51 protein-coding genes and 2 tRNA genes (1 of these 53 only partly in view) are annotated in these 57,671 nt (G+C 65.4%); 30 read left to right on the top strand and 23 right to left on the bottom strand.

The window, feature by feature from the left end; translation table 11 throughout:
- On the top strand, nt 1–969 hold the 3' portion of the coding sequence (locus tag AC07YR_RS10240) for an MFS transporter (protein ID WP_494733883.1). The gene continues 555 nt to the left of window position 1, outside the view; 969 of the gene's 1,524 nt are visible here — the last part of the coding sequence; the start codon falls outside the window, past its left edge; the stop codon is at nt 967–969.
- 18 nt (nt 970–987) lie between these two features.
- Here AC07YR_RS10240 and AC07YR_RS10235 read toward each other — a convergent pair whose 3' ends face one another.
- The gene (locus AC07YR_RS10235) at nt 988–1,722 is read right to left on the bottom strand and encodes an IclR family transcriptional regulator (RefSeq protein WP_055797213.1); all 735 of its coding nucleotides are present in this window, start codon (nt 1,720–1,722) and stop codon (nt 988–990) included.
- Between the two features lie 158 nt (nt 1,723–1,880).
- Between AC07YR_RS10235 and AC07YR_RS10230 the strand changes: the two genes are divergently transcribed.
- The 3 genes from AC07YR_RS10230 to AC07YR_RS10220 all read left to right on the top strand — a co-directional run bounded on the left by AC07YR_RS10230 (nt 1,881) and on the right by AC07YR_RS10220 (nt 5,471).
- A complete protein-coding gene (locus AC07YR_RS10230; RefSeq protein WP_436057971.1) occupies nt 1,881–2,417 on the top strand; it encodes a flavin reductase family protein in 537 nt (178 codons plus the stop codon).
- Between the two features lie 58 nt (nt 2,418–2,475).
- Entirely contained in the window at nt 2,476–3,930 is a 1,455-nt protein-coding gene (gene hpaB / locus AC07YR_RS10225) for a 4-hydroxyphenylacetate 3-monooxygenase, oxygenase component (protein WP_494733882.1), read from the top strand.
- A 206-nt stretch (nt 3,931–4,136) separates the two neighbouring features.
- On the top strand, nt 4,137–5,471 hold the full coding sequence (locus AC07YR_RS10220) for an MFS transporter (RefSeq protein WP_494733881.1): 1,335 nt from the start codon (nt 4,137–4,139) through the stop codon (nt 5,469–5,471).
- 106 nt (nt 5,472–5,577) lie between these two features.
- Here AC07YR_RS10220 and AC07YR_RS10215 read toward each other — a convergent pair whose 3' ends face one another.
- The 5 genes from AC07YR_RS10215 to AC07YR_RS10195 all read right to left on the bottom strand — a co-directional run bounded on the left by AC07YR_RS10215 (nt 5,578) and on the right by AC07YR_RS10195 (nt 10,386).
- A complete protein-coding gene (locus tag AC07YR_RS10215; protein ID WP_055796147.1) occupies nt 5,578–6,405 on the bottom strand; it encodes an alpha/beta fold hydrolase in 828 nt (275 codons plus the stop codon).
- 4 nt (nt 6,406–6,409) lie between these two features.
- A complete protein-coding gene (locus AC07YR_RS10210) occupies nt 6,410–6,739 on the bottom strand; it encodes a biotin/lipoyl-containing protein (protein WP_043482513.1) in 330 nt (109 codons plus the stop codon).
- Nucleotides 6,732–7,796 carry an alpha-ketoacid dehydrogenase subunit beta gene (locus tag AC07YR_RS10205; RefSeq protein WP_494733880.1) on the bottom strand — a complete coding sequence of 355 codons (1,065 nt, stop codon included), beginning with the start codon at nt 7,794–7,796 and terminating at the stop codon, nt 6,732–6,734. Before AC07YR_RS10205 ends, AC07YR_RS10210 begins: the two co-directional genes overlap by 8 nt.
- Nucleotides 7,789–8,850 carry a thiamine pyrophosphate-dependent enzyme gene (locus AC07YR_RS10200; RefSeq protein WP_494733879.1) on the bottom strand — a complete coding sequence of 354 codons (1,062 nt, stop codon included), beginning with the start codon at nt 8,848–8,850 and terminating at the stop codon, nt 7,789–7,791. Before AC07YR_RS10200 ends, AC07YR_RS10205 begins: the two co-directional genes overlap by 8 nt.
- A gap of 150 nt (nt 8,851–9,000) precedes the next feature.
- On the bottom strand, nt 9,001–10,386 hold the full coding sequence (locus AC07YR_RS10195) for an amino acid permease (RefSeq protein WP_436057968.1): 1,386 nt from the start codon (nt 10,384–10,386) through the stop codon (nt 9,001–9,003).
- A gap of 172 nt (nt 10,387–10,558) precedes the next feature.
- Here AC07YR_RS10195 and AC07YR_RS10190 point away from each other — a divergent pair, with 172 nt between their 5' ends.
- The 6 genes from AC07YR_RS10190 (at nt 10,559) to AC07YR_RS10165 (ending at nt 17,005) form a co-directional block, all read left to right on the top strand.
- Nucleotides 10,559–11,029, top strand: coding sequence for an Lrp/AsnC family transcriptional regulator (locus AC07YR_RS10190; RefSeq protein WP_494733878.1), 471 nt, complete (start codon nt 10,559–10,561; stop codon nt 11,027–11,029).
- Nucleotides 11,030–11,172: 143 nt separating this feature from the next.
- Entirely contained in the window at nt 11,173–11,883 is a 711-nt protein-coding gene (locus tag AC07YR_RS10185; protein WP_494733877.1) for an NUDIX hydrolase, read from the top strand.
- Nucleotides 11,880–13,190, top strand: coding sequence for a quinolinate synthase NadA (gene nadA / locus AC07YR_RS10180; protein ID WP_436057965.1), 1,311 nt, complete (start codon nt 11,880–11,882; stop codon nt 13,188–13,190). The genes AC07YR_RS10185 and nadA overlap by 4 nt, the downstream gene beginning before the upstream one ends.
- Nucleotides 13,187–14,911 carry an L-aspartate oxidase gene (locus AC07YR_RS10175; protein WP_494733876.1) on the top strand — a complete coding sequence of 575 codons (1,725 nt, stop codon included), beginning with the start codon at nt 13,187–13,189 and terminating at the stop codon, nt 14,909–14,911. Before nadA ends, AC07YR_RS10175 begins: the two co-directional genes overlap by 4 nt.
- The gene (nadC, locus tag AC07YR_RS10170; protein ID WP_055796128.1) at nt 14,908–15,852 is read left to right on the top strand and encodes a carboxylating nicotinate-nucleotide diphosphorylase; all 945 of its coding nucleotides are present in this window, start codon (nt 14,908–14,910) and stop codon (nt 15,850–15,852) included. The genes AC07YR_RS10175 and nadC overlap by 4 nt, the downstream gene beginning before the upstream one ends.
- Before the next feature lie 7 nt (nt 15,853–15,859).
- Complete coding sequence (locus tag AC07YR_RS10165) at nt 15,860–17,005, top strand: cysteine desulfurase family protein (protein WP_494733875.1); 1,146 nt, start codon at nt 15,860–15,862, stop codon at nt 17,003–17,005.
- A 59-nt stretch (nt 17,006–17,064) separates the two neighbouring features.
- On the opposite strand, the gene AC07YR_RS10160 is transcribed toward AC07YR_RS10165, so the two are convergent.
- The 4 genes from AC07YR_RS10160 to AC07YR_RS10145 all read right to left on the bottom strand — a co-directional run bounded on the left by AC07YR_RS10160 (nt 17,065) and on the right by AC07YR_RS10145 (nt 19,569).
- Complete coding sequence (locus AC07YR_RS10160) at nt 17,065–17,571, bottom strand: GtrA family protein (RefSeq protein ID WP_494733874.1); 507 nt, start codon at nt 17,569–17,571, stop codon at nt 17,065–17,067.
- A gap of 35 nt (nt 17,572–17,606) precedes the next feature.
- Nucleotides 17,607–18,449 (bottom strand): fumarylacetoacetate hydrolase family protein, encoded by an 843-nt coding sequence (locus tag AC07YR_RS10155; protein ID WP_494733873.1) that lies wholly within the window; start codon nt 18,447–18,449, stop codon nt 17,607–17,609.
- A gap of 75 nt (nt 18,450–18,524) precedes the next feature.
- On the bottom strand, nt 18,525–19,187 hold the full coding sequence (locus tag AC07YR_RS10150) for a DUF1684 domain-containing protein (protein WP_055796117.1): 663 nt from the start codon (nt 19,185–19,187) through the stop codon (nt 18,525–18,527).
- A gap of 85 nt (nt 19,188–19,272) precedes the next feature.
- Complete coding sequence (locus AC07YR_RS10145) at nt 19,273–19,569, bottom strand: hypothetical protein (protein WP_494733872.1); 297 nt, start codon at nt 19,567–19,569, stop codon at nt 19,273–19,275.
- Nucleotides 19,570–19,573: 4 nt separating this feature from the next.
- On the opposite strand from AC07YR_RS10145, the gene AC07YR_RS10140 reads away from it, so the two are divergent.
- Entirely contained in the window at nt 19,574–20,113 is a 540-nt protein-coding gene (locus tag AC07YR_RS10140) for a hypothetical protein (RefSeq protein WP_436057957.1), read from the top strand.
- Nucleotides 20,114–20,188: 75 nt separating this feature from the next.
- A complete protein-coding gene (locus tag AC07YR_RS10135; RefSeq protein WP_055796113.1) occupies nt 20,189–20,995 on the top strand; it encodes a transglutaminase-like domain-containing protein in 807 nt (268 codons plus the stop codon).
- Nucleotides 20,996–21,003: 8 nt separating this feature from the next.
- On the opposite strand, the gene AC07YR_RS10130 is transcribed toward AC07YR_RS10135, so the two are convergent.
- From AC07YR_RS10130 to bcp, 8 genes are all read right to left on the bottom strand, one after another.
- The gene (locus AC07YR_RS10130) at nt 21,004–21,465 is read right to left on the bottom strand and encodes a MarR family winged helix-turn-helix transcriptional regulator (protein ID WP_494733871.1); all 462 of its coding nucleotides are present in this window, start codon (nt 21,463–21,465) and stop codon (nt 21,004–21,006) included.
- Nucleotides 21,465–22,589: an LLM class flavin-dependent oxidoreductase gene (locus tag AC07YR_RS10125; RefSeq protein WP_436057955.1), complete on the bottom strand. Its 1,125-nt coding sequence runs from the start codon at nt 22,587–22,589 to the stop codon at nt 21,465–21,467. Before AC07YR_RS10125 ends, AC07YR_RS10130 begins: the two co-directional genes overlap by 1 nt.
- A 190-nt stretch (nt 22,590–22,779) precedes the next feature.
- The gene (locus AC07YR_RS10120) at nt 22,780–26,013 is read right to left on the bottom strand and encodes an efflux RND transporter permease subunit (protein ID WP_494733870.1); all 3,234 of its coding nucleotides are present in this window, start codon (nt 26,011–26,013) and stop codon (nt 22,780–22,782) included.
- 68 nt (nt 26,014–26,081) lie between these two features.
- Nucleotides 26,082–27,587 (bottom strand): malate:quinone oxidoreductase, encoded by a 1,506-nt coding sequence (locus AC07YR_RS10115; RefSeq protein ID WP_494733869.1) that lies wholly within the window; start codon nt 27,585–27,587, stop codon nt 26,082–26,084.
- A gap of 78 nt (nt 27,588–27,665) precedes the next feature.
- Entirely contained in the window at nt 27,666–29,342 is a 1,677-nt protein-coding gene (locus AC07YR_RS10110) for an ABC transporter substrate-binding protein (RefSeq protein ID WP_436057952.1), read from the bottom strand.
- Between the two features lie 228 nt (nt 29,343–29,570).
- Nucleotides 29,571–30,245 carry a fasciclin domain-containing protein gene (locus AC07YR_RS10105; RefSeq protein WP_055796097.1) on the bottom strand — a complete coding sequence of 225 codons (675 nt, stop codon included), beginning with the start codon at nt 30,243–30,245 and terminating at the stop codon, nt 29,571–29,573.
- Nucleotides 30,246–30,495: 250 nt separating this feature from the next.
- Nucleotides 30,496–30,577: transfer RNA gene (locus AC07YR_RS10100), tRNA-Leu, on the bottom strand.
- Between the two features lie 141 nt (nt 30,578–30,718).
- Nucleotides 30,719–31,189 (bottom strand): thioredoxin-dependent thiol peroxidase, encoded by a 471-nt coding sequence (bcp, locus tag AC07YR_RS10095; RefSeq protein WP_494733868.1) that lies wholly within the window; start codon nt 31,187–31,189, stop codon nt 30,719–30,721.
- Between the two features lie 96 nt (nt 31,190–31,285).
- On the opposite strand from bcp, the gene AC07YR_RS10090 reads away from it, so the two are divergent.
- The gene (locus AC07YR_RS10090; protein ID WP_051628953.1) at nt 31,286–31,768 is read left to right on the top strand and encodes a MarR family winged helix-turn-helix transcriptional regulator; all 483 of its coding nucleotides are present in this window, start codon (nt 31,286–31,288) and stop codon (nt 31,766–31,768) included.
- Between the two features lie 12 nt (nt 31,769–31,780).
- Here AC07YR_RS10090 and AC07YR_RS10085 read toward each other — a convergent pair whose 3' ends face one another.
- The 5 genes from AC07YR_RS10085 to AC07YR_RS10065 form a co-directional block, all read right to left on the bottom strand.
- Nucleotides 31,781–32,056, bottom strand: coding sequence for a hypothetical protein (locus tag AC07YR_RS10085; protein WP_494733867.1), 276 nt, complete (start codon nt 32,054–32,056; stop codon nt 31,781–31,783).
- Between the two features lie 172 nt (nt 32,057–32,228).
- A tRNA-Lys gene (locus AC07YR_RS10080) sits at nt 32,229–32,304 on the bottom strand.
- Between the two features lie 106 nt (nt 32,305–32,410).
- Nucleotides 32,411–33,544, bottom strand: coding sequence for a PQQ-dependent sugar dehydrogenase (locus tag AC07YR_RS10075; protein WP_494733907.1), 1,134 nt, complete (start codon nt 33,542–33,544; stop codon nt 32,411–32,413).
- A 28-nt stretch (nt 33,545–33,572) separates the two neighbouring features.
- Nucleotides 33,573–34,673, bottom strand: coding sequence for a sunset domain-containing protein (locus tag AC07YR_RS10070; protein WP_494733866.1), 1,101 nt, complete (start codon nt 34,671–34,673; stop codon nt 33,573–33,575).
- A gap of 75 nt (nt 34,674–34,748) precedes the next feature.
- On the bottom strand, nt 34,749–35,312 hold the full coding sequence (locus AC07YR_RS10065) for a hypothetical protein (RefSeq protein WP_494733865.1): 564 nt from the start codon (nt 35,310–35,312) through the stop codon (nt 34,749–34,751).
- A 124-nt stretch (nt 35,313–35,436) separates the two neighbouring features.
- Here AC07YR_RS10065 and AC07YR_RS10060 point away from each other — a divergent pair, with 124 nt between their 5' ends.
- From AC07YR_RS10060 to AC07YR_RS09980, 17 genes are all read left to right on the top strand, one after another.
- Nucleotides 35,437–36,360, top strand: a complete 924-nt coding sequence (locus AC07YR_RS10060; protein WP_494733864.1) for a LysR family transcriptional regulator — start codon at nt 35,437–35,439, stop codon at nt 36,358–36,360.
- A 142-nt stretch (nt 36,361–36,502) separates the two neighbouring features.
- Nucleotides 36,503–38,224 carry a dihydroxy-acid dehydratase gene (ilvD, locus tag AC07YR_RS10055; protein WP_494733863.1) on the top strand — a complete coding sequence of 574 codons (1,722 nt, stop codon included), beginning with the start codon at nt 36,503–36,505 and terminating at the stop codon, nt 38,222–38,224.
- Between the two features lie 371 nt (nt 38,225–38,595).
- The gene (locus AC07YR_RS10050; RefSeq protein WP_055796057.1) at nt 38,596–40,497 is read left to right on the top strand and encodes an acetolactate synthase large subunit; all 1,902 of its coding nucleotides are present in this window, start codon (nt 38,596–38,598) and stop codon (nt 40,495–40,497) included.
- Nucleotides 40,498–40,499: 2 nt separating this feature from the next.
- Nucleotides 40,500–41,012, top strand: coding sequence for an acetolactate synthase small subunit (ilvN, locus tag AC07YR_RS10045; protein ID WP_028271611.1), 513 nt, complete (start codon nt 40,500–40,502; stop codon nt 41,010–41,012).
- 79 nt (nt 41,013–41,091) lie between these two features.
- Entirely contained in the window at nt 41,092–42,117 is a 1,026-nt protein-coding gene (gene ilvC / locus AC07YR_RS10040; RefSeq protein ID WP_028271612.1) for a ketol-acid reductoisomerase, read from the top strand.
- Nucleotides 42,118–42,258: 141 nt separating this feature from the next.
- A complete protein-coding gene (gene serA, locus AC07YR_RS10035; protein WP_055796052.1) occupies nt 42,259–43,848 on the top strand; it encodes a phosphoglycerate dehydrogenase in 1,590 nt (529 codons plus the stop codon).
- A gap of 208 nt (nt 43,849–44,056) precedes the next feature.
- Complete coding sequence (locus AC07YR_RS10030) at nt 44,057–46,852, top strand: ABC transporter permease (RefSeq protein ID WP_494733862.1); 2,796 nt, start codon at nt 44,057–44,059, stop codon at nt 46,850–46,852.
- The gene (locus AC07YR_RS10025) at nt 46,849–47,604 is read left to right on the top strand and encodes an ABC transporter ATP-binding protein (protein WP_028271615.1); all 756 of its coding nucleotides are present in this window, start codon (nt 46,849–46,851) and stop codon (nt 47,602–47,604) included. The genes AC07YR_RS10030 and AC07YR_RS10025 overlap by 4 nt, the downstream gene beginning before the upstream one ends.
- 65 nt (nt 47,605–47,669) lie before the next feature.
- A complete protein-coding gene (gene metG / locus AC07YR_RS10020; protein ID WP_436057945.1) occupies nt 47,670–49,229 on the top strand; it encodes a methionine--tRNA ligase in 1,560 nt (519 codons plus the stop codon).
- A 414-nt stretch (nt 49,230–49,643) separates the two neighbouring features.
- Nucleotides 49,644–50,360 (top strand): hypothetical protein, encoded by a 717-nt coding sequence (locus AC07YR_RS10015; protein WP_494733861.1) that lies wholly within the window; start codon nt 49,644–49,646, stop codon nt 50,358–50,360.
- Between the two features lie 88 nt (nt 50,361–50,448).
- On the top strand, nt 50,449–51,258 hold the full coding sequence (locus AC07YR_RS10010) for a class F sortase (protein WP_436057943.1): 810 nt from the start codon (nt 50,449–50,451) through the stop codon (nt 51,256–51,258).
- 81 nt (nt 51,259–51,339) lie between these two features.
- Nucleotides 51,340–52,392, top strand: coding sequence for a 3-isopropylmalate dehydrogenase (locus AC07YR_RS10005; protein WP_436057942.1), 1,053 nt, complete (start codon nt 51,340–51,342; stop codon nt 52,390–52,392).
- A 102-nt stretch (nt 52,393–52,494) separates the two neighbouring features.
- Nucleotides 52,495–53,607, top strand: a complete 1,113-nt coding sequence (locus AC07YR_RS10000; RefSeq protein WP_436057941.1) for a branched-chain amino acid aminotransferase — start codon at nt 52,495–52,497, stop codon at nt 53,605–53,607.
- A 91-nt stretch (nt 53,608–53,698) separates the two neighbouring features.
- Nucleotides 53,699–54,481, top strand: a complete 783-nt coding sequence (locus AC07YR_RS09995; RefSeq protein WP_436057940.1) for an MBL fold metallo-hydrolase — start codon at nt 53,699–53,701, stop codon at nt 54,479–54,481.
- Between the two features lie 85 nt (nt 54,482–54,566).
- The gene (locus tag AC07YR_RS09990; protein WP_055796027.1) at nt 54,567–55,343 is read left to right on the top strand and encodes a fumarylacetoacetate hydrolase family protein; all 777 of its coding nucleotides are present in this window, start codon (nt 54,567–54,569) and stop codon (nt 55,341–55,343) included.
- Nucleotides 55,344–55,387: 44 nt separating this feature from the next.
- Entirely contained in the window at nt 55,388–56,902 is a 1,515-nt protein-coding gene (gene gltX / locus AC07YR_RS09985; protein WP_436057938.1) for a glutamate--tRNA ligase, read from the top strand.
- Nucleotides 56,902–57,639, top strand: coding sequence for an HAD family hydrolase (locus tag AC07YR_RS09980; RefSeq protein ID WP_055796022.1), 738 nt, complete (start codon nt 56,902–56,904; stop codon nt 57,637–57,639). The genes gltX and AC07YR_RS09980 overlap by 1 nt, the downstream gene beginning before the upstream one ends.
- Nucleotides 57,640–57,671 lie beyond the last annotated feature (32 nt).

Here is a 57,671-nt window from a genome sequence, read left to right as displayed (position 1 = left end):
GCGCTGACCGCCCGGGGCAGCACAGCCAGGAATGCGAAGGACCTGGATGCGGCCTTGTCCTACGAAAGCACCGCCGATGAACTGACCTTCGTCCTCGGCCCCGCGTTGGTGGGCATCCTCGCGAGCCTGATCGCCCCTTGGCTTCCGCTGGCCCTGGCCGCAGCCCTGACGCTCACCCTCGTGCCCGCGTTCGCCGTCCACCGCACCCACCTCGCCGTACCGCTGAGCGTGCGCCTGCGCCGGGGCGCCAGGACGGTCGCAGGCTCAGGAACGGCTGCTTCGGGCACGGATGCCTCCGCCACCGCCGGCCCCGCCACCGCCGGCCCCGACACCGCAGGGTCCGACGCCGCAGGGTCCGGGCGAACGGGCTCCCACGCGAACGGCATGGCAGCTGTTGCCCTGCCCTTCCTGGCCATGGTGTGCATGGGGACATTCTTTGGTTCCACCCAGACGGGCCTGAGCTCCTTCTCGGCAAGCTTTGCCACGGCCGAAATTGCCGGGCTGCTCTACGCCGTCATGGGACTGAGTTCGGCCGCGGCAGCCCTGAGCGTTGCCTACTGGCCGCAGCGGTTCACCCTGTCGGCACGCTGGATGGTGAGTGCCATGCTCATGGCCGGCCTGGCGGTGCTCCTGCTGCTGCCTGCTTCGGCGTTCCCCATGGTGCTGGTACTGCTGGTCCTCGGACTGCCCGTGGGCCCGCTGATGGTCACCGTATTCGCTATCGGCGGCCTGGTGGCCCCGGCCGGGCGGCTGGGAACCGTCATGACAGCCCTCGCCAGCGGCATTGTCGCCGGCACGGCACTGGGGTCTTCGGTAGCCGGTCAGCTGGCGCAGCACCAGGGGTATTCCGCCGCGTTCCTCGTGCCGGTCTGCGCCGCAGCGGCGCTGTTCCTGCTGGGGGCGGCCGCCGCCGTCGTCATCCGAAACGGCAAGGCGCGCCGCGGAACCCAGGTGGCCGGCAGCCGCTAACGAATGGCGTGCCGCGCCTTAGAGCAGCTGCTTTTCGATGCGCGCGGCGCTCGAGGTCAGGGCTGCCGCCACTTCAGCCGGGTCCTGGGTTGAGCGGATGTAGACGACGGCGACCGAGGCCGGGCGGCCGCCCGGCACGTTGATGGGGGCTGCCAGCGAGGAAACCCCCGCAATGACTTCATCGTGGCTGGCCGCGTAGCCGCGTTTCCGGGCCTCGGCCGCCTCGGGCCGGTAGGGGATATCCGGCGCCAGCAGGTTCCAGTCGTGCTCCGTGAGTGCAGACTGGATGGCTATCCCCGGGGCGCCGGCGCTTATCGGGTGCCGTGAGCCGGGGTGCTGGACCACGGTGGCCGCCGAATGCCGGGGCTCCACGGTCACCAGGGTGATGCAGTCCTGGTGGTCCCACACCGCGACGAAGGCCGTCATGTTCAGGGTGTTGGCAAGCTGTGTGAGCTCAGGCAATGCAGCCGACTGCAGGTTGCGGGAAACACCCCGTGCCAGGACGGCCAGGCCCGGGCCGGGCTGGACCTTGCCGGAGTCGTCCCGGACCAGCAGGGAGTGATCCTCCAGCGTGCGCAGGATCCGGTAGGCCACGGAACGATGGACCCCCATCGCGTCGGCAAGTTCAGCGATGGTGAGCGGCTGCCCGGCTTCCGCGAGAATTTCCAGCGCGCGGATCCCGCGCGAGAGGGTCTGCGACGGGGAAGCCTGGGCGGTCGCGGCCTGTGTACCGGCGCCGGCAGTCTGAGTCATGCTGTCCATCCTAGGCCGGGTTCCGTGGCGCTCCACTCGGAGGGTCTTGTGTTGCGCCTCACTTTGGGTTAGCGTTCCATATGGGAACTATATGTTCAACTATAGAACAGTTGGGTCGTCGAGATCGACTATAGAGCAGACAATCCAAGGGATCAATGATGATGTCCACACCACGTCCGGGAGAGGCCCCCGAAGTTGCGGGCAGAACGTCGACACCGAAGGACCACCGTTTCCGCGGGAGCCTCGGCAGGTTTGCCACCGGCGTCGCGATCGTGACCTTCGACGGCGCCACCAAGCGCCACGGCATCACCGTTAACTCGTTTACGTCGGTGTCCATGGAGCCGCCCCTGGTCCTGGTCAGCATTGCCCGTACCGCAAAAGCGCACGATGAGCTTGCCGGCCGTCCGTTCACGGTGAATATTCTGGGTGCCGAACAGCGGTACCTCGCCACGCATTTCGCCGGCCGCCCCGGGCACGAACCCCGGTGGGTGGAGGGTGCCACGGCGCCGCGCCTCGCCGGGGTCCTGGCGTACTTCGAGTGCCGGCCCTGGGCTGCATACGACGGCGGCGACCACACCCTGTATCTCGGCCAGGTGGTGGACTTCGACTACCGCCACGGCGACGCCCTGGCGTTTGCCAACGGCACCTACACCACCATCCCGGACCGGGAGTTGGGCATGGAGGACCTCCTCTAGCCCGGCGCCCCCTATCCGAACAACCCGCTGCAGCTCAACGAGGACTGGAGGAAGAACAATGGGTATCCGCACCGGACGGCAGTATCTGGACAAACTCAACGCCATGAAGCCCCATGTGGTGATCGACGGGGAGGTGGTCAGCGAAAAAATTGCTGAGCACCCGGCGTTCCGCAACGTGGCCAGGTCCTACGCGAAGCTCTTCGACATGCAGCACGACCCCGCCCACCAGGAAGCACTGACATACGCCTCGCCCTCGACCGGCGACCTGGTGAATGCGTCCTTCCTGGTTCCCCGGACCATCGAGGATCTGCAGCGCCGGCGCAGGGCCATTTCCACCTGGGCCGAATCCTCCAACGGCTTCCTGGGCCGCTCGGGGGACTATATGAACTCATCCCTGACGGCGCTCAGTACCGCGGAAAAATGGTTCTCGCAGGCCGACCCCAAATTTGGTGAAAACATCCGCAACTACTACGAGTGGGCGCGGGAGAATGACGTCCTGGCCACGCACACGCTCATCCCGCCGCAGGTCAACCGCTCCGTCTCGGGCTCCGAACAGATGGGCGGGCAGTTGTCGGCCCACATCGTCGAAGAGCGCGAGGACGGCATTGTGATCAGCGGTGCCCGCATGCTGGCCACGATCGCGCCCATTGCCGACGAGCTCCTGGTGTTCCCGTCCACCGTGCTGCGGGGCACCCCGGAGGACGCCCCGTATTCCTATGCGTTCGCCATCCCCAATGATGCTCCGGGCCTGCGGTACCTGTGCCGAACCTCGCTGTACAACGGCGGCAGCAGCCATGACGAGCCCCTTGCCTCGCGCTATGAGGAAATGGATGCGGTGGCCATCTTCGACAGGGTATTCGTGCCGAGCGAACGGATCTTCATGCTCGGCCACCCGGAGCTCTGCAACAGCTTCTACACGGAGACCGGCGCGGGCGCCCTCATGACGCACCAGGTGGTCACCCGGACGATCGCCAAGAGCGAGTTCTTCCTCGGCCTGGCGTCGGAACTGGCCGAGTCCATCGGGATCGACGGTTTCCAGCACATCCAGGAGGACATCGCCGAACTGATCATCGACGTCGAAATCGGCAAGGCGCTGGTCCGCGCGTCGGAAGCTGACGCCAGGCCCAACGAGGCAGGCGTGATGCTTCCCAAATGGACCACGCTGAATGCTGCCAGGAACTGGTACCCCAAAATCGCCCAGCGCTTCCCGCAGATCATCCGGAAGTTCTCCGCATCGGGGCTGATGGCGCTGCCGGGTGAGGCCGACGTCAACAGCGGGGCCAGGGCGGACATCGACATGTATCTGCAGGGCAAGACGCTCACCGGACCTGAGCGCGTCCGCCTGTTCAAGCTGGCCTTTGATGCCTCCATCTCAGGGTTCTCGGGCCGGCAGTCCCTCTACGAGTACTTCTTCTTCGGTGATCCCGTCCGGATGGCCGGTGCCCTCGTCAACAGTTATGACCGCGAACCGGTCCGGGCCAGGGTCCGCGAATTCCTCACCAGGCCGGACTGACCGTCCGGCCTGCCGGGTCCATGTGGCCGCCGCCCACGAGTCCGGCGCCACGAGTCCGGCGGCACGTTGGACCAAAAGTCCTAGTGCGCTTTGTCACACATTCGAGTATCCTCATACCAACTGACCGTTCGATCGGTAATTCGCTCGGCGTCATTCCAAATTCGGTAGTAGCGCTTTCTGCTACTGCCCACAGCCACGGAGTTCCAATGACCGCAACTTCACACGTCGATTCAGAGGCGGGCCCCAGCAGCAAACATGAGGAACGGAAAGTCCTCGCCGGGACGCTGGTCGGCACCACCATCGAGTGGTACGACTTCTTCATTTTTGCCCAGCTCACAGCAACGCTGCTGTCACCGCTGTTCCTCACACCGCTGCAGGCCTCGAATCCCGGACTTGCGCAGATCCTTTCCTTCGCCCTGATCGGCATCAGTTTCCTCTTCCGCCCGCTCGGCGCAGTTATCGCCGGGCACCTGGGCGATCGCCTGGGCCGCAAGGCCATGCTGGTCTTCACACTCATCATGATGGGTGCCGCCACCGCCCTGATCGGCATGCTGCCGACCTACAACGACATCGGAGTCTGGGCGCCGATCCTGCTGATCCTGCTCCGCATCATCCAGGGCTTCTCCGCCGGCGGTGAATGGGGCGGCGCGGCCCTGATGGCCGTGGAGCACGCTCCCAAGAGCAAGCGGGGCCTGTTCGGCGCGTACCCCCAGATCGGCGTTCCCGTCGGCATGATCCTGGCCACGGGCCTGCTGTACTTCCTCAACACCAGCATGTCCAAGGAAGCCTTCGGCGCCTGGGGCTGGCGCGTGCCGTTCCTGCTGTCCATCGTGCTGATCGTGGTGGGCTACCTGATCCGCCGTGCGGTGGCCGAAAGCCCGGTCTTCAAGGAAATGATCGAGCGCAAGGAGAAGGCCAAGGCTCCGCTCGGACAGCTGATCAAGTTCCACAAGAAGTCCGTGCTCTATTCCACGATGATCTTCATCGGCAATAACGCGGCGGGCTACCTGCTGATCGCGTTCTTCATCTCCTACGCCACCAAGACGCTGAAGATGCCGGTCGCCGAGATCCTGCTGGCCACCACCCTGGCTTCATTCGGCTGGCTGATCTTCACGCTCGTGGGCGGCTGGCTCTCTGACAAGATCGGCCGGGTCAAGACGTTCCTGATCGGCTACGGCATCGTGTTCGCCTGGATGATCCCGATGTTTGCCCTGATCGACACGAAGAACATCATGCTGTATGGCCTGGCGCTCTTCGTGCTGACCATCGGCCTCGGGCTGTCGTACGGCCCGATGTCCGCCATGTATGCCGAAATGTTCCCGGCCAACGTGCGCTACTCGGGCATTTCCATCGGCTACGCGTTCGGTGCGATCCTGGGCGGTGCATTCGCGGCCACCATCGCGGAGACGCTGATGCAGAGCACCAAGTGGACCGGCTCCATCGGCATCTACATCATGGTCCTCTGTGTTATTTCCGCAGTCGGTGTACTCCTGGCCGGCGAAACCAAGGGCCGCCCGCTGGGCGTCAGCAGCCACCACTAGGAGGCAGGCTGACTGCGCAGCATTCCTGACAAGCACGACGGCGGGCGCGGACCATTACGGTCCGCGCCCCCCCCCCCCCCCCCCCCCCGCCGTTGGTGTGCCGGACCTAGACTCCCAGGAACTCCGTTGCCGCCTGCTTGAACGCCCTGCTGGTGATCACATTGCTGTGGTTCCGGCCGGGAATCAGCAGCTGCTCCACGAGCGCCCCTGACCTGGCGCCCAGTTCAGCGAGCTCGGGCATGGTCGCGGCCCGGTCGTCCTTCTCGCCGGCCACAAGCAGCATGGGCATGTGGGGGACGGCTTCGGCCGGATCGAAGGGTTCTCCCTTGATCGCTTCCACGAGCGACAACAGCGCAAAGATATTGTTGCTGGGCAGCCCCTGGGCCATTTTCAGCAGGCCGGCCGTGGACTCGTCCGCGATGGGCGTGCCGTCCGCCAGATAACGCTGCGCGGCCACCAGGTCAAAGGCCGCCAGCGGATCGGCAATGTTAGGGCCGCCGAGCACCAGGCGGTGAACGAGCTCCGGCTGGGTGGCGCCGAATTCCCAGGCGAGCCGGGACCCCAGGGAGTAGCCGACCACGTCGAGCCCGCTGGCGGGGTCGCCGTCCCGCAAGGGGCGGACACCGGCGTCGAACGCCACCTGCAGGAGGTCCGCGCGGATCCGGCTGGGGCTGTACGAATCCATGTCTTCCGGTGCCCCGCTGCGGCCGTGGCCGGGCAGGTCGACGGTGATGACGCGGCGGCCGGCTTCCAGCAGGGCGGCCAGCCAGCCGGTGTCCTGCCAGTTGAGCTTGGTGGAGGAGGAAAACCCGTGGAGCAACAGGACGGGCCGCAGCCCGGTGTCGGCCTCCGGCTCGTGCACCTCCACGTAAAGCTGGGGGTCGGTGCCCTCCACGGTGTGGTGGTGCTGCTCGCCGGTGTGCCTGCCGCTCATGGTGTCAGTCCTCATCAAGTACGGCGCTCAGGCGGACCCGGCGCTTTGGTGCCTCTTCCTTCGGGACCGTGCCCACGATGCCGGCAGTGTTGTCCGGCACCTCAAACACAATCAGGGGCTCGCCGACATTGATCTTGTCACCGGGCCCGCCGTGGATACGCACCACTTTACCTGCCTGCGGACTGGGCAGTTCAACAGCGGATTTGGTGGTTTCCACTTCGACGAGCGGCTGGTTGCGCTCCACCTGATCGCCCGGGGAAACCAGCCACTCCAGCACCGTTGCCTCGATCAGGCCCTCGCCGAGGTCGGGGAGCGGGAAGGAAATTTCAGCCACGTTTGTACTCCAATACTCGCTGGATGCCAAAGAGGATCCGGTCAATGTTCGGGATGTATTCGTCTTCCAGATCGCCCGAGGGATACGGCACGTCGAAGCCGGTGATGCGCTCCACGGGTGCCTTGAGCGTGTCGAAGCAGGCCTGCGTGATGAGCTGGGCAACTTCGGCGCCAAGCCCGGAGGTGAGCGGCGCTTCATGGACGACGACGGCGCGCCGCGTCTTCCGCACGGACGCCGCCAGCGCGGCTTCATCGATGGGCTTCAGCCAGCGCAGATCCAGGACCTCGATGTCGATCCCGTCCTCGGCGGCGAGCTCGGCCACCTGCAGGCAGCGCGCCACCATGGCGCCCCAGGCGACGAGCGTGAGGTGGCGGCCCGCACGCATGACTTTCGCGCCGGTGGGGGAGCCGCCGGTGGGGGAGCCTGCCGGGTCCGGAGAGTCGAAGTCGACCTCGCCTTTTTGCCAGTAGCGGGACTTCGGCTCCATGAAGATCACCGGGTCAGGCCGCGTGGCGGCGTACTTGAGCAGGTGGTATGCCTCGTGCGGGTTCGACGGCGAGACGACCTTCAGGCCCGGTACGTGCGCGAAGAGCGCCTCGAGGCTTTCGCCGTGGTGTTCGGGGGCGCGAATGCCGCCGAAGCTGGGCACGCGCAGGGTGATGGGCATCGGCATCGTGCCGCGGCTGCGGTAGTTCATCCGGGCAATCTGGCAGACGATCTGGTTGACGGCCGGGTAGGCGAAGCCGTCGAACTGGACCTCCGGGATGGGATGGAAGCCGGCCATCGCCAGCCCCACCGACATGCCCAGGATGCCGGACTCGGCGAGCGGGGTATCAAACACCCGGCCGGCGCCGTGCTTCGCCTGGAGGCCGTCGGTAATGCGGAACACGCCGCCGAGCCGGCCGCAGTCCTCACCGAAGACCAGCGCTTTCGGGTTCGCGGCGAGCACCTCGTCCAGGGCACGGTTCAGTGCCTGCTGCATGGACAACTGTTCAACTCCGCTGCGTGCAGTTCCTTCGGCCATGGCGGCCCCGCTTTCAAGGGTGGCATTAGACATGTTCGGACTCCTCGCGCCAGCTGGCGGCCTGGGCCTGCAGTGCAGGGGTGGTTTCCTGGAAGACCAGGTCGAACATTTCGGTGCCGGGGCGGGAACCGAGCGCCTGGATCCCGGCGCGGATGTCTTCCTCCTCGGCTTTGGCGGCTGCCAATGCTTCGGCGAAGAAGGCATCGTCGGCGATACCGTCGGCTAGCAGCTGCTTCCGGAAGCGTTCCAGCGGGTCTTCGCCGGCGTCGTCGCGCTCTTCATTGAGCGACCGGTACCTGCCCGGGTCATCGGAGGTGGAGTGCGGGCCGCGGCGGTAGGTCATGGCCTCGATGAGCACCGGGCCATTGCCGGCCCGCGCGTGCGCGAAGGCGCGTCGCGTCGCTTCGGCCACGGCAACGACGTCGTTCCCGTCGATCCTCAGTGCCGGCATGCCGTATCCCGCCGCGCGGGCGGCGACGGATCCGCCGGCCACCTGGCGTTCCGTGGGGACCGAGATGGCCCAGCCGTTGTTCTGGACGAAAAAGACCACCGGAGCCCTCATGACCGCCGCGAAGTTCATCGCCTCATGGATATCGCCCTGGGACGACGCGCCGTCGCCGAAGTACGTCATGGCCACGCCGTCCGCCTGATCCAGCGTCTGGCCGTGGGCCCAGCCCACGGCGTGGAGCACCGATCCGCCCACCACGGCCTGGATGGGTGCAAGCCGGGACTCGATCGGGTTATAGAGTCCGCCGTGCCACGTGGCCTTGTGTGTGGACATATAGGCCACCATGTCCACACCCATGGCCCGGGCCACGCCCATTTCGCGGTAGGTGGGGAAGACGAAGTCGCGGGTGGTGTCCACGGCGTAGCCGCTTCCCACCTGTGCGGCCTCCTGGCCGAGTTCCGGCGCGTAGCCGGGGATGAGCCCTTGGCGCTGCCAGGCGATCGCCGATGTGTCCAGGTGCCGGACGGCCACCATCAGCGAATACAGTTCGCGAAGCTGCTCGGCGGTCAGGGGTTCAGCATGTGGTCCCGACAGGTGCCCGGCGTCGTTGCCGTTCAAAGGGGAAGGCGAGGTATCCATGCCTGTGACCCTAGTCACGGGCGGAAGGCTGGGCAATCAGCCCACGTTGGACTTGCCAGATTGTGAAAAGCTGCCATGGGTGGAGCTGTATCGCATAGCAATTTGCCTAGTGGAATCGGGAGCGACCCGCTTGGGCTGCTGCCTACGTGCCTACCTTGCTGCGCTCGCCCGGCGGGACGCTGTGACCTTGGCGCCGATCCTGCAGGCCGCGGCAATCGCGGCAACCAGGATGATGGTGCTCACCAGCTGGCGGCTGCTCTCGGGGCTGCTGAAACCGACAGCGAAGATCAGCGCCAGCAGGACCAGTCCGAAGATCGTCAGGCCCGGGAAGCCCTTCATTCGGAGCGGAAGCTCGGTGCCGTCGCGATCCGCCTTGCGGCGCAGGATGAGCTGGGAGATGAGTGCAGAGCCCCAGACCATGAGGCAGGTTGAGCCCACCAGCTGGAATAGCGCCGGGAGGATCTGTTCCGGGAAGAGGAGTTCAAGCACGGCGGCGATGAAGCCGAAGGCCACGGAGACGCCCACGGCAACCATCGGCACCCTGGCCGCATTCAGCTTCGACAGGAAGCGCGGGGCTTCGTCGCGCTGGGCCAGCGAATAGATCATCCGGGACGCACCGTAGAGGTTCGCGTTGAGCGCGGACAGCAGTGCAATGACAGCCACCAGGGTGATGGCCGTGCCGGCTCCCGGAATCCGTGCGGCATCGAGTACGCCGGCGAACGGCGAGGCGAGGGATTCGGAGGTGGCCGGCAGGACAGCGGCAATGACAAACACCGAGCCGATGTAAAACACCAGGATCCGCCACAGCACCGTGCGGATCGCCTGGCCCACGCTGTGGCGGGGGTTTTCAGTCTCGGCGGCGGCAACGCTGACGATCTCGGTTCCGCCGAAGGCGAAGATCACCACGAACAGCGCGGTGGCAATTCCGCCGAGGCCTGCGGGGGCGAAGTTTCCGGTGATGTTGCCCAGGCCGGGGCTGGGTGCGTCAGGCAGCAGGCCAAGGAGCAGCGCCGTGCCGATGCCCAGGAACATCAGGATTGCGGCCACCTTGAGGATGGCGAACCAGAACTCGAACTCACCGAAGTTGTTCACGCCGGCCAGGTTGATGGCGGTGAAGAGGGCCATGAACACCAGGGAAAGCACCCAGACGGGGATCACCGGCCAGACCGTGAAAAGGAGGCCCGCCGCGCCGAGGGCTTCGGCCGCGATGACCACTACCAGTTGCAGCCACCACAGCCACCCCACAGTTGCGCCGGCGGTCCTGCCCATGGCCTTTTCCGCGTAAACCGAGAACGCTCCGCTGTTCGGGTTGGCGGCGGCCATTTCGCCCAGGGCCCACATGACCAGGATGATCAGCGTGCCGGCCACGAGGTAGGAGATCAGGACGGCCGGACCGGCGGCCTGGACGCCCGCCCCTGAGCCGAGGAACAGGCCTGCCCCGATGGCGCTGCCCAGCCCCATCATGGTCAGCTGGCGGGGCTTCATGCTGTGGCCGAGCGAAGTGGATGGGCGCTCTGCCGTGGACTTCATCGTCATGCTTGCGAACCTTCTTGTGGTCGGTGGGTGGTCCTTTTGGGACATATTGAATTTACCGTCCCGCGCGGGCCTCTTCGCACAGCTTCCGTGAGAGCATGGTGGCAGTTTGCAGGAGTATCGCCCGGATATCCGGCGATTTGTAAGCGGATGGGCCGACGTGAAAGGGAAATCAATGAATGTGGACGCAACGGACGCCAAAATTGTCCGATTCTTCACGGATTCGCCCAGGGCTTCGGTGCTGGAAGCTTCACGCGTCCTGAAGATCGCCCGCGCCACCGTCCAGTCCCGGCTGGACCGGATGACGGCAGGCGGGGTCATCGGTTCGTGGGTGCCCCAGCCGGACCCCTCCCATTTCGGCTACCCGGTGGTGGCGTTTTGTTCGCTCACCATCAACCAGGACCTGGGGCACGATGCTGTGGTCGAAGCCCTGGCGCGTATTCCTGAACTGATCGAGATCCACACCGTTTCCGGCAGCTCGGACCTGATGGCGCGGATCGCGGCGCGGTCCAACCCCGACCTGCAGCGGGTCCTGGATGCCATGATCGCCACCAAGACCGTGCTGAGGTCCTCGTCCGTGATTGTCCTGAACACGCACTTCCAAGGCCGGACGCTGCCGCTGCTCGAAGCGGCCGCCGCAATGTGACCTGAAGCATTTTGTGTAGGAGCCCGGCAGTCGTACCATTAGTTCTAGTCATGTTGACTATAACTAACCGGGGTACCCGTGGTCGGGGCGCCGGACGAAGCCCAGAGGCACCGTCGGGTGCGAAGAAAGCGGGGTGAACCGCCGTGTACACGAGCTCCGCCAACGTTGCCGAGCGGCAGGCAGCACCGCCGTCGCTCGCCATTTCCACGGTGATCTTCGCCCTCCGTCCCAGCGAGAAATCCGGGCGGCCCACCCTGTGGCTGCCGCTGGTACGCCGCATCCGTGAGCCGTTCAAGGATCTGTGGGCGCTCCCCGGGGGACCGTTGACCCACGCCGAATCCCTCCAGGACGCGGCGTCGCGGAACCTGCAGGAAACCACCGGGCTGGCGCCGAACTACCTGGAACAGCTCTACGCCTTCGGCGGCCTGCACCGCTCTCCGTCCCAGCGTGTGGTGTCCATCGTCTACTGGGCGCTGGTCCAGCCGACGGAAGCCGCCCTCGCCGACGAATCCGAGAACGTCAAGTGGTTCCGGGCGGACCGCCTGGGAGACCTGGCGTTCGACCACAACGCGATCGTGGACTATGCCCTCGGGCGCCTGCGGAACAAGCTGGCCTACGGTTCGGTCGCCTACCACCTGCTGGGGGAGTACTTCACCCTGGCCCAGGTCCGGGAGGTCTACGAAGCCGTCCTTGACCGGGAGCTGGACCCCGCGAATTTCCGCCGCCAGCTCAAGTCCACGCCGGAAATCGAAGAAACCGGCGAATACCTGCAGGGCGGAAAACACCGCCCGCCCCGCCTCTACCGCTTTACCGGCCGCCCCGGCCTTGACCCAGATAACAGGAGCACACCATGAGCAGCGTCAACACGGCAATCCAGTTGATCACTCGCGAACAGGCCGCCAGCAGTGCCACAGGCATTGCAACAGCCGCAACCTGCAGCCCGGCACTGGCCCGCGGGCCATGGGATTACGATCTCGCCGAGGCCCTTGCCGGTGTGCCTGCGTACGGCCCGGGTGCTTCCAGCTCGGACGTCGCCCCCGCGGCCACCCCGCGCCAGGGGCAGCTGCCGGAGGAATACAAGAAGGCCAGCGACGCCGAACTGGACACCCGCATCAGGGCGGCCAAAGCCGCACTCGGGGACAAGGCCGTCATCCTCGGGCACTTCTACCAGCGGGACGAGGTGATTGAGTACGCCGACTTCGTGGGTGACTCCTTCCAGCTGGCCAATGCCGCGCTGACCCGGCCGGACGCCGAGGCCATCATCTTCTGCGGCGTCCACTTCATGGCCGAAACCGCGGACATCCTCTCGAAGCCGGACCAGGCGGTCATCCTGCCGAACCTCGCAGCGGGCTGCTCCATGGCGGACATGGCGGACATCGATTCCGTGACCGAATGCTGGGAGCAGCTGGAGGAGCTTTACGGCACCGAGCCCGACGCCGACGGCCGGGTTCCGGTCATCCCCGTCACCTACATGAACTCCTCCGCGGCGCTCAAGGGCTTCTGCGGCGACCACGGCGGCATCGTCTGCACCTCATCCAACGCCGCCACAGTGCTCGAATGGGCCTTCCAGCGCGGCCAGCGGGTCCTGTTCTTCCCCGACCAGCACCTGGGCCGCAACACTGCCAAGGCCATGGGCGTGCCGATGGAGCAGATGCCCATGTGGAACCCGCGCAAGGACCTCGGCGGCAACGACGAGCAGACCCTGCTCGATTCCCGCGTGATCCTCTGGCACGGCTTCTGCTCCGTGCACAAGCGCTTCAACGTGGGGCAGATCGAGAAGGCCCGCGCCGACTTCCCCGGCGTCAACGTGATCGTGCACCCCGAGTGCCCCATGGAGGTGGTGGACGCCGCGGATTCCGCCGGTTCCACCGACTTCATCCGGAAGGCCATCGCCGCCGCCACGGAACCCACGACGTTTGCGATCGGCACCGAGATCAACATGGTCAACCGGCTGGCGGCGGAGTACCCGCAGCACACCATCTTCTGCCTGGACCCGGTCATTTGCCCCTGCTCCACCATGTACCGGATCCACCCCGGTTACCTGGCCTGGGTACTGGAGGCGCTGGTCAACGGCGAAGTCCTCAACCGCATCACCGTGGACGACGACGTTGCCGCTCCGGCACGCGTGGCCCTCGAGCGGATGCTGGCGGCGCGGCCGTGACGAGGCGGCTTGTGGTTGCCGGCAGCGGTATTGCCGGACTCTACGCGGCGCTTCTGGCAGCCGACGCCCAAGATGGCTCTGCGGCGGAAGTGGTCCTGCTCAGCAAGGGGCAGCTGGAGCACAGCAACACCTTTTACGCCCAGGGCGGCGTGTCGGCTGTGCTGGAACCGGGCGAAGCCGCCCCCGGCGACTCCGTGGAGGCCCACGTGGCCGACACGCTGGCCGCAGGGGCGGGCCTGAACAACCTGGAGGCCGTGCGCATCCTCTGCACGGAGGCGGCACAGGACATTGCCGGGCTGCGCCGGTACGGGGTCACCTTCGATGCCGATGCGCAGGGGGACACCGCACTGGGACTGGAAGCTGCCCATTCCGCACCGCGCATCCTGCACGCCGGCGGGGACGCCACCGGCGCCCGCATTGCCCGCGGACTGATCGCCGCGGTCCTGGAACGGGCGGTGTCCGGCCGGCTCCGGCTGGAAACAGGCGCTTTCGTCACGGAACTGACGACGGCGGACGGCCGGGTGACCGGCGTGACTTACCTGCAGAACGGCGAACTCAAGAACCTGGCAGCCACGGGCGTGCTGCTCGCCACCGGCGGTGCCGGAAGGATTTTCGCGCGCACCAGCAATCCCTCGGTAGCCACAGCCGACGGACTGGCGCTGGCCTGGCGTGCAGGCGCCGCAGTGAGCGACCTCGAATTCTTCCAGTTCCACCCCACCACCATGGCGATGACGGAGACGGCAGGCGGCCCGCCGCCGCTTCTGGTGTCCGAAGCAGTCCGCGGCGAGGGCGCGGTGCTGATCGATGCCGACGGCCACCGCTTTATGCCGGACTATCATCCCGACGCCGAACTTGCACCGCGCGACGTCGTCTCCCGCAGCATCGCGCTGCACCTTGCCCGGACCGGGGTGCCGGCGGACAGCCCGGTGTTCCTGGACGCCCGGGGCATTGCTGCCGCCAAGGGCCCGGACTTCCTGGCGCGGCGGTTCCCTACGATCACCGCCGCCACGGCAGCGGCAGGATACGACTGGACGGCCGAACCGCTTCCGGTGTCTCCGGCAGCCCACTACTGGATGGGCGGGGTGGCCACGGACCTGGGCGGACGGACCACCGTCCCGGGACTCTACGCAGCGGGCGAAGTAGCTTGCACCGGCGCTCAGGGCGCCAATCGGCTCGCCAGCAACTCGCTGCTCGAAGGGTTGGTTTTCGGGCGGCGTGCCGTGGAGGCATTCCTTGGTGAGCCGTCGCACGACTCGCCTGGGGCGTCGTGCGACGCTGTTCCTCCGCGTGCTGTCTCGGCCGCTGGCGGCCTCACCTTGACGCACGCTTCCGGAACATCCTCGAACGACGGCGGGAAGCGCGGCCTTGCGTGCGGGGAAGCAGCCTCAGCGGCGCAGCCCGAAGATGTCGTTATGACTGTGCCGGATCCCGGTCCGTTCTCGCGGGACGCTCTGGGGCGGTTGATGACCGGTGCTGCCGGGGTGCTGCGAACAGGGTCTGAACTCGATGCTGCTGCCGTCCAGTTGGCCGAGTGGGCGGAATCCATCGACGGTACTTACGCGCGCGACCCGCGTCAGTTTGAAGACCGCAACCTGTTGCTGGCCGCCCGGCTGCTCGTGGAGGCCGCCCGGAACCGGACTGCCTCCGTGGGTGCCCACTACCGGGCGGATACGGACCCCGCGGCCGCCCCCTCCCATTCGATGCAAAGGATTTCCTCATGACCACCACCGCCCAGGAAACACTGGCCCGGACGGGCGTTGAGCTCACCGGCAGCCTCCCCGAAGCCGCCGTGCTGGGTGTGCTCAGCGCCGCGCTCGCCGAGGATGCCCCTTACGGTGACATCACCTCGCAGGTCCTGATTCCAGCGCAGGCACGCGCGACGGCGGTGCTGAACGCCCGTGTCCCGGGCGTCCTCAGCGGGGGAGCCGTGTTCGCTGCCGCCATGAAACTCACGGACCCGGACGCCGTCGTCGAGCTGTTGGTGGCGGACGGCGGAAGGTTCGGCGCGGGCACGGCGCTGGCCAGGGTGTCCGGCAACGCCCGGGCAGTCCTGCTTGCCGAGCGCGTGGCCCTGAACCTGGTTCAAAGGATGAGCGCGATCGCGACGAAGACGGCCGAATTCGTGGACCTTGTCCAGGGAACCAAAGCCCGCATCACCGACACGCGGAAGACGACTCCGGGCCTGCGGGTGCTGGAACGCTACGCAGTACGCTGCGGCGGCGGAGCCAACCACCGCTTCAGCCTGTCCGACGCCGTGCTGGCCAAGGACAACCACCTCGCGGTCATCACTGGAGGCGATCCGGCGAAACTCACCGCAGTGCTCAGGTCGGCGAAAGCGCAGCTCGGCCACACCACGCACTTCGAGGTTGAAGTGGACCGGATGGAGCAGGTGGAGCCTGTGCTCGCCGCCGGAGTGGACACGATCATGCTGGACAACTTCACGCTGGAGGAACTGGCCGCCGGTGTGGCGCTCGTGGACGGTCGGGCCCGGGTGGAAGCCAGCGGCAACGTCAACCTCGGTACTGTCGCAGCGATCGCGGCCACTGGTGTGGACGTCATTTCCATCGGCGGCCTCACGCACAGTGTGATCGCCCTCGATCTGGGCCTCGACATTGAACTGCTGGGCGTTGAACTGACTGACGCTGAACTGACGGTGGGCTGAACGCGCCATGATTTTCCTGGACGCCGCAGCAACCACGCCGGTCCGCCGCGAAGTGCTGGAAGCCATGTGGCCATACCTCACCGGCGACTTCGGAAACCCGTCGAGCCACCACTCGCTCGGAGAGTCCGCCGCCACGGCGCTCGCCGGCGCCCGCACGGCCACGGCCAAGTCGCTGAACTGCCGGCCCGCGGAGGTTACCTTCACGTCCGGCGGCACTGAGGCGGACAACTTGGCCGTCAAGGGAATCGCACTGGCGCGACAGGCTGCGGACCAGGCCCTCGACCGCGTGGTGATCAGCGCCGTCGAACATCCCGCGGTGGAAGAATCGGCACGGTACCTCGAACGGTTCCACGGTTTCGCCGTTGATACCGTCCCGGTCGACGGCTACGGGCAAGTGACACCCGCAGCCCTTGCAGCCGTGCTCCGCCGGGAGACGGCGCTGGTCAGCGTGATGTATGCGAACAATGAAGTGGGAACGGTCCAGCCAATCCGGGAACTTGCCGCGCTGTGCCGTGAGAAAGGCATCCCGTTCCACACGGACGCTGTCCAGGCTGCGGGCTGGCTTCCGCTGGACACGAAAATCCTCGGTGTGGACGCCATGAGCATCTCCGGGCACAAGCTGGGTGCACCCAAAGGCAACGGGGCGCTGTTCGTCCGGAGCCGCACCCGGGTTGAACCCCTGCTCCATGGCGGCGGGCAGGAACGCGGCCGCCGCTCCGGAACCGAGAATGTTGCGGGCGCCGTGGCGTTGGCCACTGCACTGGCGCTGGTCCGCCCCGGTCAGGAGCACGTCGAAGCCCTGCGGGACGACTTCATCCGCGAGGTCCTGGCCGGGGTGCCCGGCGCGCAACTGACAGGACACCCTGCCGAGCGGCTGCCCTCGGTGGCTTCCTTCTGCTTCCCGGGGACCAGCGGCGAATCGGTGCTCCTTGAGCTGGAACGGCAAGGCGTGGTGTGCTCCAGCGGGTCCGCCTGCGCCGCCGGATCCGATGCCGCCTCGCCGGTGCTGCTGGCGATGGGCATTCCGTCCGACGTCGCCCAGACCGCCGTCCGCTTCAGCTTTGACGCCTCGGTGACGGCGGCGGAACTGCACGAAGCAGCAGCAGCCGTCCGGCACGCAGTGGACAGCGTGCAGACGCTGGGCATCCGCTAGGGCGCATGCCCGCAGCGCGCGGTCAGGCGCGCTATCGGGGCTGCCGCTGAACGGCGCCGTCAGCGGTGCCGTGCGCGGCGGAAGATCCAGTGCCGCAGCAGCGCAAAGCGCACTGCAGTGGCCGCGAAGCCGGACAACGTGGTGGTCCACAGCTCATCGGACATGCTCGCCGCAGGATTGAACCAGTGCAGCACTCCGAGGCTGCCTCCGGTGAGTACCAGCGCAATCACGATGACCACCAGGCCGCTCAGGTGGTCCCTGCCGACTTTGCTGCGTCCGGCGATTTTGAACGTGAGCCGCCGGTTCAGGGCTGTGTTCATCACCGAGGTGATGATCAGCGCCGAGGCGTTGGCCAGTTGCGGCCCCAACCAGGGCCGTAGCAGCGCGTACAGGGCAAGCGAGGTCACCGTGCACACAATCCCTACACCGGTGAAACGGATTAGCTGCCGGACTGCGGGGAATCGCAGGACGCCGCGGTAGTGCTTCGTGGCCGGTGGCTGTCGGACGGCCGTGTCGGAACCGGACTGTTGCGTCAGCGGGACGGCGGTCGCAGCAGGTGATTCCATCGCTCAAGCCTGCCACACCACACCGGCGGATTCGGTCAGGCGGCGGCGTCCCTGACCGGGTTCGTCAGTTCGCCGATCCCTTCCACGCGGCAGGTAACGGTGTCTCCGGGGTGCAGCTGTGCGCTTTCGGCAGGGAATCCGGTGAGGACCAGGTCTCCGGGGTGGAGCGTCATGAAGGACGTCAGATAAACCAGGATTTCGTCCACGCCCCAGCCGAGGTCCGCTGAACTGGCAGCCCTCAGTTCAGTTCCGTTGTGCACGACTCCGATGGAAAGGGCCGCGCTGTCCAGGACTGTGTCCAGGCCCGTCACGATCCACGGTCCTACCGGTGTGAACGTGTCCTGGCTCTTGGCGCTGATCCACAGGTCGTCCGCTTTCTGCAGGTCCCGGGCTGTGACGTCATTGCCGATAGTGAAGCCGAGGACGGCCTCCCGGGCGTTCTCCAGCGTCAACCCGCGGGCCTTGCGTCCGACGACGACGGTCAGCTCGGCTTCCGGGTCCACATGCCCCACTCCTGGCGCGAGTTCTATGGCATCGCCCGGTCCCACCACGCTGGTGGCTGCCTTGTGGAAGGCCTGCGGAGGCAGGTCCCGGCCCGCCGGGCCCGTGTTGTGCGCCATGCCCAGCACGTTGGCCGGAATGCTTGGCGCCAGGAACGTGAATGCGTCTTCGCCGACAGTGGAGCCGTGGTGCCAGCCTGCCCGCGGGGCAGCCGCCGCGTTCGCCAGTGACCCGGGGAAGGGGCTGTGGATAACGGTCCAGAGCTTTCCCGCTTCGCTGCCGTAATCCGGAGCGTCATTGGCGACGAAGAACTGTTCCAGCTCCGAGGCGGGGGAGTGCGGGCGGACGCGGGCAATGCGGCGGGTCGGTGCGGTCATCACGACATCCTACGTCCCGCCGGGACGTGCCGTCGGAGTGTGTCGCCCGGAGGCCCTGCCCTGCGGCTGGGTCCGTCAGTACAGTTCGCCGACCGGGATCTCCACGGCCAGCCGGTTGGACGGGCCGGCCAGCGGGCAGGCCCAGGCCTCGTTGTAGGCGCAGGAGGGGTTGTATGCGAAGTTGAAGTCCAGGATGAACTCGGCGTCGGGCCCTGATCCCAGCACGCCGTGGAAGGCGCCCTTGATTGTGTCCAGCAGGTAGCGTCCGGCGCCGTAGCTGCCGCCGGGCTGACCCGCCGTCGCATCCCGGAACGGCACGAAGATGCCGCCGCCGTAACCGTGCAGCTTCCAGACGCCCAGTTGACCCATCTCGGGCAGGTCGAAAGTGCCCAGCCGGACAAACCTGACCAGCCCGTCGGTGCCCGTCTCGACGTTCATTTCCCGGCCGGCTCCCTCTTTCGTCAGGGGCACGTGGAACCTGTAGATGGGGTCGTAGTCAGCTGTCCGGAGGCCGCTGAACGTGGCCTTGGATGCTGCGGTGAGTGCCGACGCCGGGTGGGTGCCGAACATCCTGTCGCGTTCCTGCCGCCAATACGAGTGCGCCTCGGCGGGGCTGTCCACGGCTATCCTTCGGACGTTTTGGTACATGGCAAAGGTCCGGATCCGCCAGTCGGCAATGTCCAGGGCCGAGATGTCCGCCACGCTGTCCTGCTCCGCGTCAAAGTGCTGTTCCGCCATGCCCCCAGCGTAGCCCTCTTTGCGGGCGGGAAACCCCGTGCGTCAACACTCCGCCCGGAACGCGGCGGCTGCACCGGCCGCGCGGCTACTCTTGCCTCATGACAGGGAAGGCAATGGTCCGCAGGGCACGGCTGGGCGCGGCGTTCATCGTGGCGGCCGCGGTGATGTCCGGATGCAGCGGCGACGGCAAGGGACAACCGGCCTGGACGGCGGGCAGCAGCCCGTCCGAGAGCGCGACGGCGGGAGGAACGCCGTCTGCGTCGGCAACAGGCGCAACGCCCGGATCCTCCGCCACCGGCGCGCAACCTTCGGCGTCGGGTACGGAATCCGCCTCCGCCGGGGCGACGGCCGCCGCGTGGAAGGTCTTTTCGGATCCCGCCAAGGTCGTGAGTTTTGAACTGCCCCAGGACTGGATCGCACAATCAGTCACGCCGGACCAGGGGACGCTTCCGGGGGCCCTCAAGGTCGAAGTCAAGGACGCCAAGGGTACCTACCTGGCGACGCTGCAGACGGGCCTGCCATCACCGTCCTCCGCTGCCTGCGCGGACTCGGCCAGAAGGCCCTACGTGGTGGTCAGCAGTGTTCCGGTGGACCTGCCGCACCGTGAGGGTGACGGCCTTATCACCCCGCATGTGGTGTTCCGCGTGATCCAGGGATACAAATACTTCGGCTCCTTCGGCATCACCAACGTGGTGGGGGGAGGCGACGGCAAGGCGTGCACCCTGCAAAACGTGGTCCGTGGCCCCGAGGGCAAGGGCGACGTCTCGTTCGGAGACCTGGCCGCGCTCCGGGCCTTCGCCGCGGATGAGAAGGTGGCCCCGGCCAAGGCCTTCGACACCCTGGACCAGGCGGCGAAGTACGTCAACGAGGGGTCTGAATTTGCGAATGTCCAGCGGATGCTAATGTCTCTGAAGATCAAAAGTTAGTCCCGCCGCCCGCCCGTAAACCCAACCGGCCGGCACCGGGGACTGTTCTGCCACTACCTCACACCCCGGAGATACATGGAACGCAGCGTGGCCGCCCGCCTCGTCTTCAAGACCGCAGCTGAAACCAAAGTCGCACTGGCGGTTGCCGTCGCGAGGAATGCGGGCTATACGTCGCTCGTGGAAACGTTGTCGGTGACCTCCGGGACGGACCCGGTGCCCGTGACGGAACTGTCCGACCACCACGGCGGCCGCTTCCACTACATGGAGTTCGCGGACCCCACGGAGGTGACCGTGGACTACTCGGCCACCGTTTCCGGACTGGCCCTTCCGGAAGAGCCCACCCGCATGGAACTCATCCGCTACGTCCGGCCCAGCCGCTACGCGGAGTCCGACCGGCTGCTGCCTACGGCCTACGCGGAATTCGGCGGCCTCCAGGGCGAAGAGCTCCTGCTCGCCGTCCGCAACTGGGTCTTCAGCGAGCTGCGCTACGTCAGCGGTTCCTCCCGGGGGACCGACGGAGCGGTGGAGACGCTCCTGAACCGCCGTGGCGTGTGCCGGGACTTCGCACACCTGGCCATTTCCCTCCTGCGTTCGAAGGACGTCCCGGCCAGGCTCGTGGCCGTCTACGCGCCCGGGCTCAGCCCGATGGATTTCCATGCCGTGGCAGAGGCCTATGTCAACGGTGCCTGGCATGTCATCGACCCCACCGGGCTGGCCCCGCGCGAGAGCATGCTGAGGATCACGGCGGGCCGGGACTCCTCGGACACCGCCTTCCTGTCCACTGTCGGCGGAAGCCTGTCCTTGCGGGAACTTCGGGTCACTGCGGTGGTGGACGGGCAGCTGCCTGTGGAGGACCCCGCCAAACTCGTCGCCCTGACCTGACGCAGACCTTAGCGCCCTGACAAGGACCCGCGCAGTTTCTCGGTAAGCCGCAGGAGTTCCCGCTGTTCGCTGGCGGTGAGTGCGGGGGTGATCAGTGCGGAAATGTCGCGGACATGTTCGCGTCCGATCTGCTTCTGCAGCTCCCGCCCGGCATCTGTCAGCCTCAGGAGGACGCCGCGTCCGTCCTGGGGCGCCGGCATGCGCTCCAGGAGCCCCCGCTTCTCCAGCCTCTCCACAAGCCTGCTGAGGCTGGACTGGCTGAGGAGTACGTTGTCGTTCAGTTCGTTCAAGCGCAGCCAGCCGGAGGGGCAGCGCGAGAGGGTGAAAAGGACGTCGTATTCGTTGACGGCCAGCGACTTGAAGGCAGGGCCGGACTGGAGCCTTCGCATCACCGCAACCTGGGCGCGGAACAGCGACTCCCAAGTTTCCGCAGCGAGTTTGACGGGCGACCCGCCTGGCTGGGCGTTCATCAGGCGTCCCGGGCTGTTGGATTGGTCACTGCATCCTCCTGCACCTGGGCGGCCAGCCGGGCTGCCACCCGTCCGGCGTGCGTGGGCGGTTCCGGTACATGGGCGGGCGTGAGGGCGGCGTACTCCTTGCGCAGGACCGGCAGGACCTCTTCGCCGAACAGGTCGAGCTGTTCCAGAACGGTCTTCAGCGGCAGGCCCGCGTGGTCAATCAGGAACAGCTGGCGTTGGTAGTCGCCGAAGTACTCACGGAACGTCAGGGTCTTTTCGATGACTTCCTGCGGGCTGCCGACGGTCAGCGGGGTCTGTGACGTGAAGTCCTCCAAGGAAGGGCCGTGGCCGTAGACCGGGGCATTGTCGAAGTACGGGCGGAACTCCTTGACGGCGTCCTGCGAGTTCTTCCGCATGAAGAATTGTCCGCCGAGTCCCACAATCGCCTGGTCGGCCTTGCCGTGGCCGTAGTGCTCGTAGCGTTCGCGGTAGAGGCCGATCAGCTGCTGGTAGTGCTCCTTGGGCCAGAAGATGTTGTTCGCGAAGAAGCCGTCGCCGTAGTACGCAGCCACTTCCGCGATCTGCGGCGTGCGGATGGAACCGTGCCACACGAAGGGGGCGACGCCGTCGAGCGGGCGGGGGGTGGACGTGAAGTTCTGCAGCGGCGTGCGGTGCTTGCCGGACCAGTTCACGGTGTCCTCGTCCCACAGCTTGCGCAGCAGGCTGTAGTTCTCGATGGCCAGTTCGATGCCGTCCTGGATGTTCTTGCCGAACCAGGGGTACACCGGTGCCGTGTTGCCGCGGCCCATCACGAGGTCCACGCGGCCGTCAGCAAGGTGCTGCAGCATCGCGAAGTCTTCGGCGATCTTTACGGGATCGTTGGTGGTGATCAGTGTGGTCGCCGTGGACAGGATGATGCGTTCTGTCTGCGCCGCGATGTAGGCCAGCGTGGTGGTGGGGGAGGAGGAGAAGAACGGGCGGTTGTGGTGCTCGCCGATGGCGTAGACGTCCATGCCGATCTCTTCGACCTTCTTGGCGATGGCTACGGACGCTTTGATGCGCTCGTGTTCCGTGGGCGTGCGGCCGGTGGTGGGGTCGGTGGTGATGTCACTGACACTGAATACGCCGATCTGCATGATGTGCCTTCCGTTCCTGAACTGTTCGGGTCTGGTTTCAGTGTACCCGATATACATGCATTTGCATCTATCGGTGGATGTAACGTCTGGCACGCCAGGATATTCCCGCACGGTTAAACAGCAGTGCCCGTCCCACCGGGTGGCACGGGCACTGCTGTTGTTCAGGCGCAGAAAGACTTTCAGGAAGCGGCTATTCGGGTTCGCCGGCCGCTGCCCGGCGGCCGGAAACCTTGGGCACCATGCCCGTTGTCCAGTCGCGGAACTCTGCGTCGACATCGTCCGGAGGACCGAAGTCGGGACGTTCGTGCATTGCGCGGAGCAGGGTCTTCTTCTCCCGGCGTCCTTCCACCAGCCGGTACAGGACCGGTACCAGCACCAGCGTCAGCGCCGTCGAGGAAACCAGACCGCCGATCACCACGATCGCCAGCGGCTGGGAGATGAATCCGCCGCCGCCGGTAAGTCCGAGTGCCATGGGCGTCAGGGCGAAAACGGTGGCCAAGGCGGTCATCAGGATGGGGCGGAGGCGTTGCCGCGCCCCGTGCGTGATGGCGTCGGCCACGTTCATTCCAGGGGACTTCGTTCCGGAAAGACCGGTCCGCGGCTGCCGGTATTGGTTGATGAGGTCGATCAGGACGATGGCGTTGGTCACCACGATCCCCACCAGCATCAGCATGCCGATCAGCGAGGGCAGCCCCAGCGGCACCCGGGTCACCAGGAGCAGCGCGATGGCTCCCGTGGCGGCGAACGGGACGGAGACCAGTAGGATGAGCGGCTGGATGAGCGATTTGAACGCAGCCACCATGATCACGTAGACGATGGCGATGGCGGCCAGCAGGGCCAGGCCCAGCTGCTGGAAGGACTCTGTCTGCTGGGTGGTGGCGCCGCCGATCTCCGCCGTGACGCCTGCGGGCAGTTCAACCCCCTTGAGCCGGTTCTGCACCTCTGTGCTCACTGCGCCCAGGTTGGCGCCCGACGGCGTCACCGAGACCCGCGCGGTCCGCTGCCCGTTGCTGGCGGTGATGGACACCGGGATGTCCACCTGCTCCACAGAAGCGATGCTTCCCAGCGTGACGGCACCACCAGCGGCCGGCAGCGGGATGTTGCGGACGGCGCTGACGCTGGTAAAGCGGGTGCCCTCGCCGATCTGGACCGGGAAGTCGTTGGTGTCGATCCGCACCGTTCCGGCCGGCAACGGGCTGATGGTGGCGGCCAGGACACCGGCCACCTGCTCCTCGTTCAAGCCCGCCGCGACGGCCTTGGCGCGGTCCACCTTGACCTGGACCACCGGCTGGCTTGCCGCAAGGTTGGTGGCAACCTCGGTGCTGCCGGGTACGCCTTCCATGGCCTTGACCATGGCATCGCTGGCTGCCCTGAGGTCTGCGGAGTTTGCCGCCTTCAAAGTGATGTCCACCGTGGAGGTGGTGCCGAATCCGCCCTGTTGGGAGCCTACGGAGATCTTGCCGGCGTCACTGATCTTGGCCAGTTCGGTGCGGACTGTTTCCTGAAGCCGGGCCTGGTTGGCCTTCTCCTCGGTGACCACCGTGAACGAGGAGTTGGAGGCGCCGCTGGAGGTCAGGGCAGTGAAGCCCGTCTGCGCGTTCCCTGACGTGACCTGGACGTCCTTGATGCCGTCGATGTCCCGCAGTACTTCCTCGACCTTCACGGCGGCCGCGCTGGTGTCCGTGAGGCTGGTTCCGGCCGGCAGGACCTGGCGGACCGTCATACTGTTCTCGCCGGAGCGGCCCAGCAGGTCGGTGGCGAGCAGGGGGGTCATGGCCGCCGTCCCGCCGAGCACCAGGACAGCCGCGATGAGTGTCACCACCGGGTGTTTCTGAGTCTTGTTCAGGACGGGCAGGTAGCCCCGCTGGAGCAGGCTGCGCTGCTCCTTCTCATGGGCCTTGGCGGCGGCATCCCGGGCGGCCTCGGCGGAAAGCTCGGCTCCCGCGCTGCCGGCCGGCGTCTTGAGGAACCAGTAAGCCAGAACGGGGACGATGGTGAGGGACACCAGGAGTGACGAGAGCAGCGCTATGGTCACCGTCAGGGCGAAGGGCCGGAACAGTTCTCCTGCCAGTTCCCCGACAAAGGCTATTGGGAGGAAGACGGCCACCGTGGTCAGGGTGGATGCCGTGATGGCGCCTGCGACTTCCCGGATGGAAGTGAGGATGGCGGACAGCTTGGTTTCGCCGTAGCTCAGGTGCCGCTTGATGTTCTCGATGACCACAATCGAGTCGTCCACCACGCGTCCGATCGCGATGGTGAGTGCTCCGAGGGTCAGGATGTTCAGCGAGTATCCCGTGGCAGAGAGCCCGATGAAAGTGATGAGCAGCGAGAGCGGGATGGAAACGGCGGTCACCAGCGTGGACCGCACGGACATCAGGAATACCAGGATCACCGCGACGGCAAAGCCGAGGCCCAGGAGGCCCTCCGTGGTGAGGTCCTTGATGGACTTTTCGATGAACGGGGCCTGGTCGAACACCGGGGTGAACTTGGCGTTGGATCCCAGCTCGGCTTCGAGCTGGCTGATGGAATCCTTCACCGCATGGGAGATCGCCACGGTGTCACCTTCGGGCTTCTTCGTCACGGAGAGGGCAAGCGTTTCCTTGCCGTTGGTCCGGGTTATCGAGGTGCGGGCGTCGTCCTTGATGCTGACATCGGCCACGCTGCCGATGGTGGCGGCGTCCTTGGCGCCACCGAGCGGCAGGGCCTTGACAGCGTCCAGGGAGTCCACGGGGCTGCCGATCTGCAGCGAGAGCGTTTTGCCCTGTTCCTCGATGGTGCCTGCCGGAACCAGAGCCCCGTTGTTTTTCAGGGCGTTGGTGATGGACTGAAGGGTGGCGCCCTTGGCTGCCATGGCATCGGGGCGGGGAAGAATCTGGATGTGCTGGGACGCACCGCCGGTGACGTCGGCGCCCCTGACGCCGTCGAGCTTCTGAAGACGGGGGACGCTGAGGCGCTGGAGATCGGCGTTCAGCTCACTGAGCGGCTTGTCGGAGGAGACCGCCAGGAAGACAATCGGGAAATCGCTGATGCTGCCGGCAATGGCCTGCGGCTGGACGTCATCGGGCAACCCGCGCTTGGCATTGGAGATGGCACGGTCGATCTGGTTCCGTGCCCGGTCCAGGTTGGAACCGTAGGTGAACACCATCGTGATCTGGGAAACGCCCGTGCGGGACGTGGACGACGTCGACTCGAGCCCCTCGACACCGTTAAGCGCGGTCTCGAGGGGCCCGCTCACCTGCTTGTCCACCACTTCCGGCGAGGCCCCGGGCATGGCGGAGATGACCGTGATTTGCGGAAACTCGATGGAGGGAATGAGCTCTTGTTTCAGCGAGGACATGGTGATCACGCCGAACACCGACGCAAAGACGGTGATCAGCGCGATCAGTGCCCTGTTTGCCAGCGAAAGTTTAGCCAGCCGGTACATCTCATGGTCTCCTGGTGGGTTGACGGTCTAGTGGTTGGAGGTGGAACCGGCCGTAACCCAACAGGGCGTCAGCTGGAGGGCGCGTCCACGGCTTCCAGCTGGAGGGCCTTGGCAGTTTCTGCCTCCAGCTGGGTGGCCAACTCCGGGTTGTCGTTGAGTTTGATGCCGTAGCCGGGCATCATTTCCTTGAGCTTGGCCTGCCAGCCCTTGAAGTCCTTCGGGAAGGACTTCTGCAGGAGTTCGATCATGATGGGAACGGCGGTGGATGCTCCCGGGGAAGCCCCCAGCAGCGCACCGATGGAACCGTCCCGCGCCGCGATCACCTCGGTGCCGAACTGCAGGACACCGCCCTTCTTCGGGTCCTTCTTGATGATCTGAACACGCTGGCCGGCGGTGATGAGTTCCCAATCGCCGTCTTTTGCTTCGGGGTAATACTCGCGCAGGGCCTCGACCTTGTTGCCGTGGCGCTTGGCCACTTCCTTGACCAGGTATGCCGTGAGGTCCATGTTGTCCTTGGCGACGGCCAGCATCGGGATGATGTTGCTCGGGCGGATGGACAGCGGCAGGTCCAGGTACGAACCGTGCTTGAGGAAATTGGTGGAGAAGCCGGCGTACGGGCCGAACAGCAGTGAACGCTTGCCGTTGACGTAGCGGGTGTCCAGGTGCGGCACGGACATGGGCGGTGCTCCGACGGAGGCCTGGCCGTAGACCTTGGCGCTGTGCTGGGCGGCGAGGGCCTCATCGGTGCAGCGGAAGAACTGGCCGGAGACCGGGAAGCCGCCGTAGCCCTTGCTCTCCGGAATTCCGGAGGCCTGCAGCAGGTGGAGCGCGCCGCCCCCGGCGCCGACGAAGACGAACTTCGCGCGGATGTTGCCGTGCTCGCCGGACTGCTTGTGCTTGAGTGTGAGGTCCCAGCCGCCGCCCGGTGCACGGCGGATGCCGTTGACGTCGTGGCCGTAGTTGATCTCCACACCGTTGTTGCCCAGGTACGTGGTCAGCTCGCGGGTCAGCGCGCCGAAGTCGACGTCGGTCCCTTCGGCCGCGCGGGTGGCGGCGATCCGCTGCTTGGGGTCCCGGCCCTTGACGATCAGCGGAGCCCACTTGGCGATCTGGGCGTGGTCTTCGGAGTACTCCATGGAGCGGAAGAGGGTGTTTGGCTTCAGTGCCTCATACCGTGTCTTCAGGAAGTCCGCGTTGTTGTCCCCGATCACAAAGCTCATGTGCGGGACCGTGTTGATGAAGCCCTTGGGGGAGCCGATCAGGGAGTTGCTGACCAGGTGGGACCAGAACTGGCGGGACAGCTGGAACTGCTCGTTGATGTGCAGCGCCTTGGACGGATCAACCGAGCCGTCTTTGGCTGCGGGAGAGTAGTTAAGCTCACATAGGGCGGCGTGGCCGGTCCCTGCATTGTTCCACGGGCCTGAGCTTTCCAGGCCGGCTTCGTCGAGCCGTTCGAACAGCGAAATGGTCCAGTTCGGTTCGAGCTGCTTGATGAACGCACCCAGGGTGGCGCTCATGATGCCGCCGCCAATCAGGACGACGTCGGCATGTTGGGTCTTGGATATGAAAGTCACAATCAGTCTCCGATAGCAGCGGCTCTGGCTGTCACAGAATATCCCGAGCGCCCCACTAACTGAAATTGGGGCGGTCCGTCAAGGTTTAAGCTCCACCTTTGTGAAAACCTCGTTTAATACCGGCGAGGCCGGGTACTTCAACACCCGGTCTGAAAGTGCCAGGGCCGAAATGGGGAAGGCAATGGGGACGGCGGGGACCGTCTCCGCAATCTGGGCGTTGATGGTCTGGTACTGCTTGGTCCGTTCGTCTCCCTCGGGCAAACCGCGGGCGCGCGCAATCTTCGAAAAGACCTGCGGATCCTGGTAGCCGAACTCACCGTTCTTCTCGCCGAACAAGGGCCCCACGAAGTTGTCCGGATCGGAGTAGGAACCATTCCAGCCGAGCAGGTGCAGGGCGTGGTCGCCCGGAGACTGCACTTTCTGCAGGTACCCGTCCGTCCAGTCCACGGGGACCGGCTTGATGTTCAGGCCGACGGCGGTGAGCTGCCTGCTGAGCTCCGCATAGATCTTCTCGGGTGTCGGAAGGTATGGCCTGGTCACATTCAGGGGGTAGTAGAACTTGAGTTCCTCGCCCTTGTAGCCGGCCTCCTCCAGAAGCGCTTTGGCCTTGGCCGGATCATGGCCCAGCGAGGGGGCGTTGTTGTTGAACCCGCTGAGTTTGGGCGGGACGAACTGGGACGCCTGGGCGGTGTTATCGATGAAGAAGCGGCGGATCAGCGTTTCCTTGTCCACCGCCAACTCGATGGCCTGGCGGACCTTGATGTTCTGCAGGATGGGCACGTCCTGGTTCATTCCGAGGTACATCACGGAGAACGGGTCCCGCTGGATGATTTGCTTCCCGCGCTTGACGAGCTGGTCGAAGTTGCCCACGGTGACGGCGTCATAGCCGTCGATCTTCCCGTCGAGGAGGGCCTGGAGCCGGGACTGCGGATGATCGTAGGTGACGAAGTTGATGGTGCCGATCTGGCCCTTGTCGCCCCAGTAGTCCTTGTTGCTGACCAGCTTGACGCTGGAGTCCTCCCACGCCGCAAAGCTGTAGGGGCCCGTCCCGACGGGATGCAGGGCATAGGCCGAGACCGGCTGGCCGTCGCGGCTCTGGCTGAGGCTGTCCGCTTTCTGCGCCGCCATCGCAGTCGGCGAGGACATCGCGAAGGCCGGGAGCGTCAGGGCCTGGAGGAATCCGGTGAAGGGCTGTGTGAGATCGATCCGGACGTTTCCGGCGGAGAGCGCGGTGCAGCCCTTGTAGATGGACAGCGAGGCCTGGTCGGCGTGGGCCTTGAAGACGCCCTTGAACGAGGTGCCCGGCGCCTGCTTCCGCAGGCTTTCCGGGAAGTTGAACCATCGGTTGAAGTTGGTGCAGACGGCCGCCGCATCGAAGGGTGAGCCGTCCTGGAAGGTGACGCCCTCCCGGAGCTTAAACGTGTAGGCGCGGCCTTCACTTGACTCTGCCCACTCGGTGGCGAGCAGGGGAGTGGGCAGTCCCGTCGTCTGGTCCACTCCGACGAGGCCTTCGAGGACCTGGCGGGTAATCCGGTAGGACTCGACGTCGGAGGCCAGGGCAGGATCGAGTCCCAGCGGCTGGGCAGCGGTGCCGAACGTGAACGTCGCTGTCGGTGCGGCGGGTGCCGAGCCGGTCGGAACCGCGGACGACGACGCCGGTGCCGGAGCAGGCGTGCCCGTGCACGAGGCCAGAAGCAGCGACAGGACCCCTGCGCCGATACTGACTGCAATGCGGCGCGATTTACTGCTGGGCACTCGATGATCACCTCTGGACGGCAGGAAGGCCCGCGGACAACGGACCGGTCCCCAGTCTAATTGACCGATCCTGGACACCCGCCGGGTGCGCGCCGGCCGCGCGCCGGGCTGCCGGCCGGCTTGCCTGAGGGCAAAAAGGAGGCCCGCACCGTCCGGTGCGGGCCTCCGTTTCTCCAGGGTCGGTCCAGGGAGTCAGGCTGGAGCCGGAGCAGGAGCGTGCGGGGTTGCCTACTTCGGCATCAGGACGGAGTCCACCAGGTAGACCGTGGCGTTGGCCGTCTGGACGCCGCCACAGATGACGCTGGCGTCATCGACCTTCAGCGCATCCTTGGTGCCGGTCACGGTGACTGAACCGCCCTGGACAGTTTTGTGGGTGCCCACAATCTTGTCAGGGGTGATCTGGCCCGGAACCACGTGGTAGGTCAGGATCTTGCTCAGGAGTGCGTCGTCGGTCTTGAGCGTTTCGATGGTGGCGGCGTCGATCTTGGCGAACGCGTCATCCACCGGTGCGAAGACCGTGAATTCACTGCCATTGAGCGTGTCCACGAGGTTGACCTTCGGGTTGAGCTTGCCGGACACGGCTGCCGTGAGGGTGGTCAGCAGCGGGTTGTTCGAGGCTGCAACCGCAACCGGATCGAGGGCCATTCCTGATACCGAGCCCGCGCCACTGGGGACCTTTTCCGCGTAACCTGCGCAGCCGGGACCCACCAGGTTGGCGGCCGGATCCATGGCGGCCGCAGAGCTGGCGGACGGTGACGGAGCCATGCTCGAAGCAGACGGCGTCGAAGCCGGTGCGGAGGAGCTGTTCGCCGTCGTGGCTGAACCGCCACAGGCGGTCAGGCTGAGCAGTGCTGCAGCTGCAACACCTGCGACGGTGAAAGTTGTGCGCTTGAATGACTGCATTTCGATTCTCCTTGTTAGTGCCGATCATTGCCTGCTGCGAACGACTGCGTCGATCACTGCACTGGCTGAATTTCCGACTGCGGGCACCGACCCTTGGTTGGTGTCTCAATCGGTATTCGGCCGCTCGGCACGAACGGATGGGTGAACGGAGAGAATCTTTTTTTCGAGGTCCTTCCTGGCGCGGGTGCGGCGGCGTTAAACGAAGGAATCCCGGACCATGAGGCCCGGGATTCCGAGGATTGTGCAGCTGTGCGCAAGGGGGGACTTGAACCCCCACGCCCGAAGGCACAGGAACCTAAATCCTGCGTGTCTGCCAATTTCACCACTCGCGCGCGGCGCCGTCGTGCGTGTTCTTGCTCCCATTCCTGCGAGAGCAGGAAACGTCCGACGGCGGATTCCAGGCTCCAGTGTACCTGCCGGGGGCGCCTTCCGCTCGATGGGCCCGCGTGCCGTTCATGGCCTGGCGAAAACGACTAAGACAGTCCGAGGTCCCTGCGCAGCTTGGCCACATGGCCGGTGGCCCGTACGTTGTACTGGGCAACGGACACCTTGCCGTCAGGGTCCACCACAATGGTGGACCGGATGAGGCCCTCGTAGGTCCGCCCGTAATTCTTCTTCTCCCCCCAGGCGCCATAGGCCTCAGCCACGGTGTGGTCTTCGTCGGACAGGAGAGGGAAAGTCAGCCCTTCCTTCTCTGCGAACGTGGCGAGCTTGCCGATCGGATCAGGAGAGACGCCGACGACGTCATAGCCTTCGCGTTGCAGGGAAGCGAGCGTGTCGCGGAAGTCGCACGCTTCCTTGGTGCAGCCCGGCGTCGACGCTGCAGGGTAGAAGTACACGATGGTGTTCCGGCCGCGGTAGTCCTTCAGGCTGACGTCCTTCCCTGCGGAATCCTTCAGCGTAAAGTCCGGTGCCGGAGTGCCGGGGGTGAGTCGTTCAGCCAAGATTTTCTCCTTAGGAATGTTCTGGACATCAAAGCTTAGTAAGCGGGGGAGCGAGGGACGAATCCCACGCTGGCTATACTAAGTTGTATGCCTGATATGGATCGCTGGCCCACAGGGCGCCTCTTGTCCACCGCGGCACGTCTCGTGGAACACTCCTGGAACGAGAAGCTGGGAGCCATCGGGCTCACCCATGCCGGAGTGATCGCCATGGAGGTACTTTCCCTTAATGGACCCATGACGCAGGCGCAGCTGGCTCAATTGGTCCGCGTCCAGGCCCAGACCATGGGAAAAACACTCAGCAGGCTCGAGGTGCACGGCCACATTCGGCGCGAGCGCAGCACGTCCGACCGCCGAAGCCACGTGGTGTCCCTGACTGAGCGCGGAGTGGAGGCCGTGGCCGCTGCGGCGGACATGGAGCGGACCGTGCTTGCGGCCGCTTCGATCGACCCGGACATCCTTCGTCAGGAGCTCCAGGCTGTGGTGACAGTCCTGGCCAGCCGTTTTTCCTCGCCGGAGACCAAGGCAATCGTGGCAAGTGCCGAGTCCGGCCTTACCGTGGACGCGAACAGCGCTAACTGATCAGCTGATTCACTACCCCAGGAGCCGGACGGCAATTGCTTCCAGCGCCTGAACGTCCCAGCCCTTATTCAGGGGGCCCAATTTGGCCTGCAGCACGGCCATTACGCCCATCTCAGACAAGGCCTGCAAAGCCGAGCCGGGGTTTTCGCTGAACTCGAGGCTGCTTTCCATGATCCCCGGCGCATCGACGTCCGTGGAGGGGAGCGGCAGGGAGGCCGCCATGGCGGCGCCAAGCGCTTCGGCGTCGGCTTCGATCGTGCCCGTCACAGTAAACCGAAAGACAGCCATGGTTAGCCCCTCCCACACCTAGGAGTGACGTCACTCTATCCAGTGCGGCGCAGGTGCTCCGATGCTTAAGGTGAATATTTCCTAAAGAATTGTGGCCAGGCCTGATGCAGTGTTTTCGGGCAAAGCGAAACCCCGCCTTCACGGCTTTTGGCCTGTGAAGACGGGGTTTCTCTGGTGCACCCCCCGGGACTCGAACCCGGAACCCATTGATTAAGAGTCAATTGCTCTGCCAGTTGAGCTAGAGGTGCAACTGTTGTTTTGGTTCTTCCCGATGGCTTTTGTTTCCCTCGTTCATCTCCGCAACGACATGAAACTCTACACGAGTTTTAGCCCGGTGTGAAATCGGCGCCTGCATCAGTCTCCGCGACTGCCTGGGGGCGCCAAAATCAGCGCGGAATCAGGGTTTTGGTTGTTGGTAAGCATCCACAGGGTGCCGTCCGGGGCCAGGGAAACGTCGCGGATGCGCCCGAACCTGGCTGTGAAATGGCTCACAGGATTGCCCGCATTTTCACCATCGAGCGGGACTGCCCACAACCGCTGGCCCCGCAGCGCTCCGAGATACGCTGTGGAGCCTACGATCTCGAGTCCGCTCGGAGACGATTCCGCGGTGGACGGCCAGACGACTTTGGCGTCAATGAAGCCGGGTTTTCCCGGAGCTCCGGTGACCTCGGGCCAGCCATAGTTCCCGCCCGGCTGGATCAGGTTCAGTTCGTCATCCACGTTCGGTCCGAATTCGCTGGACCAGAGCCTGCCCGCGTCATCCCAGTCGAGTCCCTGCACATTGCGGTGGCCAAGGCTGTAGACCGGGTTGTCTCCGAACGGGTTGCCGGGCGCCGGCTCGCCCTTTTCCGTGATCCGGAGGATCTTCCCGCCAAGCGCGTTCGGATCCTGGGGCTGGTCGCGGCGCTGGGAGTCTCCGGTTCCCACATAGAGGTATCCGTCCGGTCCGAAACGGATGCGGCCACCGTTGTGGGTTGAGGCTTTCGGGATGCCAGCGAAAATTGTCTCCGGCGGACCCAGCCCCAGCGCGCCTCCTGGATCACGCTCAGTCAGTGTGAGCCGGGCGATCCGGTTGTCGGACCGGGCTGTGAAATAGGCGAAAAGCGACCGGTCGGAGGCGAAGTGTGGCGACACTGCCAGTCCCAGGAGGCCGCCTTCACCGCCCGGCTCTACTCCGGGGACACTCCCCAGCACCGTTGTCTTCCCGTCCTTGACCGCCTTGAGTTTGGCGCTGTCACGTTCGGAAATGACGGCCGTGCCGTCCGGCAGGAACACCGTGGACCACGGCACGCTCAGTCCCTCCACTGTCCGCAGCACGCGGGGTTCCTGGCCCGCCCTGTTGCTGCCTGTGACTTGACCGGCGTTACCCGTGGGAGGACCGCTGCCGCCACCTGTGCAGGCAACCAACGCCAGCGCCGTCACGACGGCGGTGACAGGTCCCGGGAGGAGCGCAAGCATGGATCTGCGCCCCTCCTTGTCCCGGCTCATGGTGACGGCGGCCCTCCGGTTGCCGGACCTAGTGCCGGCTACGTCGCGGCGCCCGGAAGCCGGCCGCTTCGGCATGGGCGGCTGACTCGAACCAGACCTCCGCTACGGTTTCCTCGTAGGCCGGGCTTGTTTCATCGTGGTAGATCATCTGCTGCGCATTGCCCTTGACTGTGTAGCCCTCGGGTGCGCTGCCATCAGGAGCCGGGGCGGCTGATCCTTCCCCATACGGTTTGTCCGCCGCCAGGTGTCCGGCGGGTTCAGCCGTGTGGCTCGCGGCCCCTTCGGTCGCGGCCGAAGAGGAGGCCGCCTGCATGGTTTCGGCATCCCCCTCGGAAGGGACTCCTGTGTCGTTCGCAACGACCGGCCCGGTCCCGCCGGCCGGTGGCAGCTCCGCCCCCGCTCCTGACTCCCGGGCATCTTTATCCCGAACGGCTGTGTCCAGGACGTCTTCCGCTGCGGCGGATTCGGCGCCGGGAAGAGTGGGAGCATGCGGCTCCGTGTACTCGGGGTGATGGACAGGAGCCGTGGTACCCGTCCCGGCGGCCCGGGATTCGCCCGCTGATTCCTTAGCCGGAGCCTCCATGGTGTGCGATTCGGCGTGCGCTTCCGCCGCGTGCGGGGTGCTGGCCGCCTCGGACCACTGCGCCTCCCACTCAGCTTTGTCGGACACGGCTGCCTTCTCGGACACGGCTTCTTTATCGGGTACGGCTGCGTGCTCAGGTTGGGCTGTCACTTCAGGTTCGGCGGTGCCGGCGGGTTTGACACTCGCGTTCGAGGGAGCCCGGGCGTCCGTGGCCGCTGCGGGCGCCTCCGTCGTGGCCGTTGGGTCTTCGTCCCAGTCGTCCACATCTCCACCGGCGGGTGCGGAAGTTGCCGGTGCGGCTTTGGCTGCCGAGCTGAACCCTGCGGCACCGGGCATTCCGGCGGTGGCGGCCGCGTCTGCCGAAGGTGCTGCGCTGCCTCCGGCAACGGGCCGGGGAGTGCCGGCCTGCCCTGACGGTGGAACGGACGCATCGGTATCGGAGAGCGTCGATGGTCCGGTGGTAGTTCCTGAACTGTTGCGGTTCAGGAGCCACCACACAACTCCGACGATGACTACGATGACGATGACCCAGATAATCCAGTCCATAGCAGAGCCCTTCTGTCCATAAGGCAAGGTTGCCGTTGCTTGACGTTACGTCGGTGTGATTAGGGCTGTAAAGGTTCAGAGGGGCAGCCCGCGCCGGATGAAGTCGGCCATGAATTCATGGAAGTCCGCGGCGTCGTCGGCCTGTTCGATGCTTCGCGGCCCGCGAGCGGACCGTTGGTCCGGTCCTGCCGGCTCCGAAGCCAGCCGCATGCTGTTCTCCACCCCGAAACGGAAGGCTTTCCCCGTGCTTGCGGCCACTTCGTAACCGCCCGGGGAAGACGCGACGGCGGGCAGCCGGAGGGCGTGCGAAAGGTTGGTCATGTTGATCGCCACCGGCACCCCCGCGGCGGCCAGGGATTTTTCATCAAATGGGGCCACGATGATCTCGGCCGGGTGCCAGCGGTAGCCGATAACATAACTCCGCCGGCGCGGAGGAGCCCAGCCACGGGCTGCGGCACCCGTCCCCTCGAAGCTGTTGGAGCCACAGACGAGGTTGTAGTCGCCGTAGTTGGGAATCTGGTGATCGAAAACCGCGCGGAGCCTGGTCTTCAGCTCTTCGCTGCTGAGCGGGGGACCGTCGTGAGTGTCGGGTGCGGGGTTGGTCGCGTCCGGGTTGACCGGCACGGGCTTGCTGTTCACAGTGAAGTCCTGATGGTCGACCGGCGGGGTGGCTTGCACGCTACCAGAGCCGGCGCAGGATGCCTTGTCACGTCGGGACTGCACGAGGGATCCGTGCCCAGGCACTGTCCTGTAGCCTCGCATCATGGATTTGAAACGGCTCCGGATTCTCCGTGAACTCTCGGACCGGGGCACAGTCGGCGCCACCGCCGAAGCGATGGAGGTGACGCCGTCGGCCGTATCCCAGCAGCTCAAGACCCTCCAGGACGAACTGGGCGTTGTCCTGGTCGAGAAGTCCGGCAGGGGAGTGCGGCTGACCGAGGCCGGGCGCGCGATGGCGGCAGCGGCGGCGGACGTGTCCACTGCCATGGCCCGCGCTGAGGCCACCATCGACACCTACCGGCAGGGCTGGCAGACGCACGTCAAAGCGGCCTTCTTTCCGAGCGCAGCGGAAATGTTCCTCCCCGGCCTCCTGCACCGCGTCAAGGCGGTGGAAGGACTCCGGTTCGAGGCCTCTTTCGAGGACCCCGGCGTTGCCGGCTTCGCTGCCCTGGCCGCCGACTACGATATCGTCCTGGCCCACAGCGTTGATGGTCCCGATGTTTTCGCCCGGCAGGGGCTGGTGGTGGTTCCGCTGCTGAACGAGCCGCTGGATGTTGCTGTGCCGGCCGGACACGTCCTGGCGGCGAAGTCCTCGCTGACCGCCGGCGACGTGGTGGGATTTCCGTGGATGGGCGTCCCGGAAGGGTTCCCCTTCGACACGGTGCTGCGCCAGATCGAGGTCCAGGCAGGGTCTCCGGCGGTGCGCGCGCAGTTGTTTCCCGATCTTCGCGTCCTGGAAGCGCTTGTGAGTGCCGGACACGGGCTGAGCCTGCTGCCGCGGTACACCGCCTTGCGGAACCAGGAACGCGGCTTCGTGTTGCGCCCGCTGCTCGGAGTGACTGCCCGCCGGAGCATCGTGGCGCTCGCACGCCCGGATGTGGCGGCACGGACCACGATCGCGCAGGTCCTGTCCATGCTGGAGGCCGAAGCTACGGCGATCAATGCCGCCGGACTCCGTGACGCCTGACACAATCCAAGGCAGCTCGGGCCTTAGCCGATCTCATTATTCGAGACGAGAGTCCACTATTTGATCGAAATATTCCCGGTTTTCGGCTTAACGGGGCCCTCCGGGTCGTTGGCGTCCCGATCGGAGTCATAGACTTTGACCCATGAGTGAGGACACCCAAACAGCAACCGAGAACAAGATTGACATCAAGCCCCGCAGCCGGGTCGTCACCGACGGGATCCATGCCGCACCCGCGCGCGGTATGTTCCGCGCAGTCGGCATGGGCGATGACGACTTCTCGAAGCCCCAGATCGGCGTCGCGAGTTCCTGGAATGAAATCACTCCCTGCAACCTCTCACTGAACCGACTGGCCCAGGGTGCCAAGGAGGGTGTCCACGCAGGCGGCGGTTTCCCCATGCAGTTCGGCACCATCTCCGTCTCGGACGGCATTTCCATGGGCCACGAGGGCATGCACTTCTCGCTGGTCTCCCGCGAAGTCATTGCCGACTCCGTGGAAACCGTGATGCAGGCCGAGCGCATCGACGGCTCCGTGCTCCTCGCAGGCTGCGACAAGTCCCTGCCGGGAATGCTGATGGCTGCCGCGCGCCTGGACCTCGCCAGCGTGTTCCTCTACGCCGGCTCCATCATGCCGGGCTGGGTCAAGCTGGAAGACGGTTCCGAGAAGGAAGTCACCCTTATTGACGCCTTCGAAGCCGTGGGTGCCTGCGCCGCCGGCAAGATGAGCCTCGGGGACCTGGAGCGCATCGAAAAGGCCATCTGCCCGGGTGAAGGAGCCTGTGGCGGCATGTACACGGCCAACACCATGGCCTGCATCGGCGAAGCCCTGGGCATGTCCCTTCCGGGCTCTGCCGCCCCGCCGTCGGCAGACCGCCGTCGTGATGAGTTCGCCCGCAAGTCCGGCGAAGCAGTGGTCAACCTGCTCCGCCTCGGCATCACGGCCCGCGACATCATGACCAAAAAGGCGTTCGAGAACGCCATAGCCGTGACCATGGCCTTCGGCGGCTCCACCAACGCCGTCCTGCACCTGCTCGCCATCGCCCGTGAAGCCGAAGTCGAACTTACGCTCGACGACTTCAACCGCATCGGCGACAAGATCCCGCACCTCGGTGACCTTAAGCCCTTCGGCCGCTACGTCATGACCGACGTGGACAAGATCGGCGGCGTGCCGGTCATCATGAAGGCCCTGCTCGACGCCGGACTGCTGCACGGCGACTGCCTCACCGTTACCGGCAAGACCCTTGCCGAGAACCTCGAGTCCATCAACCCGCCGGACCTCGACGGCAAGATCCTTCGTGCGCTGGACAACCCGATCCACAAGACCGGCGGCATCACCATCCTGCACGGTTCCATGGCGCCGGAAGGCGCCGTCGTCAAGAGCGCCGGCTTCGACGCCGACGTCTTTGAGGGCACCGCCCGCGTCTTCGAGCGCGAACAGGGCGCCCTGGATGCTCTGGACAACGGCAAGATCAAGGCCGGCGATGTCGTCGTCATCCGCTACGAAGGTCCGAAGGGCGGTCCGGGCATGCGCGAGATGCTCGCCATCACCGGCGCCATCAAGGGCGCGGGCCTCGGCAAGGACGTCCTGCTCCTGACGGACGGCCGCTTCTCCGGCGGGACCACCGGCCTGTGCATCGGCCACGTTGCTCCTGAAGCAGTCGACGGCGGCCCCATCGCCTTCGTCCAGGACGGCGACAAGATCCGTGTCGACGTCGCAGCACGTACCTTCGACCTCCTGGTCGACGAGGCCGAGCTGGAATCCCGCAAGATCGGCTGGGAGCCGCTTCCGGCCAAGTTCACCAAGGGCGTGCTCGCCAAGTACGCCAAGCTGGTGCACAGCGCCTCCACCGGCGCATACTGCGGCTAGGCCGGTTCCGGCAGGTTCAACCACCGTCTGGTGGTTGAACCTGCCGAAACCCGGTTCAGCTGACTGATCCCGGGCCGGGGGATCAATCCGTGGACAATGGCGTCCACAATGTGAGACGGGGGTGTGTGTCGTTGACACCCGTCTCACCAGAGGGAAAACTGAACGCATGATCGCATTCGTTACTAGCTGCGCCGCTGCAGAGGCAGTCGTCGTCCTTACCAAGCGCGTGGCTCAATAGCCCGACTGGTAACGAACCGTCACGCGCAAACCCCTCGAAGAGCCTCACGGCTGAGGGGTTTTTTTATTTGTTGCACATATTGAACCCGTCATGAGATGTACCCGCTAATAAAGATCCACAAAGGAAGAGTCCGATGAGCAAAGGATCGCCGATCAGCCCCTCGCTGATGGCTACAAAGTCCGCTGGAGCCCCCAAGGCTCCGGAACGCGCCGACCGCACGGCTGATGCCGGCGTCGAGCACGCTGCTGCTGTCTCTCCTGTACTCGGACCGAACAACGTCGTACCCCCGACGGTGATGACCGGTTCACAAGCTATTGTCCGCTCGCTCGAAGAACTCGGCGTGGACGATATTTTTGGTTTGCCCGGTGGCGCGATCCTGCCCACCTATGACCCCTTGATGGCCTCCCGCATGAATCACGTGCTGGTCCGTCACGAACAGGGAGCCGGCCACGCCGCGCAAGGCTACGCCATGGTTACCGGGCGGGTGGGCGTTTGCATTGCCACCTCGGGCCCCGGCGCCACCAACCTCGTTACCGCCATCATGGATGCGCATATGGATTCCGTGCCGCTGGTGGCCATCACCGGCCAGGTGTCCAGCGGAGTCATCGGTACCGACGCTTTCCAGGAAGCTGACATCGTGGGCATCACTATGCCGATCACGAAGCACTCGTTCCTGGTGACCAACCCCAATGACATCCCGCATGTCATGGCCGAGGCGTTCCACCTTGCATCAACGGGCCGGCCCGGCCCCGTCCTGGTGGATGTTGCCAAGGATGCCCAGCAGGGCCAGATGACCTTCTCCTGGCCGCCGAAGATCGACCTTCCCGGCTACCGGCCGGTGGTCCGGGGCCACAATAAGCAGGTTCGCGAAGCGGCGAAGCTGATAGCCGCGGCCAGCAAGCCCGTCCTCTACGTTGGCGGCGGCGTGGTGAAGGCGCATGCTTCGGCGGAACTGCGGGAACTCGCCGAAATCACCGGCGCCCCTGTGGTCACCACCCTGATGGCCCGCGGCGTGTTCCCGGACTCGCACCCGCAGCATGTCGGCATGCCGGGCATGCACGGCACGGTGTCCGCTGTCACCGCGCTGCAGCAGTCCGACCTGCTCATCACCCTGGGCGCCCGTTTCGATGACCGGGTGACCGGCGTCCTGAAGACCTTCGCGCCGAACGCCAAGGTGATCCACGCGGACATCGATCCCGCCGAGATCTCCAAGAACCGCACGGCGGACGTTCCGATCGTGGGCTCCGTCAAGGAAATCATTCCGGAACTCACCGAAGCGGTGAAGACGCAGTTCGCTGCTTCCGGCAAGCCGGACCTGGAGAACTGGTGGACGTTCCTGAACAACCTGAAGGATACGTATCCGCTGGGCTGGACCGAGCCCGAGGACGGACTCACCGCACCGCAGCGCGTCATTGAGCGCATCGGTGCCCTGACCGGTCCCGAAGGGATTTACGTTGCCGGCGTCGGACAGCACCAGATGTGGGCGGCCCAGTTCATCAAGTACGAACGCCCCCACGCCTGGCTGAACTCCGGCGGAGCCGGCACCATGGGCTATGCGGTCCCCGCGGCCATGGGCGCCAAGGTGGGTGCACCGGACCGTGTGGTCTGGGCCATCGACGGCGACGGCTGCTTCCAGATGACCAACCAGGAACTGGCCACCTGTGCCATCAACAAGATCCCCATCAAGGTTGCCATCATCAACAACTCCTCGCTGGGCATGGTGCGCCAGTGGCAGACCCTCTTCTATGAGGGCCGGTACTCGAACACCGACCTGAACACCGGCCACGAGACGGTCCGCATCCCGGACTTCGTGAAACTGGGCGAGGCCTACGGCTGCGCGTCCTTCCGGTGCGAGCGCGCTGAAGATATCGACGCCACTATCCAGAAGGCCCTTGAGATCAATGACCGACCCGTGGTCATCGACTTCGTGGTGAGCCCCGACTCCATGGTGTGGCCGATGGTGCCCGCCGGAGTGAGCAACGACCAGATCCAGGTCGCCCGCAACATGACCCCGGAATGGGAAGAGGAGGACTGATCATGACCCGCCACACGCTGTCCGTTCTGGTCGAAGACAAACCCGGTGTGCTGACCCGAGTCGCGAGCCTCTTCGCGCGCCGGGCCTTCAACATCAATTCCCTGGCCGTCGGCCCGACGGAAGTTCCGGGCATGTCCCGGATGACCGTCGTCGTCGACGCCGACGGTGACCTGATCGAACAGGTCACCAAGCAGTTGAACAAACTTGTCAACGTGATCAAGATTGTTGAACTGACCTCAGAATCTTCCGTACAGCGAGACCACATCCTGGTCAAGGTACGTGCGGATGCCGCAACACGCCTGCAGGTGACCCAGGCTGCAGACCTGTTCCGCGCTTCAGTGGTCGACGTCTCCACAGACTCGGTGGTCATTGAAGCAACCGGCCACCCCGAAAAGCTCACCGCACTGCTGTCAGTGCTTGAGCCCTTCGGCATCCGCGAAATTGTGCAGTCCGGCACCCTGGCCGTTGGACGGGGATCCCGCTCCATGAGCGACAGGGCTTTGCGCAGCGCTTAGGCGCAGCGCACAGCCCGTGCAGTAACGCAACACCACAGACTATTTACACTCGAGAATCCACTCAAAAGGAGTTACGCAAGTGACTGAAATGTTCTATGACGACGACGCTGATCTGTCCATCATCCAGGGCCGGAAGGTAGCCATCGTCGGCTATGGCTCGCAGGGCCACGCCCACGCCCTGAACCTGCGCGACTCCGGCGTTGAAGTTACCATCGCCCTCAAGGAGGGCTCTGCCTCGATCGCCAAGGCACAGGACGCCGGATTCACGGTCAAGAACGTCGCCGACGCCGCCGAATGGGCCGACGTCATCATGATCCTGGCGCCGGATCAGCACCAGCGCTCGATCTACAACGACTCCATCAAGGACAAGCTGACCCCCGGCAAGGCCCTGGCCTTCGCCCACGGCTTCAACATCCGCTTCGGTTACATCGAGGCACCGGAGGGTGTTGACGTCATCCTGATCGCCCCGAAGGCTCCCGGCCACACCGTGCGCCGCGAATTCGAAGCCGGCCGCGGCATCCCGGACATCATCGCCGTCGAGCAGGACGCCACCGGCGCGGCCTGGGACCTGGCCAAGTCCTACGCCAAGGCCATCGGCGGCACTCGCGCCGGTGTCATCAAGACGACCTTCACCGAAGAAACCGAAACCGACCTCTTCGGCGAGCAGGCTGTCCTGTGCGGCGGTGTTTCCCAGCTGGTCCAGTACGGCTTCGAGACCCTGACCGAGGCCGGCTACCAGCCGCAGATCGCCTACTTCGAGGTGCTTCACGAGCTCAAGCTCATCGTTGACCTCATGTGGGAAGGCGGCATCGCCAAGCAGCGCTGGAGCGTTTCTGACACCGCAGAGTACGGCGACTACGTCTCCGGCCCCCGCGTCATCACCCCCGAGGTGAAGGAAAACATGAAGGCTGTCCTCGGCGACATCCAGAACGGCGCGTTTGCCAAGCGCTTCATTGAAGACCAGGACAACGGCGGCGTCGAGTTCAAGGCGCTGCGTGCCAAAGCTGAGCAGCACCCCATCGAGAGCGTCGGCCGCGAACTGCGCGGCCTGTTCTCCTGGCAGCAGCAGGACGAGGACTACGTAGAGGGCTCGGCAGCCCGCTAAGGCTGCCTGCCGCCAGGCCATCGGCCAGGTGCCCTTCACAAGGCAGCAGTGAGGCCGGGTTCACACTTAACAATGTGAGCCCGGCCTTTCCGTCAGCCTAGACTTGATTTATCCCCCGGACTGCAACGCAGAGGATCAGCCGTGTCAAAACCCGTAGTACTGCTCGCCGAAGAACTTTCACCCGCCACAGTCGAGGCCCTCGGCCCGGACTTCGAAATCCGCCAGACAGACGGCTCGGACCGTTCCCAGCTGCTCGCTGCCATCGTGGACGTTGACGCGATCCTGGTCCGCTCTGCCACGCAGGTGGACGCTGAGGCCATCGCTGCGGCCAAGAACCTGAAGGTTATTGCCCGCGCCGGAGTGGGCCTGGACAACGTCGACATCAAGGCCGCCACGCAGGCCGGTGTCATGGTGGTCAACGCCCCGACGTCGAATATCGTCTCTGCCGCTGAACTGACTGTTGGGCACATCCTGAGCCTCGCGCGCCACATTCCGCAGGCCAGTGCCGCGCTCAAGGACGGCGAATGGAAGCGCTCCAAGTACACGGGCATTGAACTCTACGAGAAGAAGATCGGCATCATCGGCCTCGGCCGGATCGGCGCCCTCGTGGCAGCCCGACTGAAGGGCTTCGACACCAAGATCCTGGCGTACGATCCCTACATCACGTCCGCCCGCGCCGCCCAGCTGGGCGTGCAGCTGGTGACCCTGGACGAGCTGCTGGCACAGTCGGACTTCATCACCATCCACATGCCCAAAACGCCCGAAACGGTGGGCATGCTCGGCGCAGAGGCGTTCAAGAAGATGAAGAAGACCGCCTACGTCATCAACGTCGCCCGTGGCGGCCTGGTGGACGAGGAAGCCCTGCACGCTGCCCTCAAGGACGGCGAAATCGCCGGTGCCGGCGTGGACGTGTTCGTCAAGGAACCCAGCACCGACCTGCCGTTCTTCGAGATGGACAACGTGGTGGTGACCCCCCACCTGGGCGCCTCCACTGACGAAGCCCAGGAAAAGGCCGGCGTCTCCGTGGCCAAGTCGGTGCGGCTCGCCCTGGCCGGCGAACTGGTCCCCGACGCAGTGAACGTTGCCGGCGGTGTCATCGCTCCGGACGTGCGCCCGGGCATCCCGCTGATCGAGAAGCTGGGCCGCATCTTCACCGCACTGACCCACGCATCCCTGACCCAGTTCGACGTCGAAGTTGCCGGCGAGATTTCCTCCCTGGACGTCAAGGTGCTGGAATTGGCCGCGCTCAAGGGCATCTTCGCCGACGTCGTGACCGAACAGGTCTCCTACGTCAACGCCCCGGTCATCGCCGAGCAGCGGGGCATCAACGTCCGCCTGATCACCACGCCGGACACCGAGTCGTACCGCAACCTCCTGACGCTGCGCGGTGCCCTGAGCGACGGCAGCCAGATCTCCGTCGCCGGGACACTGACGGGTCCCAAGCAGATCCAGAAGCTCGTGGGCGTCAACGGCTACGAGGTGGAAATTCCCATCAGCGAACACCTGGTGGTGGTTGCCTATGCGGACCGTCCCGGTGTCATCGGCACCATCGGCCACATCCTGGGCATGAACAACATCAACATCGCCGGCATGCAGGTTGCGCGCCAGGCCGAGGGCGGCCAGGTCTTGGCCCTCCTGACCATTGACAGCTCGGTTCCGCAGCAGGTCCTTGACGCGATCAAGGCCGGCATCGGTGCCGAGATGGTGCGGGAAGTCGACCTCGAAGACTGACCTCCCGCCTAATCGGTGAACTTCTCGTGACAGACGTTAACTTCTGCCACGTATGATTGGCCGGTCTGCGTACAATGGCTGGGTCCGATTTTCGGATCCGGCCGGCAGACCGGCCATTATTTTTTGCACACCCGGCAGGGGACGCCTTCACATCCGTTAGATGTGGACAGAGGTGTGCGCTCACGCAATCCAGCTTTCAGGGAGCCCAATGAACGCCGTCCAGAGGTTCATCAGAAGCCGAGTGCTTTTGCTGACCGCGGCCATTTTGATCGTCGCCATGTGCCTGTCCGTCCTCGTCCAGGGCCAGTCACAGGCAGCGCTCAACCGAACAGTCGACCAGAATTCCCGCGGACTTTATGACATCCTGGTCCAGGCCAAGGCAGGTTCCGGCGGCGCACTCATGCAGCCGGAAATCGCCAACGGCCAGGGCGGTATCAGCTTCGATCAGCTTGATGGCATCAGGAAGCTCACCGGCACCTCAGTGGCGGCCCCCATCAGCCTCGTTTCACGGGTATCGCAGAACCTCGAAGCGCCACGGCTTGACGCAATGGACTACCTCGGATTCAACGCCGGCCTCGTGGGCACGGCGACCGCAGGGGAGCCCGGCGGAACCGACCCCAGCAAGTGGCCGGCAGCGGAATCGGTCCTCACTGACGAGGCCAAGAAATACCGCATGACGGCCACTGCGGTCAGCTCCGACGGACAGTCGGAACAGACCCTGTTCAAGTCCATGGCCGAAGGTTCCCTCGGCAAGGCCAAGCTCGTCGAAGAGCAGACCGCCGGCGGCAAGAGCATCCGCATCGTAGGCGCCGATGGGGAAACGGGCATCAAGTTCCCGGCTCCCGCGGGCGGCTCCGAACACAACCTTTTCAACCTGTCGGTGTCCCTGCCGCTGGCGCCACAGGTGACAGAGTCCGTCGTCGCCGTCGACCCCGTGTCCGAACGTGCCCTCCTGGGCACCGCCGGCGACTTCCTTGCTCCGCTCGAAAAGGCGCCGCCGGCAGACGCCCGGAACGCCGGGGCCATAGGCCGCCACTTCGAAAGCCTGTTCACCACGGGAATCAGCATGCAGGAGCTTGAAGAGGGGCCTGACTTCCTCGGCGTCAAGCTCAAGTACTGGGCACCCCTGATGACCCAGTACCAGCAGGCCAAGCGCGCAGGGCAGCTCACCGCTGATTCCCAGGCGATCCCGCTGATCGTCCGCTCCGGCACCTCCCTCGACCTCAAGTACTCGGTCAAGATCGAGGAAATCGACGGCTCCGGAAACGTGGTCAAGGACGTGGGCACGGTGACTCGTTCGCTGGACAAGGACTACCTTCCGTTCGTTTCCAAGTCGCCGTTCGCCCTGTCCTGGCCGGGCTCGCAGGACTACTCCCAGCTGCTGGGGAACACCGGCAACTTCAGCCAGGGCCTCTACAACCCGGCAACGTGGAGCACCGACTTCGCGTCCGCCCCCAAATACACCGACGGTGCCACCGCCGGCAACGGCGCCGTGGACAAGACCGCCACACCGGGGGAGTGGGTGACCGTCAACCGCCTTCCGGAGAAGGGTGCGGGCGGAGCGCCCGTCGACCAGACCCAGCGCGAGCCTGTTGACGAACGTTCCTACCGCGACAGCCTGGAGACCGGCACCAAGGTCGCCGCGCCGCTGGCCATGGTCTACGGCACGTTCGACGCCGAGAAGGTCAAGGAAGCCGCCGGGGACGTCAACCGGCTGCCCCTGGGCGGCTACGATCCGTCGCCCCTCACCCTGACCGAGGACGCCCAAGGCAAGAAGGTGGAGAACACCGAACTCAAGCCGTCACTGAGCGCGACGGGACTGGTCAGCCAGTCTGCCGGTGCGATTACCGACTACTACGGCCTCGCCGCCGCCCGGGGATACGAACAGAACGCTTCGGTCATCGACGCCGTCCGCGTCAAGGCCAAGGCGCCGGGCAGCTGGAAGGAGTCCCAGCCGGAGGTCGAGAAACTCGCGGACGAAATCCGCGACATGGGCCTCGAAGCAACGGTTGTTGCCGGCTCGGCGCGTGAAGACGCCAACATTTTCGTTCCCGGATACTCCAAGGACGGCGCCGGCAAGGAATCCGCGCTGGGCACCGTCACCCAGTCGTGGGTCCGCCAGGATGCAGCCGACGCCGTGTCCGGTTCCCTGACCGGAACCAACGTGACGCTGCTGTTCCTCACCCTGTGCGGTGCCGCTTTGCTGACCGGCGCCTCCACCGTCAGCTACATCCGCCAACGCCGCCGCGAAGCCGGCACCCTGCGGGCCATGGGGTGGACCCAGAACAGGATCCGCAGCTGGGTTCTCGCCGAGTTCGGCGTCGGAGCGGCCATGCTGGCGATTGCCGGGATCATCCTGAGCCTGGTCAGCTGGAACCTCGCTACGGTCATCGTTTCCGCCTCAGTGCTGGTGCTCTACGCCGCCGCCGCCTACTTCGCGGCACGGCAGCTGAGGCACCGTGACGAAATCGACCAGGAGCCGCAGCACGACGAGCGGCTGATCGCCGTCGACTCCCCGCTCACGTTCGCCAACCGCCAGTTGAGCACCAACAAATTCAACACGATCTCGCTGGCCGTGGCAGTCGGGGTTTTTGGTGCCGCCGTTGGTGGCCTGATCGCCCTGCTGATCGACATCCCGAGAGCCGCCGGCGCCAGTGCCCTCAGCGGCCTGGCTGCTGCCAGCGTGGCGCTGCCTAGCATCGTCCTGGCACTCTCCGGAGTAGCTGTGGGGCTGGTGCTGACCCTTGTCACCGGACGGTTCGAGCTCCAGGCCAAGCGGCAGTACCTCGGCACCCTCGAAGCCATGGGCTGGAACCCGGACATGCTGGGCCAGGTCCGGCTGTTCGAAAACGCCCTCGTGGGCACGGTGGCCCTGCCGCTCGGCGTGGTCGGCGCCCTCGGCATCGGCCTCCTGCTCGCCCCCTATGCTGCGCTCTGGGCCGCCCTGGCCGGACTCGTGGCTGTACTTTGCTGGATTCCAATTGCAACGAAAGTGGTCCAATGAACAACGACCTGAATCTCGACCGGATTCCCCAGGATGACGCCGGGGACGGCTCGCTCCAGACCCGTGCAAACACCATCCTGAAGGCCGCAGACCACGGGACCCCGCTGGAACTGAGCAACATCACCATCCGCTACGGCGGCCAGAAGGGCGGAGCCGACGCCGTCAACGTCGTCGAAGGCTTCGACCTGACCCTCCACGCCGGAGAAATGCACTGCGTCGCCGGCCGAAGCGGTTCCGGCAAGACCAGTATCCTGACCGTCGGCGCCGGCCTTACCCTGCCGACGTCGGGCCGTGTGTACTGGGAGGGCCAGTCCCTCGAGAGCATGGGCGACGACGAAATCGCCGACCGCCGCCGGGCCCTGATCGGCTACGTCGACCAGGGCGGCGCGCTGATTGACGGCATGAGCGCACTGGAGAACGTACTGCTGCCGGCCGTGCCGGACGGCGAAGTGGACCAGCGCCGCGACATGGCAAAGGACCTCCTGGACCTTGTCGGCCTGGGCCGTCGCATGCGCCACCGTCCGGCCCAGCTGTCCGGCGGCGAGCGGCAGCGTGTGGCGATCGCACGTGCCCTGATCCTGGGCACCCGCGTCCTCGTGGTCGACGAACCGACGGCGAGCCTGGACCGTACCTCGGCCAACCGCATCATCAGCATCCTGAAGGACACCACGTCCGACGGAATTGCCGTGCTGGTGGCGTCACATGACCACGAACTTGTCCGGCTCAGCGATACCCTGACCGAACTGATCTAGATTTAGGGGTAGCGTTCCACCAGCTCCCGGCCCGCACCGCTTCCGAAAAAAGGTAACTTCCCAGAGTGTCGTCTTCAGCCCAGACCCCGTTCTACATCACCACCGCCATTACGTACCCCAACGGCGTGCCGCACATCGGCCATGCCTACGAGTACATTGCCACCGACGCAATGGCCCGGTTCAAGCGCCTGGACGGCTACGACGTTTTCTTCCTGACCGGCACGGACGAGCACGGCATGAAGATCGCTCAGACGGCCGAAAAGGAAGGCATTACGCCCAAGGAGCTGGTGGATCGGAACGCCGAAATCTACAAGGCCGCCCACTCCGCCCTGGGAATCTCGTACGACCGCTTCATCCGCACCACGGACGAGGACCACTACGCCGCTTCCCAGGCCATCTGGAAGAAGATGGAGGCCAACGGGGACATCTACCTGTCCAAGTACGAGGGCTGGTACTCGGTCCGCGACGAGGCGTATTACGTTGAAGACGAGACCGTCGTCAAGGAAGACGGTCTCCGCTACTCGCGCGAGACGGACACCGAGCTGACCTGGACGGCCGAGGAAAGCTACTTCTTCCGGCTCTCCGCCTACCAGGACAAGCTGCTGGCACTGTACGAGGCACACCCGGAATTCGGTGCCCCGCAGTCCCGCTTCAACGAGGTCATCAGCTTCGTCAAGCGGGGGCTGGACGACCTCTCCATCAGCCGCACCACGTTCGACTGGGGCGTTCCCGTGCCCGGCAATGACAAGCACGTCATGTACGTGTGGGTCGACGCGCTGACCAACTACCTGACCGGCGTCGGTTACCCGGACATCGACTCGGAATCCTTCAAGAAATTCTGGCCCGCCGATGTCCACGTGATCGGCAAGGACATTTCCCGCTTCCACGCCATTTACTGGCCGGCGTTCCTGATGAGCGCCGGGCTGGAACTGCCCAAGCGGATCATGATCCACGGATTCCTGAACAACAACGGCGTCAAGATGTCCAAGTCGCTGGGCAACGTGGTGGCTCCGTCGGATTTCGTGGCACAGTACGGCCTGGACCAGGTGCGCTTCTTCTTCCTCCGCGAGGTGCCCTTCGGCGCCGACGGGAGCTACAGCCACGAGGCCATCGTCGGCCGGATGAACTCCGACCTCGCCAACAACTTCGGGAACCTGGCACAGCGCTCACTGTCGATGGTCGCCAAGAACTGCGAGGGCCGGGTCCCGGTCCCCGGCGTCTTCACTGCAGAGGATGCCGCGCTGCTGGCGCAGGCCAACGGACTGCTGGACGCCGCCCGGGCCGCGTTCGAGAAGCAGGAATTCAGCCGCGCCCTGGAAGCGATCTGGGGCGTCCTTGGCGACACCAACGCGTACTTCGCCGAGCAGGCGCCATGGGTGCTGCGCAAGACCGACGTCGAGCGCATGAACACGGTGCTGTACGTGACCGTTGAGGTGCTCAGGATCGTTGCGATCCTGGTCCAGCCGGTCATGCCGACCGCGTCCGCCGCACTGCTGGAAACCCTCGGCCAGCCCGACGGCGACGCCCGCCTGTTCGCGGCGGTCGCCGCGCCGCTCGTTCCCGGCACGGAGCTCCCTGCACCGGCCCCGATCTTCCCGAAGTACGAGGAGCCGGCCGAAGCGTAGTCCGGCCGGACACCCTGGCGTCCCGCCATAATTCCCCCGATGCTCCCTCACTTGCCACAGCAGGTGGGGGAGCGCTTTTATGCCCGCTGATTTGCCGGTGCGAGGTTCGGGCCGTGGCAGAAGCGCCCAAGTTTCCAAGTAGTCCGCCGTATGCGTGCGAGTGAATATTTTCACGAAGCAGGTAATTGGTACCTGTGCCTGTTTGAGTAAACGCGTACCTGTTACTCGGGTTTAACCGGAGCCGCAAACCTAGCCTGAAAAGGCAAGCGAACTGATGACACTGTCTGGGGAGTAACTGTCGCCTTCACTTCGCTGTTTGAGGTCTCACACAGGTTTTGTTTTTACTGGTCTCGAAGACGGTTACTCCGCACAGTCTGGTCAGTTCGAATCGGATTTGGTATGGAGGGACCGAACATGAAACGGACAATAGCCACTCTGGGGGTGGTGGGCCTCGGCGTTATGGGGGCCACAGTGGCGGCCTACGCCGCGCCACCGGCTTCCAGCGACGGAAACAGCATTATCATCTGCCACGCCAAGGGCGGATCTGGAAGCTATACAGCGGTAGAGGTCAGTGTCAACGGGCTTTCGGGACACAGCGGGCACGCTGACGACGTTGTCCCGCAGAACAATGGCGACACTCTGCCGGGCGGCCAGAACCTGACACCGGCGAATCTCGCACTTCTCGCCCAGGGCTGCGCGGGCGGGGGTGTCGTACCGACAACTCCGCCGCCGCCTCCGCCCACGGACGAACCAACGGATGAGCCGACGGTCACCCCGACGGTCACCCCGACGGATGAGCCGACGGACGAACCAACGGTCGAGCCGACGGTCCCGCCGACTGATACGTCGACGACTCCTGCGGTTGTCACAGTGGTAGTGCCGCCGGCAACCACACCGGCGGCCGTCACGCCGGCTCCCGCTGCAGTGACCCCGGTTGCGTCAACGCCCCAGGGGGCTGCCGCAGCATCCGTTCCGGCAGCTAGCAATACGGGCTACAACGTCCAGACGGCCGTGGGCAGCTCCCCTGGCGGAGTCCCCGCCTGGCTGACCATCCTGACCGGCCTCTTTACCGCGGCAGGTGCCTGGGTGCTCGTCAAGAGCGGCCTGCGGTCGCGCGGCGCAAGCAGCTAGGACTGTAAACCCCGGGGCGGGTGCCGTGAACTTACGGCGCCCGCCCTCCGGTTGTGCATCACCTTCCTAAAATCTTCAGGAGCCCAGCATGGTCTGTCACGTCCGGTACCGGCATAGGCATGCCGCCCGTATCCGCAGCCTGGTTCTTAGCACCCGGGACCTCCTGGTGCTGGCCTTCTGCGTCGCGGGGATTCTCGGGGCCTGGCTGGCCTACGGTGTGACCGGATCCGGCAACCACGGAGCAACTGCGGCCGGGGAACCGGCGGCAATAGTCCTGTCCGGGCGCTTGCCGGATCCGCTGGCGCAGGCCACGATGCCTGCCGCCGGAGCGCAGGCCGCGGAATCCGTTGCAAAGACGGATCCTGTTGCGTTGCACGCCGTACCGTTGCCTGCCGAGCCGTTGGCCGCAGGCGGTGCAGCCCCGGCGGCACCGCCTGCTCCTTCCTATCCCGCGGCGGCGGCACCGCAGCGCATCATCTACCCGGCTGCCGGCATGGACGTTGTGGTGCACCCCCTGGAACCGGAGTCGGTCGACGCCGCAAGCCACAGCATCGTGCCACCGGAGACGATGGATGGCTACTGGCTCGCGAACCTCGGGACGCCCGGCGCTGGCTCCGTGAACACCAGCTATGTCATCGGCCACAGCTGGGAGGGGCTTGACGCGCCGTTCAACCACTTGAGTTCCGCCGCCGCGGCCGGGGACGAGTTGACAGTTGCCACGTCAACCGGCGCCATCACCTACAGGGTGGACTCCGTGACCACGTACACGAAGGCCACCTTGAAGGACAGCCCCATCTGGGCAGTGGTTCCCAACCGGTTGGTCCTTATCAGCTGCTACACGGAGGATCCGTGGGGTAAGAACGTTGCCGTCGTCGCCTCGCCCCTGCCAGGCCGCTGATACGCACCGGCCGGCATTCCTGGCTGTTCGAATATTGAGACGACTTGACCATCATGTGGATAGCTTGGTTACGCTGAAACGATGAGCGCACCCACGATTAATCTTGCTGTCATTCCCGGCGACGGCATCGGCCCCGAAGTTATCGCCGAAGCGTTGAAAGTGTTGGAGAAGGTTGTAGCCGCCGAAGGCGTCACGCTGGACCAGACCCACTACAAGCTGGGAGCCCAGCATTGGCTTGAGACGGGCGAGACCCTCCCGGAGGCAGTACTCAGCGACCTCCGCACCCGCGATGCCATCCTCTTCGGCGCCGTCGGTGCAGCCCCCGGTGACACCCGGATCCCTTCCGGCATCATCGAACGGGAGATGCTGCTGAAGCTTCGCTTCAGCCTGGACCATTTCGTCAACCTGCGCCCGTCACGCCTCTTCGGCACGGTCGGCAGCCCGCTGGCCAATCCCGGCGACATCGATTTCATTGTGGTCCGCGAAGGCACCGAGGGCCCGTATGTAGGCAACGGCGGCACCCTGCGGGCCGGGACCAAGCACGAGGTTGCCACCGAGGTTTCGCTGAACACGGCCCACGGCGTGGAACGGGTTGTCCGGGACGCATTCCGCAGGGCCAGCGAACGCCCGCGCAAGCACGTCACCCTTGTCCACAAACACAATGTCCTGGTTTACGCCGGCCATTTGTGGAAGCGGACAGTCGAAGCGGTGGCGCAGGAATTCCCGGACGTTACCCACGACTACCTGCACATCGATGCTGCCACCATCTTCATGGTCACCGACCCCGCACGCTTCGACGTCATCGTCACGGACAACCTCTTCGGTGACATCATCACCGACCTCGCCGCTGCCGTCACCGGCGGCATTGGCCTCGCGGCCTCGGGCAATATCAACATGGAACGCACCGCTCCGTCCATGTTTGAACCCGTGCACGGATCTGCCCCTGACATCGCCGGTCAGCAAAAGGCCGATCCAACGGCGGCAATCCTGTCGGCGGCCCTGCTTCTGGACCACCTCGGCTATGCGGAGGCAGCGAAGAAGATCGAAGCGGCAGTCATTGCCGACGTCGAAACCCGGGATGGCCGGGAGCGCACCACCAGCGCGATCGGTGACGCAATCGCCGCCGCCGTTTAGGGCCACGCATCGGGCGTAAGCTAGTTTCGAATCACCAATAATGCTGCCGTGGTCCGACGCTGAACCACGTTCACACACCAGGCAGCCGACCGTGGAGGAACCATGACTCAGACTGCCCATGGCGTCGAATTCACCCATCAGCCTTCGGTAACCCCGAAGTCTGCTGAAGAGCGAGCAGCCATCCTGGCGAACCCGGGTTTCGGCAACTATTTCACCGACCACACCGCAGTTGTCGACTACAGCGTCGACGAGACCGGCAAGGGCGGCTGGCATGACGCGCGCATCGAGGCATACGGTCCCATCTCGCTTGACCCGTCGGCGGCGGTGCTGCACTACGGCCAGGAGATCTTCGAGGGCCTCAAGGCCTACCGCCATGCCGACGGCTCGGTCTGGACGTTCCGCCCGGAGGCCAACGCCGCCCGGCTGAACAAGTCCGCCCGCAGGCTGGCGCTGCCGGAGCTTCCGGAGGAGTACTTCCTCGGCGCCATCCGCGAACTTGTGCAGGCCGACCGCGAGTGGGTTCCCGCCGGGGACGGCGAGGCGCTCTACCTGCGCCCGTTCATGATCGCCACGGAAGCGTTCCTGGGTGTCCGCGCGGCCAGGGAAGTCTCCTTCCGCGTGATTGCATCACCGGCCGGAAACTACTTCGGCGGCGAGCTGAAGCCGGTGTCGATCTGGATCTCCCGGGAGTATGCCCGGGCTGGCCGCGGCGGCACCGGTGCAGCCAAGTGCGGCGGCAACTACGCAGCCTCCCTCATCGCCCAGCAGGAGGCCGAGGCCCACGGCTGCAAGCAGGTCCTCTTCCTGGACCAGTTCAATGACAACGCCGTGGAAGAACTCGGCGGCATGAACGTTTTCTTCGTGATGAAGGACGGCTCGCTGGTCACCCCCGCCCTGACCGGGACCATCCTGGAAGGCGTCACCCGGATGTCCGTCATGCAGGTGGCCAAGGACATGGGCCGCACCGTCACCGAGCGCAAGATCACCCTGGACGAATGGCGGGATGGCGTCGCCTCGGGCGAGATCACCGAGGTCTTCGCCTGCGGGACTGCAGCTGTCATCACGCCCATCGGAGTGCTCAAGGACGCCACCGAGTTCATCGGTTCCGAGGATGCGAAGGCGGGGGAGACCACCATGGCCATCCGCGAGCAGCTTCTCGGCATCCAGACGGGCACGGTCGAGGACACCCACGGCTGGCTGACGCGCCTCGCCTGAGTCTCCCCACTTTCCTGACGCACGACGCCGGGTGGGCCGTAAGCATTACGGCCCACCCGGCGTCGTGCGTTAACAGTGCGAAGATGGGTGGGTGAATCCCGAATCCTTTCCGTCGATTCTTCCGGCCAGCGACCTGACGCGGTTCCGGCTAGCACCCAACCCCGGACCCATGAGCCTTGACGGGACCAATTCATACCTGCTGGGCGGCCCCGATTCGGGCAGCACCGTGGTGGTGGACCCCGGGCCGCTGGACGAACAGCACCTGCGGGAACTGGCCGGGGCAGGGAGGGTGGAGCTCATCCTCATCACGCACCGTCATGCCGACCACACCGCGGCGGCGGCGCGCTTCCACGAGCTCACCGGGGCGCCAGTGCGCGCAGCAGATGCACGGCACTGTCACGGCGGGATTCCCCTGGCTGACGGGGAAACCATCCTCGCGGCGGGGGTTGAGATCCGTGTGATTGCCACGCCCGGCCACACCTCGGACTCGCTCTGTTTTCATCTGCCCGCCGACGGCAGGCACGGATCGGTACTGACCGGCGACACAGTTCTGGGCCGCGGCACCACGGTGCTGGACTTCCCCGATGGCAAACTGGGCGACTATCTGGCAACCCTGGACAGGCTTGAGGGCATTGGCCCGGCCACCGTGCTGCCTGGTCACGGAGCCGTGCTCCCGGCGCTCGATGAAGTTGTCCGTGCCTACCGGAACCACCGGCACGAACGGCTCGCGCAGATCCGGGCTGCCCTGGCGGGCCTTGGGCCATCTGCGGGGGTGGGCGAAATCACTGATGTCGTCTATGCGGATATCGACCCCGCCGTCCGTACGGCCGCTGAGAACTCCGTGGCCGCACAGCTGGAGTTCCTCCGCGGCTGAGCACCGGGATGCCGGGCTCCGGCGCGGTGCTGGCGCGGCAGTGCCCGCGGCGGGACGCCCGAGCGGAGACTGTACGCTAGGAACCATGCGTATCGCCCGTTTTGTAGCTGATTCTGATCCCCTCTACGGTGTTGTTGAAGGCGAGCCCGGCAGTGAGGTAGTCACTGTTATCAAGGGCGACCCCTTCTTTCACGGCGTGGAACGAACCACAATAAAGCACAAGCTGGAGGACGTTCGCCTCCTCGCGCCGATCATTCCGCGCAGCAAAGTGGTGGGCGTGGGCCGCAACTTCGTCGAGCACGCCGCGGAACTGGGCAACGAGGTCCCCAAGCAGCCGCTGCTGTTCCTGAAGCCGAACACCTCGGTGATCGGCCCCAACGATCCCATCGTGCTGCCCGAATTCTCCGAGGAAGTCTCCTTCGAGGCCGAGCTGTGCGTCGTCATCGGCCGCATCTGCAAGGACGTGCCCGAGGACCGCGTGGATGACGTCATCTTCGGCTACACCTGCGGCAACGACCTCACCGCCCGCGACGTCCAGAAGACGGACCTGCAGTGGGCACGGGCCAAAGGCTTTGACACTTCGGCGCCGCTGGGCCCGTGGATCGAAACCGAGCTCGACACCGAGGACCTCCGGATCCAGGGCCGGCTCAATGGGGAACTGCGCCAGGACGGCAGCACGAGCCAGATGATTCGGGGCGTCCGCGAGCTCGTCTCGGTAGTCTCCCAGGCCTTCACGCTGCTTCCCGGCGACGTGATTATGACCGGTACGCCCGCTGGTGTGGGCGTGGTTGCGGCCGGCGACCGCTTTGAGGTGGAGATCGAAGGCATCGGCCGGCTCTCCAACCCGATCGTCCGGCGCTAGCGGCGAGGCCCGGCCTCCGGGCAGGCGGTAAAGTTGGAGTCACTATGACTACTCCTTCTGTGTCCAACGCCGTCTCCAGTCCTGCCGTCACCGCCGAAACCCCGGTCCGGGTGCGGTTCTGCCCGTCGCCCACGGGCACGCCGCACGTCGGCCTGATCCGCACGGCGCTGTTTAACTGGGCATACGCCCGGCATACCCAGGGAACCTTTGTCTTCCGCATTGAGGACACGGATGCGGCGCGGGACTCGGAAGAGAGCTACGAGCAGTTGCTTGAGGCCCTGAAGTGGTTGGGCATCTCGTGGGAAGAGGGCGTGGAAACAGGCGGACCGCACGAGCCGTACCGCCAGTCACAGCGCCTGGATCTCTACAAGGACGTCGTGGCCAAGCTGCTGGAAGCCGGCTACGCCTACGAGTGCTACTCCTCGCCGGATGAAGTTGAAGCGCGCCACCGTGCCGCCGGCCGCGACCCCAAGCTCGGCTACGACAACTTCGACCGTGAACTGACCGAGGAGCAGATTGCCGCGTTCAAGGCGGAAGGCCGCGAACCGGTGCTCCGTGTCCGCATGCCCGATGAGGACGTCACCTTCACCGACATGGTCCGCGGCGAAATTACCTTCAAGGCCGGAAGCATCCCGGACTACGTGATTGTTCGCGCTGACGGGTCCCCGCTGTACACCCTGGTGAACCCGGTGGATGACGCGCTCATGGGGATCACCCACGTCCTGCGCGGCGAGGACCTGCTGTCGTCCACCCCCCGCCAGGTGGTGCTGATCCGCGCGCTGATGGACATCGGCGTCGCAAACTACATGCCGGTGTTCGGCCACCTTCCCTACGTGATGGGCGAGGGCAACAAGAAGCTGTCCAAGCGTGATCCGCAGTCCAACCTGTTCCTGCTCAGGGACCGCGGATTCATCCCCGAGGGCCTGCTCAACTACCTCTCCCTGCTGGGCTGGAGCCTGTCCGCCGACGAAGACATCTTCACGGTGGAACAGCTCATCGAGCACTTCGACGTCCACGACGTACTTGCCAACCCGGCACGCTTTGACATCAAGAAGGCTGAAGCGATCAACGGCACGCACATCCGGATGCTGGAAGCGGACGACTTCAGGGGCCGTCTCGTTCCTTACCTCCGCGCAGCCGGCCTCGTGGGGGAGAGCCTTACGGCCCGCGAAGAGGAGATCCTTGCCGAGGCAGCACCTCTGATCCAGGAGCGCATCGCCCTGCTGGGCGAGGCTCCCGAGATGATTTCCTTCCTGTTCAAGAACGACGACGCCATCGACGTTGCGGACGACGCCCGCAAGGGACTGCCGGAAAACCTCACCGAGGTGCTGGACGCGGCAATCGCAGCCCTCGACGCCGTGGCTGACTGGAACGCCGAGAGCATCCAGGCCGCGCTGAAGCAGGCGCTCGTGGAAGGCCTGGGCGTGAAGCCGAGGCTGGCGTTCGGCCCGGTCCGGACGGCCATTTCCGGGCGCCGGATTTCACCGCCGCTCTTTGAGTCAATGGTGATCCTGGGCAAGGCATCCTCGTTGGCCCGCCTGCACGCTTTCCGCGGCTGATGACTGCACTGCGTGGCGACGGCGGCCGTGTGCTGCACACGGGCTTCGGCGTCATCCGGGGCGTGCTGTTCGATATTGACGACACCCTCGTGGACCTCGAATACGCCATGACCACGGCGCTGCGTGATGTCAGCGAGCATCTCCTGCCCGGCCTGGACCAGGCCGGGTGGGAGAAATTCGGGCGGATCTTCACGCACGAAACCACACATTTCTATGACCGCTACCTGGCCGGGGAGCTGACTTTCAACGAGCAGCGGCTCCTCCGCGGGCGGGCCGCCCTGGGACATTTCGGGGTGGAACTGGAAGAGGGGGAGGAATCCCACGCGTGGGTTACGTCCTACGCCGCCCTGCAGCACGGCTATGTCCGTGCGTTTGAAGACGTGGCCCCTGTGCTGGACGCCCTCGACGCCGCAGGAATTCCCTACGGAGCGGTGAGCAACAACGTGCACGATTACCAGCGGGTGAAGCTGGATACTGCGGGACTTCAACGGATCAGGGTGCTGGTGGGCACGGACACCGTGGGCGTGCCCAAACCGGATCCGGCCATCTACCTCGAGGGCGTACGCCTCCTTGGCAGCAGCGCCGCTGAAACGCTCTATGTGGGAGACAACCGCCTGCTGGACGCGGAAGGTTCGACGGCGGCCGGCCTGCTGGGCGTATGGCTGAACCGCAGCGGTGAAACGGAGTCTGTTTTTGCCGGCCACCAGGTGGGGTCGCTCGTCGAGCTGCTGGGATAGCCCGCGGCCGGTGGCCCCGCCCGGTCCGGGCG

This window comes from Arthrobacter sp. GW460-12-1-14-TSB2 (assembly GCF_059423525.1).
This window is presented reverse-complemented; position numbering and strand designations above follow the sequence as displayed.

Excerpts from the sequence above, each read along its gene's own strand:
- AC07YR_RS10235 (WP_055797213.1), bottom strand. The coding sequence starts at position 1,722 with ATGACTCAGACTGCCGGCGCCGGTACACAGGCCGCGACCGCCCAGGCT.
- AC07YR_RS10230 (WP_436057971.1), top strand. The coding sequence starts at position 1,881 with ATGATGTCCACACCACGTCCGGGAGAGGCCCCCGAAGTTGCGGGCAGA.
- hpaB (WP_494733882.1), top strand. The coding sequence starts at position 2,476 with ATGGGTATCCGCACCGGACGGCAGTATCTGGACAAACTCAACGCCATG.
- AC07YR_RS10220 (WP_494733881.1), top strand. The coding sequence starts at position 4,137 with ATGACCGCAACTTCACACGTCGATTCAGAGGCGGGCCCCAGCAGCAAA.
- AC07YR_RS10215 (WP_055796147.1), bottom strand. The coding sequence starts at position 6,405 with ATGAGCGGCAGGCACACCGGCGAGCAGCACCACCACACCGTGGAGGGC.
- AC07YR_RS10205 (WP_494733880.1), bottom strand. The coding sequence starts at position 7,796 with ATGTCTAATGCCACCCTTGAAAGCGGGGCCGCCATGGCCGAAGGAACT.
- AC07YR_RS10200 (WP_494733879.1), bottom strand. The coding sequence starts at position 8,850 with ATGGATACCTCGCCTTCCCCTTTGAACGGCAACGACGCCGGGCACCTG.
- AC07YR_RS10195 (WP_436057968.1), bottom strand. The coding sequence starts at position 10,386 with ATGACGATGAAGTCCACGGCAGAGCGCCCATCCACTTCGCTCGGCCAC.
- AC07YR_RS10190 (WP_494733878.1), top strand. The coding sequence starts at position 10,559 with ATGAATGTGGACGCAACGGACGCCAAAATTGTCCGATTCTTCACGGAT.
- nadA (WP_436057965.1), top strand. The coding sequence starts at position 11,880 with ATGAGCAGCGTCAACACGGCAATCCAGTTGATCACTCGCGAACAGGCC.
- nadC (WP_055796128.1), top strand. The coding sequence starts at position 14,908 with ATGACCACCACCGCCCAGGAAACACTGGCCCGGACGGGCGTTGAGCTC.
- AC07YR_RS10165 (WP_494733875.1), top strand. The coding sequence starts at position 15,860 with ATGATTTTCCTGGACGCCGCAGCAACCACGCCGGTCCGCCGCGAAGTG.
- AC07YR_RS10160 (WP_494733874.1), bottom strand. The coding sequence starts at position 17,571 with ATGGAATCACCTGCTGCGACCGCCGTCCCGCTGACGCAACAGTCCGGT.
- AC07YR_RS10155 (WP_494733873.1), bottom strand. The coding sequence starts at position 18,449 with ATGACCGCACCGACCCGCCGCATTGCCCGCGTCCGCCCGCACTCCCCC.
- AC07YR_RS10150 (WP_055796117.1), bottom strand. The coding sequence starts at position 19,187 with ATGGCGGAACAGCACTTTGACGCGGAGCAGGACAGCGTGGCGGACATC.
- AC07YR_RS10135 (WP_055796113.1), top strand. The coding sequence starts at position 20,189 with ATGGAACGCAGCGTGGCCGCCCGCCTCGTCTTCAAGACCGCAGCTGAA.
- AC07YR_RS10130 (WP_494733871.1), bottom strand. The coding sequence starts at position 21,465 with ATGAACGCCCAGCCAGGCGGGTCGCCCGTCAAACTCGCTGCGGAAACT.
- AC07YR_RS10125 (WP_436057955.1), bottom strand. The coding sequence starts at position 22,589 with ATGCAGATCGGCGTATTCAGTGTCAGTGACATCACCACCGACCCCACC.
- AC07YR_RS10120 (WP_494733870.1), bottom strand. The coding sequence starts at position 26,013 with ATGTACCGGCTGGCTAAACTTTCGCTGGCAAACAGGGCACTGATCGCG.
- AC07YR_RS10105 (WP_055796097.1), bottom strand. The coding sequence starts at position 30,245 with ATGCAGTCATTCAAGCGCACAACTTTCACCGTCGCAGGTGTTGCAGCT.
- AC07YR_RS10090 (WP_051628953.1), top strand. The coding sequence starts at position 31,286 with ATGGATCGCTGGCCCACAGGGCGCCTCTTGTCCACCGCGGCACGTCTC.
- AC07YR_RS10085 (WP_494733867.1), bottom strand. The coding sequence starts at position 32,056 with ATGGCTGTCTTTCGGTTTACTGTGACGGGCACGATCGAAGCCGACGCC.
- AC07YR_RS10075 (WP_494733907.1), bottom strand. The coding sequence starts at position 33,544 with ATGAGCCGGGACAAGGAGGGGCGCAGATCCATGCTTGCGCTCCTCCCG.
- AC07YR_RS10070 (WP_494733866.1), bottom strand. The coding sequence starts at position 34,673 with ATGGACTGGATTATCTGGGTCATCGTCATCGTAGTCATCGTCGGAGTT.
- AC07YR_RS10060 (WP_494733864.1), top strand. The coding sequence starts at position 35,437 with ATGGATTTGAAACGGCTCCGGATTCTCCGTGAACTCTCGGACCGGGGC.
- ilvD (WP_494733863.1), top strand. The coding sequence starts at position 36,503 with ATGAGTGAGGACACCCAAACAGCAACCGAGAACAAGATTGACATCAAG.
- AC07YR_RS10050 (WP_055796057.1), top strand. The coding sequence starts at position 38,596 with ATGAGCAAAGGATCGCCGATCAGCCCCTCGCTGATGGCTACAAAGTCC.
- ilvN (WP_028271611.1), top strand. The coding sequence starts at position 40,500 with ATGACCCGCCACACGCTGTCCGTTCTGGTCGAAGACAAACCCGGTGTG.
- AC07YR_RS10030 (WP_494733862.1), top strand. The coding sequence starts at position 44,057 with ATGAACGCCGTCCAGAGGTTCATCAGAAGCCGAGTGCTTTTGCTGACC.
- AC07YR_RS10025 (WP_028271615.1), top strand. The coding sequence starts at position 46,849 with ATGAACAACGACCTGAATCTCGACCGGATTCCCCAGGATGACGCCGGG.
- AC07YR_RS10015 (WP_494733861.1), top strand. The coding sequence starts at position 49,644 with ATGAAACGGACAATAGCCACTCTGGGGGTGGTGGGCCTCGGCGTTATG.
- AC07YR_RS10010 (WP_436057943.1), top strand. The coding sequence starts at position 50,449 with ATGGTCTGTCACGTCCGGTACCGGCATAGGCATGCCGCCCGTATCCGC.
- AC07YR_RS10005 (WP_436057942.1), top strand. The coding sequence starts at position 51,340 with ATGAGCGCACCCACGATTAATCTTGCTGTCATTCCCGGCGACGGCATC.
- AC07YR_RS10000 (WP_436057941.1), top strand. The coding sequence starts at position 52,495 with ATGACTCAGACTGCCCATGGCGTCGAATTCACCCATCAGCCTTCGGTA.
- AC07YR_RS09990 (WP_055796027.1), top strand. The coding sequence starts at position 54,567 with ATGCGTATCGCCCGTTTTGTAGCTGATTCTGATCCCCTCTACGGTGTT.
- gltX (WP_436057938.1), top strand. The coding sequence starts at position 55,388 with ATGACTACTCCTTCTGTGTCCAACGCCGTCTCCAGTCCTGCCGTCACC.
- AC07YR_RS09980 (WP_055796022.1), top strand. The coding sequence starts at position 56,902 with ATGACTGCACTGCGTGGCGACGGCGGCCGTGTGCTGCACACGGGCTTC.